This is a genomic window from Actinoplanes sp. NPDC051343, from assembly GCF_044455125.1.
GTDB lineage: Bacteria > Actinomycetota > Actinomycetes > Mycobacteriales > Micromonosporaceae > Actinoplanes.
Genome location: NZ_JBITEL010000026.1, coordinates 1 through 57671, shown reverse-complemented (window position 1 = coordinate 57671; position 57671 = coordinate 1). Strand labels below are relative to the sequence as shown.

Sequence of the window (57671 nt, the reverse complement as noted above, 5' to 3'; positions counted from 1 at the left end):
TCTACCGGGCCTGGCGGCCGACGCCGGCGGCGTTCTTCGCGCTCTCCGTCGTGCGGCGCCCGGCGCCGCGGATCGCCACCGTGCTCGGTGGCGGCTGGATCGCTTCCGGGCCGGCCGAGAAGTCTCGGCAACCGAGCCCCTACCTGCCGGCCGGGCTGCGGTTCAAGCCCGACGAGGGCGCCGGCGAGGTGCAGACGCCCCTGCTGGGACCGGTCGCCGACACCTTGCGGCCCGGCGACCGGGTCTGGTTCCGTCATGCCAAGGCCGGCGAACTGTGCGAACACGTCAACGAGTTGCAGCTGGTCGACGGCGAGTCAGCGGCGCCGGCCCCGACCTACCGGGGCGAAGGCCATGCCTTCCTCGGCTAACGCTTGAGTGGCTCGCCTATTCACAGGAGGCGGCCTGAGGTTGTATGCCAGTGAAGGAAGTCGTCCGGCCACCGCATGCTCTGGAAGGGGGGGCAGCGTTGGCCAGCGGCGATCCGGTGATTTCCACGCTGGGAATTGAACGACGCCGTCCTCGGGCCGTCGTGTGAATGTGACCGGACCAGCAGCAGAGAAGCTTCCTTACCTTCAGCACCATCTCGGTCGGCGACGGCTTCTGACAATGTTCGGCCTTGGCGCCGGCGTCTCCACATCAGCGATCCTGGGGGGAGATCCGGTGCTGGCCGCCACCCTGGGCTACGACGAAGCTGCCGGGATCAGCCCGGATTCGTATCGGCCGCCACCGGGATTAGCCCGGCCGTCGGCGGCCAAAGCTGCCGCATTGTCATGGATCACCGCCAACGAGACGGCGCTGGCCGGACTGAGTGATCAGATTTGGCGCTATGCTGAACTGTCGTTGCGAGAGTGGAACTCGTCGCGGGCCGTGGCTGAGCTGCTCCGAAGCAACGGGTTCACGATAAATTGGGGTGCGGCAGGTCTTCCGGCTGCGTTCGTTGCTTCCTATGGCAACGAAGGACCCGTGTTGGGGTTCAACGCTGAATACGACGCGTTGCCAGGCCTGTCGCAGAAGCCCGGCGCCTCGGTTCATGACCCCCTTGTCTACAATTACGACGCGTACGGGCCACAGTACGGCCCTGGCCACGGTGATGGTCACAATTTGCTCGGCGTCGGCGGTGCTGGTGCGGCTGTGGCAGTGGCGCGAGCTCTCCAAGCGACCGGTTTGAAGGCAACCGTGAAGTTGTTTGGCTCCACCGGAGAAGAACAACTGGTCGGTAAGGCGTACGCGGTGAAGGCTGGTGTCTACGACGGACTGGACGCGTTCCTCGACTGGCATCCGTTCAACGCGACCCTGTCGTTCTGGAACACCACCAGCGCATTGATGTCGGCGACGTTCACGTTCCTCGGTGCTTCGGGGCACGGTGGTACTCCACTGGGTAACAAGAGCGGGCTGGACGGTGCGCTGCTTACGGCCACCATGTCGGAGTATCTACGTGAAAAAAACGTCGCGCCCTCCGGTCGATTCCACTATGCGATCATCAATGGTGGCGCAGCCCCGAACGTGACACCCGACATGTGCTCGATCTGGTTCTTCATCCGAGAAGGCAGCCCTGAACGGGCACAGGTGCTCTACGACAAGATCGTCGAATGCGCCAAGGCAGCTGCGCAGGCCAGCCAGACTCGACTGGTGCACAAGTTTCACGCCGGCACGTGGAACTTGCTGGCCAGCAAGGCGGGTTCCGAGCTGCTCAACGACAACATGCTCCAGATCGGCGCCCCGAGATTCACAGACGCCGACCAGGCGCTGGCCCGGGCAATCCAGAAATCACTTGGCAAGCCCCAGACTGGCATGCCTACCGAGCTGGTTCCACTGACCCCGCCTGCGGCGAGCTACACCGGCGGCCTGTCTACTGACAGCGCAGACGTCAGCTGGCAGGCGCCGACTGCAGTCCTGCTGGCGGCGGCCTTTCCCCCCGGTCTGCCAAACCACAATTGGGGTCTCACCGCAACCGCTGCGACCAACATCGGCCATCAGGCGATGCTGTCCGCGGCACGCTACCTGGCCGCCGCCGCCGTCGACCTGATCGAACAGCCGGCCTTGCTCGACGGCATGCGCCAGGAGTTTGCCGATCGCAAATCCGTACTCACCTGGAAGAGCTTGATACCTGACGGTCAACAGCCGCCGATCTATCAACCCCCGCCGGATTTCCTCGCCGCGACCGGACAGAGCTTTCCACCTGCTGGCTTGCAGTGGCCCGTACCAGCCATTGTCGCGACCGAGCAGCTGGGCACGACGGGCCCGACGCTGCCACCGGTCACCTGAGAGGTTGGGCGGTCCGCGATGCGCTCGCCTCGTCTCGCGGATCGCCCAATCGCCCTACCGGGCCCCCGGGTAAGAGTGCGACAATTCAGCAGTTACCACGGTCCTGCGGTCGAGTTATCAGGTGATGGCAGCTGAGGCGATGGAGCGCAGCCGGTCGCGAAGGCCGGTGACGGCCGGGAGCCGCAGCTCTTCCAGAATTTGCAAGGCTGCCCGCCACGCCCGCGCAGCCGCTGAGGCGTCGCCGTTGCCGGCCATGGCTTCGCCCAGCGAGACCAGAGTAAAAGCTTCGTCGGGCCGGTTGCCGTGTTTCCGGTAGATGTCGATCGCTTCGCGGAAATAGTCAGCGGCGAGCCCATGGTCGCCGCAGCGTTGCCACAAGTTGCCAAGCCCGTTCAGGCAGCCAGCCACGCTGTTGACGTCATTGATGCTCAGATACTTAGCCAAGGCTTGCTCAAACAGATCAACAGCGGCCCGTTGGTCTCCCAGCGCGGCCTGGCACCGGGCCAGGCCCTGCAGTGCACTGGCGATGCCCTTCGGATGACGTGCTTCGGCGTACAGGCGTTGGGCCGTCCGGAACTCCTTCTGCGCGTTCGTGGGGTTATTGCCGCCCGGTAAGCCGTAGTTCGCCTCGCCAACCAGAGTAAGACCGATGTTGACGTGCACGTGGGCCTGGTCGATCAGCGATCCCTGCCCTGCGAACATTTGTTGGGCGTGGCGCAGATGATCACGGGCACGACCGTGATCACCGAGGTAATAGAAGGCACCTGCCACGCAGCGGTGCATGTGTGCCTGCCCGGTCAGGTCACCGCGGCGTTCCGCCATATGTAGGGCGCTGGTCATGGTTTCACGCCACTGCTGAACCAGACCCGAGTATTGAAAGTACGGCAGCAGCGCCATCGCAAATTGCCATGGCTTGAGGTCAGGGCTAGCTTCGTCCGCCTCCTGCAGCATGGTATTTAGGGTGTCTATCCGGGCCCGAAACCACTCCATGGCGGCCCGAAAGTCAGCGAAGGGCGTGATGGTTACACCAGCAGGAACAGCGTGTTCAATGTCGGAATCCTGCCGCGATGTCATCACCTGGGTCCCGACCTGCGCCATGAGCAGGTAATGCTGGAACAGCCGCGCACGGGCTTGCCGCGTCGTGGCCGGGTCGTCGACCCTGTCCGTCAGGGCGCGCGCGAACGCGCGGATGATCGGATGAAGGCCGAGGCGCCCCGCCGAGGCGACAACAAGGCTGCCTCGGCTGAGTTCAGCGATCGACGGCTGGATTGCTGTGATCGGCTGCCCGGCGAGGCTTGCCGCGGCCGCGACCGAGATATCCATTGCCGGATGCAAGCTCAGCAGACGTAGCAGTCGGGCGGCCGGCCCGCTTAGCTTCCGGTAGGACCAGCCCACGATCGTCCACAGGTCGGCCTGCCCGGGCTCGGCGAAGGCGCAGAGCCGGCCGTCGAAGAACTGCTGACGGTCGGCGAAACTGGCGAGGTCGAGATGCGGATAAGCGATGGTTTGCACAGCGACGGTGGCTAGTGCGCCCGGGAGTTGACCACAGTTGGACACGATGGCGTCGAGGTGATGCCGAACTGCCCGTTCGTCGAAACCTGGCAGTTTCGACAGGCGCCGGGCAAGCAGCTCACGGGCGTCTTCGGCACTGGGCAATCCGAGGGTGAACGGTTGAGCGCCGTGGGTGACCTCGAGCGACGTCAGACGGGCGCGGCTGGTCAGGATCACTAGACAATCGCTGGCACCCGGCAGCAGCGGCCGTACCTGTTCCGCGTTGTCGGCGTTGTCGAGTAGCACCAGAAGCCGCCGTCCGGCGACGTGACTTCGGAAAAGTGCTTCTCGTGCGCTGCCGGCCTGGGGAATCGCCTCGCTTCTGATACCCAGAGACGTCAGCAGGCGATGCAGGGCCTCATCAGCCGTCAGCGCGGTGGCGTCCACACCGGGGCCGCGTAGGTCGAGGTATAGGTGGCCTCCGGGGAACCGGCTGGCGATCGCGTGCGCCCAGTGCACGGCGAAGGTCGACTTGCCAACCCCCGGCATGCCGTCGATCGCTACGATCGGCATAGTGCCGAGTTCCTCCGCGGCTCCGAGAAGCTGGTTCGCCCGCTTGGTGTCATCGCCGCGACCGACGAACACCGGCAGATCGCGTGGAATCTGCGCCGGTCTGACCGCCACCGCCGACGCAGGGCCGGAGCGGGTCTGCGGAGCCGGTCGCAGAACGTCGGCGTACGCGGCCTTGAGTTCTGAGCCAGGGTCGGTGCCCAGGTCTCGGGACAGACTGTCGCGAACCGTCTGGAACAGAGTAAATGCGTCGCTCTGTCGTCCCTCGGCAGCCAGCATGCGCATCAGCTGTGCTTGCAGCGCCTCGTCCAGCGGACTCATCTCAGCCACCCGGCGCACCGCTGGCAACAGATCACCAACCCGGCCGGCGGCCACGGCCGTCCGGCCGCCTGCACGGGCTACCGCTGCGTACTCTTCGTCGACAGCGGCGAACGCTGAGATTCTCGCTCCGGCGGAACCATCCTCGGCACACCGGCCGTGGCACAGGTTCAGGGCTTGCAGGTAAAGCTTGAGCGCCAGCTCTGTAAGGCCCTTGCTGTCCGCGTCGCGCGCCTCTGCGGTAAGGCTGCGGAAGTCGGCCAAGTCGACAGCAGCATCGTGAGTGAGTAGCCGATAGCCCGTGCCGCGGCGGTGCAGAAACTGCCCGGTCGACCGCTTGGGCAAGTCAGGCTCGAGAATCCGGCGGAGAGCACCGACGAATCGGTGCAGACTGTTCACGGCGCTGGCCGGTGCGCGATGCCCCCACAACATGTCGATGAATTGATGCGTAGGCACCTCCGCGCCGCCGGCCACCAAGAGCATACCGAGGACCTGCCGCTGCTGGCGGGTACCCAGGCTCAGCTCCTGCCCTTCACGCCACGCGCGTACCGGGCCGAGCACCGCGAACCGCATTCCGGTTGCTGGTGCGGCCTCAGAGGAATCAAGCTGGCTACCCACTACCATCCAAAAGTTAGCGCGCAAGCCAGCTGTTCGGCCGCTTTTGAGACATTGGCGGCAGGAAAGAACTTCGACTCACCCGGCCGCGTTGTAGGGGGCGGTGCTCGGATCGCAGCACCTACACAAGTCATATTTTGCTAGACGTGGGAGTCCGGTCGTAGTGGTCTGAGGCCGGTAGGCCTACGGCTGACTTCCTTCTGCGGAGGGTCACATGTCGGGAGCTGGCAAGAATGCCTACGACGTCGTCGTGGTCGGCGACGATACTGCGGCCTATGTCGTGGCCTCACGACTTTCTGAACGCATCGACCTGAAAGTGCTGCTGATCAAACCGCGTGCGGCGCAGCCCGAACATCTCGCGTCCGTAGTTCCCTTCATGCGGGGGCATCACAGCAGCTACGAAGCGTGGAATGCCGCGGGCGCCGGCGAGTGGAGTTTCTACGACCTGCTGCCGTACTTCAAACGCAGCGAGCACGTGACCGGCCGGTCGCTCACCCTCCGTGGCCGCGGCGGACCAATCCACGTCGCATCGCCCGGTTTCGGCTCGCGAGCCACAGCACTGCTCGCGGCGGCCGTCGAGATCGGCGAACGGGCTGCCGGCGACATCGGCGCCGGACTTGAAGAAGGGTTCGGTCCGGTTGACGTGTCCATGGCCGACGGACGCCCGCAGCCCGTCAGCGACGCATACCTCGCCCCGGTAGCCGGACGCACGAACCTTACCGTGGTATCAGGTGCGTTACTTCATCGGCTGAACATCGCAAAAGACACGGTGACCGGCGTCGACTTCAGCGTTGGCACACAGCTGACCCAGGTGTCGGCTCAGGAGGTCGTGATCACCGCAGGAGCGGTCGCATCAGCGCACCTGCTGATGCTCTCCGGCATAGGTCCGGCGATCCACCTGCGGCGGCACGGCATCGACGTGGTTGCCGACCTCGCCGGTGTCGGCACGAATCTGCATGGTCATCTGGTCTCCGAGATCATCTACCGGTCGGCGGCGACATTCGACGAGCCGGGCGGCGTAATCGGCCTGGCCCGTAGTGATCCAGACATGCCCGGGCCTGACCTGCAGCTACGCTTCGGCGACTTGTGGCGCCCCCGAGACGGCGGGTCTTTCGCTGGCCGCCTACGCCGATGCGGTGTCGCGATCGCTGTGCCTCACAGCCGTGGCAGTGTGCGTCTGGCATCCCCCATGCCCAGCACCGCGCCGCTGGTCGACCCGGCTTCCTACGACGAACGCGACCTCGCCGCCGTAACGGTCGGGATCCGCATGGCCCGGCGGATTGCCGGGTCTGACGCGCTTGCCGGCATATACGGCGCCGAGGTGATCCCCGGGCCGGCGATCGGCGAAGAACGTGAGCTACGCGACTACGCACGCAGGGCCGTGACAGTGCCTACGTACCCCGTCGGAACGCTTGCCATGGGGGAGGGGCCCAGCGGTGTGGTCGACCGGCACCTTCGAGTGCACAGTCTGCGCGGTGTCCGTGTCGCCGACGGCTCAATAATCCCGGCGATCCCCTCCGCCGACCCGACCGCTACGGTCTGCGCCATCGCCGAACGAACAGCCGAGCTGATTCTGCACGGCTGAACCGCCAATTGAGAACCCCATGTCACTTCGGTGCAAGGCGGCAAAGCAGTGATCACTTAACCCGGATACGACCACCGCTGGCTTGCCGACCTCGCACCTGAGCTGGAATCACATCCCGCGCCAGCCCGAGCGAAGGGCTGTGACAGCGTCGGCACTCGCCTGCTGCAGCGACTGCCAGCTGAGTGCGAGATCGACCGATCGTTACCGTGACCATTGTTCCGTGGAGGCGACTGCGGCAGGAAAGTATCGCCGGACCCCGCTCGAACGCGCCGATCAGCGAATCTCGTGGGAACGGCCTCACTGGGCATTCTTCCCACCTGAAGCATGCCTCATCCTGGCCGGGGGTCTGCAGAGAGCCGCACCCTGACAATTGAATCGGAATCACCGGGCTACGGCCGGCCGCCGAGCTACACGTCTCCCCCGTCTGCGCAACGTGGAACCGGCTGGGCATCCGACCACTAGGGATGGAATCTCGAGCCACACAGCTATTCATGGTCAATCAGGACTTCGAGGATCACTTTCTCGAACGGGTCACGATCGCGGCCATTCTCGCTGGCTTCCGCACGCAGGACCACTGCCGTATGCCCACTCAGCACTGGCACGGCTCTCTCCCACGTACACGACTACTTGGTTCGGTACTCGCCACCCTGAGAGTCCAGCCGCGCACGAACTCGAGTGGCGCAGACCCTCACCGAGACAACTTTCGCTGACACGGGGGACGCACCTCGATGGCAAAGGACGCTGCGCGAACGGTTCTAGGCATTGTCGTGCGACGAACCGCCGACAACGGCCGATACGCCCGGCAGGTGTCGGGCGAATCGATCACCTGGTAGGCAGGCCGGCTCCGCGCCCAAGGCCGCACCCCCGGTCGACCCGATGCGTCCTACTCGCCCAGGCCGTGCCGGGTCATCCGGCGCGTGCCTGGGCTGGGCTCCGGATCAGCTGGCTAAACTGAGGTTTTGCCGCAGCATGCGCAGCGCGTAGTGGGCACGCGATTTGACCGTGCCAACGGGCAAACCATGCCTGCGTGCCGTCTCCTGGACGGAGCGGCCCTGCAGGTACAGATCGGCCAGTATCACTCGGTGAGCTTCACTCAGCCTTGACGCTGCCCGCTTGAGTGACTCTCTAGCGATCACCGTCTCGGTGGTGTCCGGGGTCGCCAGCACGAAAATCAGGTCAAGCAGAGCGGTCTCGGTCGGTCGCGCTTGACGCATGCGTATGGCGTCGATCGTCACCCGGCGGGCCACGACGAACAGCCAGCGCCGAGTGGTCTCGTAATCGTCGGGGATGGTGTCGAGATGCTGCCAGGCCCGAATCATCGTCTCCTGCAGCAGGTCCTCCGCGGTGTGACGTTCGCCGGTTAGGGACATCAAGAAATGGAGAACCGCCCCCGAATGTTCAGCGTGCACGCGATTGATCCGTTGCTCCGCCGCCTCCGCCGCCGAACGAACGCGGTCCTTGGTGAAAAGCATAGTAGTCACCGTGATTGTTCCCTCGTATTCACAGCTACCCGGACATCCGCATCAGACAAGAGGTATTCGGGGGCGAATGCACAACATGTGCGGACCGCCTATCCGATTGCGGGCCAACGCGTTTGCGTCCGCCTGCTGGAGAGTAGGGACGCGAGAGTGGAATACGAATGGAATCCGAGTTGTCACTGGCCGGAGACTCATCACGCCCGAGTCGGATCTGATGTCCAAAGTAGCTGTCCAAGGCAGCTTTGCCGCCAAGTTGACTGCGCTCGGTAAATAGCCGGTAACTTCCCGTCGTCCTGAGGTTCCTGCCGGTCAGTGCCAGTGCGACGCCGGTCACCAGAAGGCGTTCTGAGTGCGACGTCCTATGTTCGTGCGCTGCATGAACCACAGGCCGACGCGTGGGCCGACCCGGTGACGGCTGCCGCCGTTCCGCCGATGGGACACGGCGCCACCGCAAAGCCCGAATCGGACCGCTATTGGGGCATACCAGACTGTGGCGGCATGTCAGTGCGACAGCATCGACGGCCGTGTTCCCGCTGATCTAAGCCCGACCTAGCTGTGGCTGCTCCTGCCCTCGTTATGGCCGCGCACCTTTTCTGCTACTCCCGCAACGGATGGAAACCCTGAAGGTTCAGCAGAGCCTGGATCTGTCATTGATTGAGCCTTTTTCATCCTGCGTAGCGGTTAGCTTCGACGTGGTGGAGGGCGAGGATCGCTTGCACGATTGCGGTCGCTCGGCGCGGGCAGCAGGTCGGCTTGACCAGGACTTTCCAGGTCTTGAGGGTGGCGATCGCGCGTTCGCCGCGGGCGCGGATCTTCGCGTGGGCGCGGTTGACTGCCTTCTGCCGGCGTGACAGTTTCGGCCGGAACCGCCGCCGCTTGAACGGGGTGCGCACCCTGCCGGGGGCACCTTGGTAACCCTTGTCCGCGAAGGTCATCACGTCGGCTCTGGTCAGGGCGTCGTTGATGCGGTGGGTGTGGGCAGCGGTCAGGTTGTGGGTCGACCCGGGCAGCGCCGCGGATGCCCAGACGAGGCGCCCGACCGCGTCGGCAATGACCTGGACGTTCACGCCGTGCCGCTTGTGTTTGCCGCAGTAGTAAGGCTTCTGGTCGGCGACCCGGTCGATCGGGCTCAGTGTGCCGTCCAGGATCGCGTATGCCAGGTGCCGGATGCGCCGCATCGCGCTGTCGAGCTCATCGGCGGCGGCGCTGAGTAGGGCGATTGCCTCTTGGACGTAGCGCCATGCGGTGGCGGTTCCGATCTCGAGCCGGCGGCCAGGCGGGTGTAGGTGTCGCCGTTGCGCAGGTGAGCCAGGGCGAGCAGGGCCTGCCGGCCGGGGTTCAGCCGCCTCCATCGGGACTTGCGCTGCTGGCGGCGGCCGCGGATGCGATCGGCGAGATGGTTCAGGGTCCGGCTGGACAACGAGATCGTGGACGGGTAGGACAGCATGGCGAGGCTCCCGGTCGGGGCATCGGGTTTTGGTCGACGCTTCTATATGCGTGGTGATCGAGTCCGGGGATTCGTGATCCACTAGGCTCGGCGCCGGCCGTGACGGTGTGACCCCACAGCAAACTGACCATCGACGTGTGTCGTGTAGTCGACCTGTCCACCGTCGCGGCCGGCGCCGGCCACCACCCCTGCTGGCCTGATCAGAAGCCTGTCCGCCGGCCACGTCGGCGTGACCCATCACAGATCTGCCGTCGGGTGGACCTTCCCGGGCCGACGCCGTTGACCGGCATCGCCTTGCAGGAAGGGACACCTCTCGTTATGCCAATCAAGGCAGGCCAGCCCGCCGATTCTCGCCATGATCGGCGCCGCTGGGTCGTCGGAGTGGATACCCACACCGACACCCATGCCGCCGCCCTGGTCGACGCCCTCGGCGATGTCCACGCCCAGATCGAGGTCAGCGCCGATCCGGACGGCTACGCCCGGCTGTTGGCCTGGGCCGGCGAACACCTTCCCGCCGGGCAGCGGATGTTCTGGGCCGTCGAAGGCACCCGCGCGCACGGACACGGCCTGACCCGCATGCTGCAAGCGGCAGGCCACCAGGTCATCGAAGCCGTGCCACCCGTGCGGGGCAGCCGCCGCCGAGGCGGTAAGTCCGACCGCCTCGATGCGATCCACGCCGCCCGCACAGCACTGGTCAACGACCATCCCTCCACACCTCGCGCGGACGGCCCCCGCGAAGCGCTGCGTCTGCTGGTCACGACCCGCCAGCACTACTCCACGACCCGCACCGCCACGATCAACGTCTTCAAATCGGTCATCCTCGGCGCCACTGAACTGCGCGAACAGCTACGCCGTCTGCCCACTACGGCCCAGGTCCGCACCGTGCTCACCCTGCCCGAGCCCGACACCGCCGACGTCGAGGAACGCGTCCGTCTGCAACAGCTGAAGATCCTCGCGCAGACCATCGCCGACCTGGACGCCGTTCTGGCCGCCAACTACCAGCAACTCGAAAACCTTGTCCGGCAGCTCTGCCCAGCCCTGCTCGAACTGCCCGGGGTCGGCCCGCACAGCGCCGCCGTCGCGCTGACCGCCTGGTCGCATCACAGCCGGCTGCGCGACGAAGCGGCCTTCGCCGCTCTCGCCGGCGCAGCACCGCTACCCGCAAGCTCAGGACGCCATCAACGCCACCGCCTGAACCGCGGCGGCGACCGAACCCTCAACGCCGCCCTCCACACGATCGTCACCACCAGACGACGCATGAAACACACTGCCACCAGCACCTACATCGCCCGACGCACCGCCGAGGGACTCACCCCGAAGGAGATCCTGCGCTGCCTCAAGCGCTACACAGCCCGCCAACTCTTCCGGATCATGCAGACCACCCCACACGCAACCACTTGACAAGGACCACTCACAGATTTGCTGTCCTACCTGGAGCCTCGCCCTCATCGATCAGCACCCCCTGCCGACCACCGCTGACCTGCAAGATCACGTTGAAAAGGGCTCATTATTCCGCGTGGCATCGGCCGCAAGGAGGGTCGAAACGCTGGCAGAAGAAGCCGATTGGCACCCACGCAGGCCGGCGCGCTGTAGCGTCGCAGCCAAGGCAGATACGACGTGACCAGCGATGGCAAAGGTCAGCCGCGGTCTATTGCACACAAAAGCCCGAAAGTGACGGCCGAGGCGACGCCCCTTTTAGGGCGAGGATCACAGAGGCAGGCCTGAACGGTCCGATTGACTTCACCGTCGTCGGAAGCATGAGAGATGTTGCCCCGGTGATGCCACGGCGAGAAATGTGCCTGCCGACGGCTGCCGTCACATGGCCGGACCCTGTAGAGATCAGGTTCCCTCGGGCGAGCGTGATGTCGACGCAGAGGCGCCTCGGCTACACGCAAGGTATCTCGGCTAGGGCTACCGATCTGTTTTCGCCGCCTGCGGCACCAATCTCACGCTGGTGGGGCCGCGCCGTAGGTGGCTGGCTTGCAAATAGCAGGTGGGCCCAGGCAGCAACCTTCACGGTTTTCGCTGCGGTGATCCGTGGAGGCCCGCAGGCAGAACACCGCGGATTTCATCGAACAAAGACGACACGCTGGGGTGGCCGACCATGGACATGACCTCGTTGCGAGGCCCGTACACCCATCAGGTGACGCCGGCCTGGCGATTGTGGTCGATCTAATCCACCGGCTGCAGACTCGCAACTGCGTTGGCGAGACGACGAACCCCTTCGTCGATCTCGCCTGGGTCCGACGTGTCGGCGAAACTGAGCCGCAGATGGGGAGCCAATGGCTCTCCAGCGAAATATGGGCGGCCCGGGGAGACGGCGACGCCGGCGTGAAGGGCAACTGCGGTCAATGCCGTCTCTTCCATACCGTCAGGCAGGCGGACCCACAAGTGATAACCGCCGACCGGAGCCCGCACTGTCGCGGCCAGATCCGGCAGTCGGCGACGCAACGAAGTGATCATCGCCTCCCGGCGTTCGCGTAGCGCGGCGGATGCGGAGCGCAAGTGACGAAGCCAGGCGGGAGCGCTCACAAGTTCGAGAGCGGCCTCCTGCAGTGGGCGAGGAACGAAAAAGCCACTCACGACTTGGATGGCGCGGATCCGTTCCATCACTGGCCCCCGCCCGATGAGCCCCGCCACTCGCAGGCTGGGTGAGGTCGGTTTGGTCAGCGACCGGATGTGCACCACGACGCCGTACGGGTCATCGGCGACTAATGGCGCCGGAAGGTGCCGGTCGTCTGCTGGGCCGCCGTGGCCGAGCCGGCGGGCGTAGTCGTCCTCGAGGACGAAGGCACCTGCACTCTGCGCCACTTGCACTAACCTATGCCGTCGGTCAGTACTGAGCGTGACACCGGTCGGATTGTGAAACAGGGGCTGACTGTAGAAAGCGCGCGCACCTGTCGCTGCGAACGCGTCGGCTAACAGATCGAGGCGTACCCCGTCATCGTCCATCGGTACGGGGATCGGGCGCAGTCCGGCGGCACGGGCGATCGCTAACGCTCCGGGGTACGTTGGCGACTCCACAAGCACAGCGGACCCGGGCGGGACGAGTGCATGCAAGGCGGTGGTGAGCGCAGCCTGCCCACCTCCAGAGATGAGCACGTTTGCGGTAGCTAGGCCAGCCGCGCCGACGTCGCGGGCGAACCAGGAACGCAGATCTGGCAGTCCTTCCACGGGTGGCCTCTCCCAGGCGCCAGGACGGCGGGCGGCACGGCCTAGCGCGGCGGCAAGGGCCTGATCTGGTTGCAACGAGGGGTGCAGATACCCACCGTTAAACGGGATCACGCCCGGCACCGGGGCAGCGAGATTGGCGATGACCCCGGTAGCGTCAACGACTCGAGGAGCCCGCTCGCCGTACTGCTGTTCCTCGGCGTTCAGAGCGATCTGCTGCCACGACGTGTCCACCGCGGGCGCTCGGACTCCCTGGGCGGCGCGAAACGCGCCGGCACCCGGTCGTGTGGTCACCAGGCCCTCGCCGGCGAGGGCGGCAATAGCCTGCGAGACAGTGACCGGGCTAACGCCGAACCGTTCCACTAAAGCGCGGCTGGACGGCAGCTTCTCGCCGGGCGAGTACTGGTCCAGCTCGCGCCGGAGCGTCTCGGCGATTGCCATGGAGCTGCTGCCGCGGTTCATGAGCTTGGAGAATACCGGGACGGCGGCGGGAGCTGGAGTTGATCGCCCATGCGTGGCGCTCCTACCCGGTCAGCAGGAGATTACCCTGTGTAGTTAATGACCAGATGGAAACAGCGCGGCGATACGAGGGCGGAAGCTCATTGCGGCCGCCCGACCGTGTCGAGGTGATCACATGGGTTTCAGGTCACGATCGTGAGCCCTGCGGCGGCGTCTACGTCATAGGAGTATGGCGAACATTCCTTCAGTAGACTATGGGCTTCTCGTGCCGATCGATATCCACTTCGATCAGCTTGACCCATACCACGTCGTCTACCACACTCACTACCTCACGCTGATCGACCGCGCCATGCATGCCCATTGGAACAGCAAAGGCCTCCACGCTGCCGACGAAGAAAACGGCCCGGACTCGTTCCAGCTGGTCCGCGAGGTCACTATCACCTACGAGCGACCGATCCGCCGCGACGGCCGGGTTTGGGCCCACGTGTGGGTCGAAAGTGTGGGCACGACGAGCTACACCCACGGATTTAGGCTGTTGTCACCAGACGGCACGAAACAGTACGCACACGGTAAACGAGTCCTGATCAAAGTCGATCCCAGTACACAACGCCCGGCACCTTGGAGCGACGAAGCCCGCGCGGTCTTGGGGGAGCTGCTCTGCCAGCCCGCACTCGTCAGCACCGCGATGTCGCTGTCCTAACATAAGTCCAGCCAGATTGGCCAACCGGCTGATGGGCATGACCCTGCGCGTATGGCCTTTTGGCCGGTGGCGGGTTGTAGTCGAGCAAAAATGCCCGCAGGGCGGCGACATGATGGGCTTTCTCGGGATCAGCCGATAGCGCGGATCCCGTCCGGTGAACCACGGAGGAGACACACCTCACCGGACGGGCATGGCGGCGTCCCGTGTCAGGCGGGCGACATGTCAACATGTCGGGTTGCTGCCGCCAGATCCGAAAAACGTCGAGCTGCGGAACGTCATCGTTCTCGTCGCTTTTGCTTTCGGTCCGCAATAGGAACAACGGATCAAAACCGAGAGCGTTCAACGGCACCTGCTCCATTTTCCAGTCAATAGAACCAACCGGACTTCCGGCCTATCCGACGTGCGCCCCCACGGGCACAGGTGCCTACGGTGTTTCGTCATCCAGGGCGTTCGTCAAGCAGGCGGCACCTAGTGTCATGGCCGTTGAATCCGCACCACTAGAAGTAGTGGCGCAGGCGCTTCGCGGTCGGCGGCTCGAAGGTTTGCTCGACGAGCCCCCGCCCGGGTCGGCCCGGCACGGTCGCGGACGCGGACGCGGACATCACCACACGCCGGAGACCGTGCCGTGAAAGTCGTCGAAGGATCCGCAGTTCCTCCACAAGGTCCGTCACGTCATCGGGTTGTATCGCCACCCCGCCCGAACGGGGCGCCGTGGTGTGCGGGGAAGAGAAATCGTGGATCCGAGCGCTGGACCGGACTGCCCCTACGCTCGTGCTCCCCAGCACACCGCCGGGGTCAGCGATGGCCATGCCGGCGCCTGGTTCCCGGCGCCGGCTCTGTCGGTGAGAACGGGACCCGTTTGTTGGTGAGCTCCGGTTCCGCTTCTCGGCTACCGGATCGTGTGTTCGGCAGTTCGGGACCCACCACGATGCGGCTCGTGGTCCAGTGATGTCCCGTCTCATCGGAAATCGTTCGCGAATGCTCATGAGTTGGAAAGAACAGATTGGACGAGGCGTCCTCGCCCATCGTGTCTCGGTGAAGCTGGTTCGCCGGCCATGATCTCGTCTGGTGTCTTGCTGGACTTGCTCTGTTGAGCGTTTGTCACAATGACCGGCGCGACCGCCACCAGTGGGCCGCATCCACTTACTGAGCGCGGAAGACCGTCGGTACGGCGGGCGCTTCCTAACAGTGTCAGCATGTGCGGGTGCCATCTGATGTGATCACTCGCGCTGATGGAGACGGTTGTGCTGGCACGAGTTCGGAGGCCCGAATGGGTCGCCGGTCGTCTACACGGCAGGGACACCGGTGTCCGGGCTGGGCGCAGCCGGCTACGACCAGGCGGCCCGGGCAGCCGGCCTGCGCTTGATCTCGCCGGACAAACCCGGCTACGGCGCCTCCGATTACCAGCCTAGGCGCAGCCTGGCCAGCTGGGGCGACGATCTCGCCATGCTGGCTGGTCACCTCGGCCTGGACCGGTTCGCGCTGGCGGGGGAGTCCGGCGGTGCCCCGTTCACGCTGGCCGCCGCACGTCGTCTCGCCGATCGGGTCAGTGTTGTCGGGCTGATCGCGGCGGGCGGGCCGATGAACCGGGCCGACCGAGTGGGCATGACGGTGAACGCCCGGGTGATGAACTGGCTGGCCCGGAACGCGCCGAAGCTCAACACCATCCGGGTCGCGGCGCTGCGGCGGGAGCTTGTCAGCGCGGACAGCCGGGAGCGTGCCCTGCACCGCGCGACGGCGGAAGCGCCCGATGCCACGCACGCGGCCGCCCTGCGCATCGAGTTCGAAGCCATCGCCGACGCGCTCCGGCCAGGTTCGCGCGCCACCGTGCAGGAACTCGCCCTGATCAAACGGCAGTGGACGTTCCCGCTCAGCGAGATCAAGTTGCCGGTGCACCTGTGGCACGGCGCGCTTGACCGTAACGCGCCGATCGCCTTCGCCCGCAGCCTCGCGCGCGAGCTGCCGGTCGCCACGCTCCACGTCAGCGCCACATCGGGGCACGATGTCGGCCTCGATCGGGCCGGCGAGGTCATGTCCGTGCTTGCCTCTACGCGAAATAGAGGCAGCCAGCGACTGTCGGCGACGCACTGACACTGCGATGCCAGCGGCTACGACCGGACTCCGTGGTCTTCATGCGCCAGCGATGGATCCCAGCGCAGCCCGGCGATCGAACCGAATCCGTATCCGGCGAGCAGGTCGGCACTACCTGGAGTCAGCACCGGCAGGTTGTCGACGGCAAACCATCGCGCCTCGAGGACCTCCCCGCCGTCGACACGCAGCGAGGTGGTGGAGGCCGGGACCGATCCGAACCAGACGGTGTCTACCCCGCCGGCGGGATGAATGATCGCGTTGGGGCAACCAGCCAACAAATCGGAAGAGGCAACTCGCACCCCGGTCTCCTCGAACAGTTCTCGGACAGCGCCTTCGACGGCGCGTTCGTTCTTCTTGAGTAGGCCGGCCGGAAGTCCCCAGCCATGGCCCGGTGGCTGACGCAGGAGAAGTAGTCTGTCGACCGCCCCGATGCAGGCGGCCTCGGAGTCGAGGATGACCACCACGGCGCCTACAAGGTATGTGGGTGCGACACAGCGTGCGAGGAGACGTCTGATTCGTGGCGGCAGCCGGTAGAAGACCTTGTAGGCGTATCCTCGCCCGCGCCGGCGCGGGCGGTGCCCGACTGTATCCCTGGGCTCGCTGGGCCCGGCTGCGTTGTCCACCGGCCTGTGGCTGTCGGATCGGTGCGTGGGTGACTTACCGAAGGACAACCGGACCAGGCTAGCGATTGCTGCCAGTTCTTTCGGCTGTTGGCGTGGAGTACGGCCCGATCTCTCCGCCTGAGCAGGTGCAGTGGCGAGCCGGAGCTTCCCCATTGTCAGGCCTTCTTTCTGCCGCGGGGGGGTAACGAAGGAAGGCGCAACGCCCTCGCAGGCTTGACGGCTCGTTGATGTCCCAGTTCAGTCTCCTGACCTTCGTTAACCAATCCGTAATGTTCTCGACGCGGGGATGGCACCCCTTTCACTTGACATTGGACATCAATCCGCAGATGTGCAGCGCGACTTGCCCCGTCAGCGGTGGCGTCGCAACAGTTACGTCATTGCCCGCGTACAGACTGTCATGTCATGAGGCCTACTCGAGGGTCGCTGCAGACACCAGGGAGAATCCCTGGCTCGAATGGCCTGCTATCCGTGCAGAGTAGCCGCATCCGGAGGCATGCAATCGGCCTTCGCCGTGCGCGCTGAGGTGCCCGATCAACGACGTTGGAACGATAGAAGCCACGTGTCGAAGGTCTCGCAGATTCCGGGCGCGGGTAGTCCGGCCCGACACCAACTCCGTTGGTTCACCAATCGTCTTCGCGACGGCGAACCGAGCACCAAGCCATTTCGAGAAAGGAAACTTGTATGACGAAAGTGCTTGTCGTGGGCGGGGGTATTAGCGGGACCGCGACGGCCCTCGTACTTTCCCGTGCCGGCTTCGTAGTGGATCTTGTCGAGCGAGATACCGTATTGCGAACGCTCGGTAGCGGTATCACGCTGATCGGCCCGGCGCTGCGGGCGTTGGATCGGCTAGGCCTGTTGGATGAGTGCCTGAGGCGGGGGTATAGCTGCAACGAGTGGGTGATGTGCGACCTGGGCGGGGAGGTCGTACAGCGAATTCCGACGCCGTCGCCCCACATGGATCTCGGGACCAAGCTGCCTGGGGTCCTCGGGATGACGCGGCCCGACCTGCACTGGGCTCTGATCGAGCAGCTCGCCACTAGTCAGGTCGCTGTACGTACAGACCTCTCACCTACCGCACTCGTGGACCATGGCGACCATGTCATAGCCGAATTCTCCGACGGCACTTGGGAGGAGTACGACCTTGTGGTCGGGGCGGACGGACTGCGATCGGAGGTCCGAAATCTGGTTTACGGCGTGATGCAGCCCCAGTTTCAGCAGCAGGCCTGCATTCGTGCTGTGCTGCCTAGACCGGCCGAGGTCGACACCGAGCTGGGCTTCGTCGGTCACCCCACTACCCACATCGGGTTCACGCCGACTCGCGCCGACAGCATGTACATGTACTGCGTTGTTCCGGCGGCCGACACCCACCGGCCGCTGCAGCACCAACTTCCTGCCATCCTGCGCGGATATCTCGAACCCTTCGGGGGCATGGGCGCTTGGGCGAGGGAGCAAATCAGCGACCCGAACCTGATCAACTACAGCTGCTTCGAGACGATTCTCGTACCGCCGCCATGGAATCGTGGTCGCACCGTGCTGGTCGGTGACTCCGCACACTGTACGACTGCGCACATTGCCGCGGGCGCAGCCATGTGCCTGGAAGACGCGATCGTTCTCGGCGAAGCGCTGACCTCCACCAGCGACATCTCGAAAGCGTTGGACGCGTACACCCAGCGGCGTTACGAACGCTGCAGGTACGTCGTGGACACCTCGGTAACCCTTAGTCATTGGCAAACTCATCCGGACACACCGGGCGCCGACCAGGAACGTCTGCGCGCGGAGGCGTTCGCCCTTCTGGCCGAGAAGACCTGAGCAGCCGGATACGCGGGCGGCATGTGCAGTCCCGCCACATCACATCGTGTCGGTAACTGAGTCCGGCATCTCTATTCCGGGCGCGGCCACCGTATCGGCGCCGCGGTTCGCCGCCCGCAGACACCCAATGCCGCACACGCATCGCTGTCGTCGGCCACCTGCCCGACCCGACCGTCGTAGGTCCGCAGCCTCTCCCGGTCTGCGGACCGCATGGGGGACCCTGGGTCTGAAACTGCTGGAGGTTGTTAACACTCGGGTCTCCTACCCGTCAGTAGGAGACAGCTTGCCACCGTCGCTCGAACAGAAGCAGGACCGCCAAGGTGCCGCACCGCCTGGCGGTCCTGCGCCACGGCGAGGAAGTCACCGATAACGTCACCCGGCCCTGCCGCTACCACGGATCAGCCGGCAGACCTTCTACAAGTGGCTACGCCGCTACCAGAACGAAGGCCTGGCCGGCCCGAGTGGCGGCTCGAGAGCACGGCATCACTGCCCCGAACGCTACTCACGCCGACATCGTCAACAAGATCTTCTATCCACGGCAGAACTCTCATTTCGGCACGCCCGCAGCCACCAGGACCAACCTATCGCCATCAACCGTGAGCCCCCGCAGCGCGCCTAATGAAAGACAGAGGCCAATAGAGGCGAACGCAGCGTCGTAGTCGGGAGTGTCGCGGCTGACGGGGTCGGCGGCTTGACCCCCGATCTCCCAATGCTCATCGATCAGAATCCGACGGGTACACGCGTTGGCGCACACCCACGACCATCCCGCAACCCTTAAGATCACCTGGACGCGCCGCCCGACACCCCTCAAAACACTCACCAAAAGGCCGCGGACGTCGAGTCGGTTATACCCAGGCCCGATCGGGAACAACGTCGGTGACGACGTGCCGCAGAAGGAAGTGTCGGTTGTAGTTTGATCCGCTCACCCGGCGCGGGAGCGCTCACATCGATGACACAACGGAGGCGCCGGACTCGGCCTGGTGATCGCTGGGTCTATCGTCCGCGCTCATGGCGGCACCACCACGGCGTCGTCGGCCGGGCCGACGGTCTGCGGTGCAGACAGGTCTCCCGACCGTCGCCCTCGCTGACCACGTGAGGCGTTCTTCGCGAGGAGGCCGTACCGATGTCCGATACTACCTGCGGCGCGAATGCTCGGTCTTACTTGCCAGCCTACGGCCAGGGTATGCAGCGGGTCTGACCAGGCACATGCCCTGGGGCGAACGGCATCTCTGCGCGGTGATGGTTGGCGAACACGCGAAAAGCAGAGAGGAATTTTGATGCCTCGCCTTAAAAAGATCCGTTCCGTGGCCATGGCAGGAGCGCTCGGTGCGCTGGCGCTTACTGCGCTTGGCCCTGCTGGGGCCGATGCCCACGGCGGGGGACGGAAGGTGGCTAAGCCTACGGTCGTTCTGGTCCATGGGGCCTTCGCCGACTCGAGCGGCTGGAGCGACGTGGTTCGGCGGCTTCAAAGCGACGGCTATCCCGTAGTCGCAGCAGCAACACCCCTACGTGGTGTGGCCTCGGACGCCCAAGCCCTGCGATCCGTTCTGAACGACGTCGACGGGCCGGTCATCCTTGTCGGCCACTCCTACGGCGGTGCCGTGATCACTGAAGCGGCCAGAGGGCACCAGGAAGTTAAAGCCCTGGTCTATGTGGCTGCCTTCCTGCCAGACAGCGGAGAGTCGATCGGTGAGTTGGTAAGTAAGTTTCCGGGTAGCACGTTGCCGGCGGCGTTGCACCCGGTGGCGGCTCCGGGAAGCGGCACCGACCTCTACATCGATCAGGCGAAGTTCCCGAAGCAGTTCGCGGCTGACATCCCGCTCCGGGATGCAAAGCTGCTCGCGGTGAGCCAACGACCGGTCGACGCGGCTTCCTTGGACGAGACAGAGACCGGGTGGCCGGCCTGGAAGACGATTCCCAGCTATGACCTGATCACTGAGGCGGACCGAAACATCCCGCCGGCCGTGCAGCGCTGGATGGCTGGACGGGCCCACGCGAAGGTCGTTACCGTGAAGGGTGCCTCGCACCTAGTGATGATCTCGCATCCGGACGCGACGGCCGCACTCATCGAGCGTGCCGCCCGCGCGACTGTCTAACTGCGCCAGACCGGCAGGAAATTTGGGGGATCCGCCGTCGGGCGGTGATCCAGGCAGCGCAGGCACGGGTAGCGGCACCCGGTGAGCATCGCGTTGGCGCGATGGGCGGCCAAAGGAGGTGACGGCCGTAATCGCGGGCCGGCAAGAGGTTTCATTGGTCGGCCGGCGTGGACGAGAGCCTCGAGTGGCTCGTCGCCCGCGCCGACCGGGGTTTGTTTTCTAGAGTTCGTGGTTGGCCTGGAATACGTGGTCCGGGTCAATCTGGTCCCGGATCGCCCGCAGCTTGTGCAAGGTGGACGCATCGAAAGCCCGTGCTGGGGCCACCTTCTCCTCCTGGAAGTTCAGGTATTCGCGGCCGCGCGACCATTCGCCAAGAGAAGTGATCACTCGCTCGGTAAGGGACAGGGTCTGTTCGGCCAGGCCGGCGACCATCATGCCGCCCGAGACCAGCTGGAACTGGCCGTCGATCGCGCTCAGGGCGCCACCGCCGGCGACCGGGCGGCCCATCGCGCCACCCAGGTGCCGGACCTCGACCGCGAGGGCCAGATCGTTGCCGGAGTCGATGCCGGCGACCTCGATCACGCGGTTGGCCGCGGCGGGCGGGAAGGCGTCGAGCAGGGTGCTCCGGCCCCAGCCGGGCGTGGGGTGTTCGGGATCCATGTGGATGCGTACGACCGCCGAAGGTGGAACTTCGGCGAAGGTGTCGACCTCGGGGGAGAGGTCCCTCAGGGCCTTCAGGTGACCTTGAGAAGTGCCCAGCGCCACGCCGTCGACGATTACCAGGCTCCGCCCGCGGAGCGGCTTCGGCACCTCGGGAATCGGAGGGAAGTTCATGTGCCGATAGGCAAGCGTCAGATCCTCGGGCGCTGAGGCCACCATCTCCGTCCATCGGCTGAGCACCTCGGGGGCATCCCGGATGTCCCAGCGCATCATGCCGGCGTAGACCCTCTTCAGCGGAAACAGGTCGAACTCCAGTGCGGTGACCAGGCCGAAGTTCGCGGCGCCGCCGCCGCGCAACGCCCAGAAGAGGTCGGCGTCGTGGTCGGCGTCGGTTCGCACCAGTGTGCCGTCGGCCGTGATCAACTCGACGGCGGTCACGGTGTTGACCGCGAGTCCCTTGGATCGGCCATACCAATTGATGCCGCCACCGAGCGTGTAGCCGACCACGCCCGCGTCCGGTGAGGAGCCGTGCAGGGCGGCGAGGCCGAGGGCGCTGGCTTGTTCGGCGATCGGGCCCCAGACGGCACCGGCGGCAACTCTCGCGCGCTTATCAATCGACATATCGGACAAACAAGAAGTCCGAACCAGCATCGAGTTACTCAGATCGCCCAACGGATGAGCGTTGTGCCCGGTGCCGAGCGGCGCCACCCGCATACCCTCCGAGGTTGCCTGCTTAACGACCTCCGCCGCCTCGGCCACGCTGGAAGGAAACGCAACCGCAGCCGGCCGCAGGTCAGCCACGAGCGCCCATGTCGTACGGGCATCGTTATAGCCGGCGTCGCCGGGTCGGAAAATCTTGGTCATGCGGCCCACCCTCACTCGCCGTGGCCGCCGTTACCAGGGGAGCGCCTCGCCCCCGCTGCGAGTGAACAGTCAGAATGGCTCAGTGAATTCGCGTGAACTGGCGTCCTTCCTGCGCGCTCGGCGGGCCGCCCTGCAACCCGACGAGCCCCGAGGTCGGCGTCGCACGGCCGGCTTGCGGCGCGAAGAGGTAGCCGCCAGGGCCGCGGTCTCGGCCGACTACTACCGGCGGCTCGAGCAGGCGCGCGTCGGACCGCCGTCGCTCCAGGTCATGGCCTCGTTGGTGCGCGCGTTGCAGCTGACTTCGGACGAGCGCGACTACCTCTACCGACTGACCGAGCGGGAGCCCCCGGTCGGCTGCGCGCCCAGCGACGTCGTAGCTCCCGCACTGCGCCAGGTCGTCGAGAGCCTGGGCGACTCCCCGGCCGCCGTGATGACCATGTTCGGCGACAGCCTGCTGCAAAATCCGGCCGCCACAGCGTTACTGGGCGATACAGCAGGGTTGGTCGGTGAGGAACGCAACACCACGTACCGCTGGTTCACCGATCCATCGTCCCGCGCCATGCACCCGGTCGAGGAGCACGAGGAGGAGGGCCGCTCCCGGGTCGCCAACCTGCGCGCCCGGGCGGTCAAGGTCGACGGCCCGAGGGCCGACCGCCTGATCGGGTTGTTACGCAGGCGCAGCGCCGAGTTCGAACGGTTCTGGCTCGAGCGCAAAGTCGCCATCTGCCGCTCCGGCACCAAGACCTTCCTGAACCCTCGCACTGGCCCGATTGACCTCGACGTGCAGATTCTCGACCAGGTCGCGGTCGGTCAGGTTCTGGTCGTGTTCACCGCCGCGGCCCGGTCGCCGGCGGCCGCGAAGCTGGGCCTGCTCAGCCGTATGTAGGTATGCGTTCGACCGGTTGAGGCCGGCGGGATGGCGACCGCCCGTGTGATTCACCATGCCCACTGTGCGGCTTTGTCGCTTCCGGTGAGACCGACTGCCCGGGTGCGGTCGGGTTCCCCACCCGGCTGCCCTCGACGGGTGCGTTGGACGCCCGTCATCGCCGATCTCACTGCCCGGCTCATCGTCGTGGGCCTGACTGGAGTCCGCCGTTTAGGTGGGTAAGGGCGACTCGATGTAGGTGTACGGTGCGGCGACGTTGCTTGAGTAGCTGCCCGGCCACCGGGCGCCTTGCCAGACGGCGAGTTGGGGGGGTGTCCCTATGGGTTTCGTCAAGCGGTGAGGGACCGGGTTTCGTAGGGAACGTTGTCTCGGAGCATGGCGAACAGGACGTCGACGCGGCGGCGGGCCAGGCAGATGAGGGCGGCGTTGTGTTTCTTGCCCTGGGCTCGTTTTCGGTCGTAGTAAACCCGCGACGGCGGGTGAGCCAGTGAAGCGAACGCGGCGAGGAAGAAGGCGCGTTTGAGCTGTTTGTTGCCGCCTTTGGGTGGATGCTCGCCGCGGATCGACAGGCCGGATCGGCGGGTGACCGGGGCCAGACCGGCGTAGGCAGCGAGATGACCGGGGGTGGCGAAGGCGGTGCCGTCGCCGACTTCGAGCAGGATCCGGGCGCCGGTCCTGACTCCGATGCCGGGCATCGAGGTCAGGACCCGGGCAAGAGGGTGCGCATCGAGCATCTCCTCGACCTGAGCAGCGACCTGGTCGCGTTGATGCAGGACCTCACGCAGGCTGTCGGCCAGGCGAGGCAGGATCGTCTCGGCGACGCTAGTGCCCGGGACGACGACGGTTTGCTCATCCAGGGCGGTCATGATCCGGTCGACAAGGCGTTCTCCCATGCGCGGGGCGTGTTTGGCCGCGATCGCCAGCAGCTTGCGACGGCCCGCTTTGCGTAGCCCGGCCGGGCCGCCGCAGCGTGACAGCAGGTCCAGGACGGCTTTGTGGCTGATGTTGTCACCGAATGCGCGTTCCAGGGCGGGATGGATCTGGACGAGCAGGCCGCGGAGCCGGTTGGTCAGCCGGGTCGATTCGCCGGCCAGGTCGTCATCGAAACCGACCAGCATGTGCAGCTCGGCGAGGGCTTCGTCACCGGCATCGACGCGGCGCAGTGTGTGCGGCAGCGTCCGGGCGGCGTCCGCAATCACGAAGGCGTCACGGGCGTCGGTCTTCGCCGATCCGGGGTGCAGGTCCGCGAGCCTGCGCATCGCCAGGCCGGGCAGATAGGCCACCTGATGCCCGCAGGCCCGGGCAACAGCGACCGGTAGCGCACCGATCGAGGCCGGCTGGTCGACCACGACCAACACGGCTCCGTGCCGGGCGAGTTTGTCGAACACTTGCCGTAGCCGGGCCTCGGTGTTGACCAGCGCGGCATCGTGCAGCCGTTTACCGGCTCGGTCGAGCGCGACCGCGTGGTGGCCCTCCTTGCCCACATCGAGCCCGAGGAACACCTGGTAATCGCCGTGCACCGCATCGCCTCCCCGGCTACGCCCTGCCTGCCCGATCACCGATCCGGCATCGACACCCGGCAGCCACGTTACGAGGAGACCTACCCCAATATTGCGAGTGGTCGTGTCCCTATCAGCGGTCCATCGACGCCACCCGACCCGGCGACAACACCCCCCGGATCATGCGTACGACAGGGGCGGTAAGTCATACCGGGCCGGGCGACCGAGCAGTCCCCGACGGGGACGATCAAAAAGGTAACGGGGCGATCGTTGATGCATTTGACATCAATCTGTAGGTGGTTGTCGGGAAATGTTCTCGTACCGCTTGCAGCGTTTCTCCGAGGCGGTGCAGCGCTGCTTCGCGGTAGCCGCGGTAGCCGCGGTAGCCGCAGCGTGAGTAGCGTTCGAGCAGTGATGCGGCGCGATCGAGCGGTCGTGCAGGCCGCTGAGGCCTTCGTCTTTGGTGGTGTGGTAGCCACTTGTAGGAACGTCTGTCGGTTGGTGCCGTAGTGGCGGAGGTCCGGGCGACGTGATCGGTGACTTCGTCGGCGTGGCGAACTACCGCCAGGCGGTGCTCAGCCTGGGCGGTGTTGCTTTTGCTCGAGCCGGCAAAGCGGCCATCCTAGAGATGCGTTGTTGATCACGGTACCCGCATTGAACGTCGGGCCGCGGCCCCCGTAGAGAGAGTGTGACAGAAGAATGGGCCAAGTTTTTTACCACTAACGACAACGTGCGCATGCACTACTTGACCGCCGGCGATGGTCCACCGATCGTGCTGATCCCGGGCTTCCGGCAAAGCGCTGCCGAGTTCCTTAAGCAGATTGACGATTTCCGCAGTGATCATCGCGTCATCGCTATGGACCTTCGCGGGCACGGCCTGTCCGAGAACACCGATCACGGCTACCGGGTTGCTCGACTAGCCGCCGATCTGCGTGACCTTCTGGAGCAGCTCGACCTGCACGACGTCTCTGTCGTCGCGCATTCTCTAGGCGTCACCGTTGCGTGGGCCTATTGGGATCTATTCGCCGGCGACCGGATCGGCCGACTCGTTCTGGTCGACCAGGCTCCGATCGCAGCCTCCGATGCTGCTCCGCCTGGACGCGCTGAAGAGCTCGGGGCCATCTTCAGCCGTGATATGGCACGGGGCATCAGGGAAGGCCTGCGCGGGCCAGACCCAGTCGCCGCCTGGCAGCCCGTGTTGAACATGATGCACACACTCGAGATGAGCGCCAAGGATCTCGACTGGATAGCGGACGAGAACGCGCTCCTTCTGCCCGAGCACACGGTTACCCTCTTCAACGACCACTACGGCAACGACTGGCGTGATGTTCCCCGGCGCATTACCGTGCCTACCCTGGTGCTTGGTGGCGCAGGAAGCTTCTTCTCGCCGACCGTCGCGCAATGGCTGGCCGCGGAAATCCCTAGCGCCGAGCTGCGCATATTCACCTCCGAGGAAAAGGGCAGCCACCTCATGTTCTGGGAGAATGCCCCACTATTCAACAGTGTCGTGCGGGAATTCCTCGAGAAGAATCCCGTCGCATGAATCGGGGGCACAGCATCCGACCGTGCTCCCGGTACTGCCACTCCCGGCTGTAGTATTGCGGACGAAGTATTCGCTGAAGTGCTCGTGCCAGATTCAGGGACATTGCTGGACGTACCGGCGGACGTGCGCCGGTTCAGCGGCTCGATATACCCAGAGCAGTGCGCTCTACCTCGGCGATTCGGCCAGCAATGCTGTTCCAGTGTGCGGCTCGGACTGCTCACACGACGTCGTAGGGTATGCCGGTTCTGGGAGGAGATCGGTGACAAGCACTCGGTCAGTTGCCGAGGGCGCAACCGTCGCGACGTGAGAAGCCGGGTGCGGGAGCCAGACAAGCGTCGGAGGGTACTCAGGGCAGGCAGGGCGGGTACGTCCCTTAAGCGGCCTATGGCCGACGCAGAGGCGGCAAACGCCGGTCTTTTAGCTCGTATGAAGATCACGAAGGTTCGGCCTCACGGCGGCCTGACACGCGCTGCCAGACTAAAACGCCGTCATGATCGGCGAGGCCGTCCCGGAGGCGTGCAACACCGGCAACACCGGCAACACCGGCAACACCGGCAACACCGGCAACACCGGCAACACCGGCAACGAATAGTGCTGCTGCGCGGTGAACCTACTGGGACCGAAGCCGTCGTGGAGGTACACACCAGTAAGCACCGCCTGAGGCGTGTAGGAGAGCCTCCAAAACCTCGTGTACGCGTCCTCGTTCCACCTTTCCAGGCGACGTGCGTCGTGCCCCAGGGCCCTCGCGTGCCCGGCATGAACGACAGCTCGCCCGAGTATGCAGTTCAGTTTTCCGCATTTCGGCGGCAACTGGCTTCGTCTCGACTTCTGCCCGCATCCGGAGCACTCACATGCCTGACTTAATCGCCGCCCGCGGCGCACCGGCCTCCCGAAGCGCCGGCCTGGCCCTTGTCGTAATTCTGTCCTGCCAGCTGATGGTCACTCTCGATGCCACGATCGTGAACATCGCGCTGCCAAGCATGCAGAACGCACTCGGCTTTTCCCCCACCAACCTGTCTTGGGTGATCAACGCCTACACGCTGACGTTCGGTGGCTTGCTCCTTCTCGGTGCCCGTTCCGGCGACGTCTTCGGGCGGCGGCGGACGTTGCTGGCGGGACTGGTGCTGTTCACCGTCGGGTCGCTGGTCGGTGGACTAGCGAGCAACGCCGGCACGATGCTGACGGCGCGTGCCGTTCAGGGCGGCGGCGCCGCTTTGGCCTCACCCTCCGCTCTCGCGCTGCTGATGACCACCTTCCCGGAGGGGCCCCGTCGCGTCCGGGCGATTGCGCTCTACACCACGATGTCAATTGGTGGCGGTGCAGTCGGCCTGCTTGCCGGCGGCATGCTCACTCAGTGGGCCTCCTGGCGGTGGGTGATGTTCGTCAACGTGCCGATCGGGTTGGCCGCCGCCATCGCGGGCAAGATCGCGATTGGTGAAACCCCGCGCAGGCTGGGCCGTTTCGACCTTGCCGGGGCGTTCTCCTCGACGATAGGCATGACCGCGTTGGTGTACGGCTTCGTCCGTGTCGCCTCCGACGGATGGAAGGACCTGCCGGCGATCTATTCGTTCGTGGCAGGCGTTCTGTTGCTGTGCTTCTTTGTCTTCGTTGAAAGGCGTGCGGCTGCACCGATCGCGCCGCTGCGTCTGTTCGCAGACCGTAACCGCGTCAGCTCGTATGTCGCCCGGATCTGCCAGTTCGCCGGCATGACCGGTGTGTTCTTCTTCCTTACCCAATTCTTGCAGGACGTGCAGCATTACAGCCCGATCCGGGCCGGCATCGCCTTCGTCCCGTTGACCCTGTTCTTGGTCATTTCAGTGACGGTGAGCTCGCGATGGATCGTCGGCCGGATCGCTGACCAGATCGTCATTGCGGTCGGCCTGCTCCTATGTACGGGCGGAATGCTCTGGCTGACGACGATCAGCGAGTCCTCCGGCTATCTCGATGTCTTCGGGCCCCTAGTGCTGTTCGGTGTCGGCATCGGTGCCGCCTCCGTCGTCCTCACCAACGTCTCCGTTTCCGGCGTCGATCCCCATGAGGCGGGTGCGGCTTCCGGCCTGGTCAACGTTATGCAGCAGCTCGGCGGAGCGCTTGGCCTCGCGGTGCTGATCACTGTCTACGGCTCCGCCGACGCCGACGGCTTCATACCCGGCGCTCGGCGCGGCTTCCTCGCCGGCGCGATGTTCCTCGCCGTCAGCGCCGTCATCGCGGCCGTCGTCATCCGTACCAAGAACGTCACGGAGACGGCCAGCTCAGCGGCTGACGTAACCCCGGACAGCCCGCTCATCCAGCCGAACGTAGGACCGGGAACCCGGAAGATGGGAGCGCCGGGTGCCTAAAACGATCGTCATCACCGGAGCCAGCGACGGAATCGGAGCCGCGGCCGCCCGACTCCTACACGCCCATGGCCACACCATCGCCATTGTCGGGCGTTCACCGGAAAAAACAATGTCCGTGGGAACGGAACTTGACTGCGACTATTTCGTCGCCGACTTCAGCCGGTTCAGTGACGTGCGACATTTGGCATCGACGCTGCTCTCCAATTATCCGCGAATCGACGTCCTGGCCAACAACGCTGGTGGAGTTTTCGGCGACCGCAAACTAACTGTCGACGGCTTCGAGAAAACGCTGCAGATCAACCATCTGTCGCCGTTTCTGCTCACTAACCTGCTGCTCCCCGCGTTGATCAGCAGCGGTGGCTCGGTCATTCAGACGACGAGCGTCGGCGCACGACTGTTCGGGCATCTCGACCTCCAGGACATGAACAACGATCGAAAATTCTCGCCCCGCAAGGCTTACGGCGATGCCAAGCTGATGAACATTCTGTTCACTCAGGAATTGCACGCCCGGTTCCACACGCGGGGACTTTCGACCGCCGCCTTTCATCCCGGCGCGATTGCGACGAATTTCGCCTCGGAGACGACCGGCGACATGCGGTTGGTGTACCACACCGCTGTGGGTCGACTGTTTCTGAGAGCACCGAACAAGGGCGCGGAGCAATTGGTCTGGCTGGCCTCCACGAGGGCAGGCCCCGACTGGCGATCCGGCGTCTACTACGAGCGCAAACGGCCGGCCAGCCGTCCGCCCCGCCAAGCCGGGGACCGGGAGCTCGCCCGCCTTCTGTGGGAGCGCAGCGCCGCGATGACCAACACTGGCCCAAGCGGCTTCTAACGAACCAACTACAGCGCCCGCTGCCCGGCTTACTCATGTCGCGTCTGCTGGACTCGAAGGGCTGTTAATCCAGCGACGTCGGTCCTGCTGAGACCGCGTCCTCATGTTGCCGGGCGTGGTGCGGGTCGCTGATTAGGCTTTGCGCCGGTCGGCAAGCTCGCCGAAGCGATTGGTGCTTGTTCGCATGAGTCAACCGAAGGCGAATAGTGATGAAGGTCGCGTGCTATGTCTCGCCGCGCGCAAGCTGCTATTCTTCTGTATGAGAGAGCAGGGTAGCGCTACTAACCGATCATCAGTATCAGTGTTGAATTCTATTGTGGACACCATCGGGGCCACGCCGATGGTGAGGCTGGACCGTCTCACTGCAGGCGCCCCCGGCTCCATCCTGGCGAAGCTTGAATACTTCAACCCTGGAGGCTCCAAGAAAGATCGTGTCGCCAAGCGCATCATCGATGACGCCGAACGGAGCGGCCGATTGAAGCCTGGCCAGGCAGTCGTTGAGCTGACGAGCGGCAACACCGGCGCAGGCCTCGCCATCGCGTGCGCGGTCACCGGTCACCCGTTCATCGCGGTCCTCTCTCGCGGCAGCTCCGCCGAACGGGCGCGCATGATTGCCGCGCTAGGTGCTGAAGTGGTCCTGGTTGACCAGCTGCCAGGCTCGGTTCTCGGGCGGGTGTCGGGAGGCGACATGGAGTTGGTCGAAGCGCGGGCCCGGCTAGTGACCGAGGAGCGTGGAGCTTTCCGATCTGATCAATTCGAGAACTACAGCAATTTCGACGCGCACTACACCGAAACCGGACCAGAGATCTGGAAGCAGACCGGCGGCGCCATCGACGCTTACGTGGACTACGTCGGCACCGGAGGCTGCCTCGGGGGCGTCACGCGCGCGCTGAAGGAGCGGCGGCCATCCATCCGGTGTTTCGCCGTCGAACCCGAGGGTGCCGCCGTTCTCGCTGGTCAGCACGTAACACAGCCCAACCACCCGATTCAAGGCGGCGGGTTCGCACGCGCCAACCTGACTCACTTGCGAGGCATCCCGCTCGACGGCCACCTGCAGGTCAGCGGTGACCAGGCTCGGGAGACAGCGCGCCTCCTGGCCATTCGGGAGGGCATCTTCGCCGGCTTCTCGGCCGGAGCAAATGTCGCCGCGGCCTTGCACCTGCTCAGAACTGACCTGCCTGGCGCCAGCATAGCGGTGATCATTCCCGACTCGGGCCTAAAATACCTGTCCACCGACCTGTGGGATTAGCCGGGCCGTTCGTGGTGCCGTGACAGAGTGGCCGACCTATGCGCATACCGTCCGCAGAAGGTCAACCTGCGCGCGCCTCGCTCGATGAGTTCCGCTGGTTCAAGGAATGTTCACCGCGGCGACGCAGCATTCCTGCACGATTCCAATCCGACCTAGGCCCGACACGACTGATGCTGAACGTTTAAGAGACGCTTGCCCGACACCTACATAATTGGGACCGCAGTGCCTCGGTGCACGGTCCCGGCGCAAGGGACAGCTAGGTCCCAAACTAAGCGTCATCAGCGCTCACTCTCGACCTTCATAGCAATGAACTTGTACCCCGAGGTTCAATCATCGGTACCAATGAATGTGTTTGATGCTCGAAAAATCAACCGGCTAGGAACGCAGGTTTCGGTACAGCTCCTGCAGTTACCGCACCCAACGGCCCGGTACCCGGCAAGCCGACTTGGGCACAGCCGTCCCGGCCTCTTGCCGACGGGGTTCAATAAAGATAAGCCCTTGAGGCCGATGACTTTCGACATACTCGTACACCAGCGCACGAATGAACCGGGCCGGCTCAGATCCGTCGAAGAGATGTATCAGTTCCCAGCAGGAGGTCACCATGGGACGGGTTTCAGGGAAAGTAGCGCTGGTTACTGGGGCGGGCCGCGGGCAAGGACGCAGCCACGCGATCCGACTTGCCGAGCAAGGCGCCTCCGTCGTCGCTATCGATATTTGCGCACCGATCGACAGCATCGCCTATCCGATGGCGACTCTTGAAGACCTGCGGGAAACCGAGCAACTGGTGCGTGATCTCGGCAGCGAAATCATAACCGTCACTACCGACATCCGAGACCGGCAGAAGCTGAAAAGCGGAATCGACGACGCCGTGCAACGACTGGGCGGCCTGGATATCGTAGTTGCGAACGCAGGTGTCGCGGCGCTTGGGAAATGGGACAGCTTCACTGAACAGCAATGGGACGCAGTCGTCAGCGTCAACCTGACCGGTACCTGGAACACGGTGACCGTCGCCGTACCGCATCTGATCAAACGCGGCGGTGGATCGGTGATCGTAACCAGTTCCGCCGCCGGCCTCGTAGGGCTGCCATACCTGCTCCCCTACGTCGCTTCGAAGCACGCTATCGTCGGGCTCGTGCGAGCGCTCTCCAACGAGTTGGCCGACGAGAACGTCCGCGTAAATGCAATCTGCCCGACCGGTGTATCGGGCACCGGCCTGGCGAAGGACCTCGACCCGACCCTGATCGACTCCAACGAACGACTCAAAACGGCATGGCTGAATGCGATGCAAGTCGAACTCATTTCGCCGCTGGACGTCAGCAACGCCGTGCTGTATCTCGCGTCCGACGAGTCCCGCTATGTGACCGGTATCGCTATGTCCGTCGACGCCGGAATGGTCAATCTCTGAAGTTCCGATTGCACGAGACTTCGCCGGTGCGTTCCCCGTGTTCGCACCGGCTGCACGCTGGACACCGGCCGCCCCAGGAACGGGGCGACTCAGCCATGTGCTCGTTACGGATCGCCAACCTCGAGCTGCGGTAAGCGGGAATGTCGGTCACTAGCACAGGGAAGGTGCCCGCCTGCGGAACTCCAGAGGCCGGCGGCATCGCGCGCGACCGGCTCCTTAGCTTGCACCAAGCGGACTTTCAGTTTCGCAACAGGCTGGCAACGTGGACGCTTCGTCGAGTACCAGCATCGCCGGTCCACCGTTCGCCGAGGTAATCGGCGACGAAGTGACGGACCCTTCCCATCACCGCGAGGGTGTCCCACGAGACGGGCTCCAGCAGCCACTGCACCCGGTCCAGGGTCGCGCTCCCGCCAGACCCGCCCAACGCCCAGCAGTTCTTGCGGGGACCGTCACTGAGCAGTCCCCGCACGTGCCTACCCGCCTGCACCGAGGGCTCCCAACGCGTGAATGCACAGCCAGGTGGTTTCATGTGCAGTACGAGCAGGTGACCGACCTGCATGACTTCGACGCAGCCGAGGATGCGGCCGAACTCGTGACTTCTTAGCCAGCCATTGGGCCGGGTTGGTCACCGGCGAAGACATCAAGGTCCCGGTTGGTTTGGTCATGTATTAAAGCTCCTAACACGATCTGCTGAATCGACGATGATCAGCATTGCGAGGTGAAGATCAGTCTCGTTTCGCTCGTCGTGGGCAGGCCGTGGGACGTTGATGACTCGTTGTGGGAGCTGATCGAGCCGCTGTTGCCGCCGTGGCCGGACAAGTCTCCGGGTCCGAGGCCCGTACCGGACCGGCAGTGTTTGCAGGGCATCTTGTTCGTGGTGCACACCGGGATCGGCTGGGAAGACCTGCCGCAGGAACTTGGGTTCGGTTCCGGGATGACCTGCTGGCGGCGGCTGCACCGCTGGACCGAGGCGGGAGTCTTCGACCAGATACACCAGATCCTGCTTGCGAAGTTGAACGCGGCGAACCGCATCGACTGGACCAGGGCGGCGATGGACGGTAGTCACATCGACGCGAAAAAGGGGGCGCTGGAACCGGCCCGTCGCCGGTCAACCGGGCCAAGCCCGGCTCCAAGCACCACCTGCTCTGCGATGGTAACGGCACGCCGATCTACGTGCTGACCAGCGGTGCGAACGTGCCCGACATCAGCCGGGCGGTCGATTTGCTCGACGGCTACCCGCCGATCGCCGGCCGACCGGGCCGGCCCCGGCGGGGCTTCGAGGTCCTGCTCGCCGACAAGGGCTACAGCAGCGAAGCGTTTCGTCAGGCCTGCCGCGAGCGTGGCACCGAACCGATCATCCCGAAACCGAAGACGCCCGGCATCAAGGGCCTGGGCAAGCTGCGCTACGTCGTCGAACAGACCTTCGCGCTCCTGCACCAGTTCCGCCGGCTCGCCGTGCGTTGGGAACGCTGCCTGGACATCCACGACGGCCTCGTCAGCCTCGCCTGCGCCTTGATCTGCTGGCGCCGCTTGATCAAATGGACCGATCAGAGATCGTGATAGGGGCTTTTAGGCCATGTATCAGGTCTGAACGGACGGGTGAGCGCACTCTTCGACCGACATGCCCACCTCCGCCACTTGATCATCGATCTTGCCGCCATCTGAACCGGTGTTGGCTAGAGCTCAAGAGCTCGGACGGCCAACACGGTTCACACGATGTGACGGGGCGGGAGCCAGAGGGAATACTCAATGTGTCCCTTCCCTTCCAGGCCGGACGCGCGCGCATCTGGCGGATCTCACGATGGCTGATGTCGAAGCACAGCAACGATCGAGTCGTACTCGTTAGGCGGCTACGGGGGCGGGAGTGTTTGCGCCGGCGGACGAATGAGGTGCCGTATGTTGGGTGCGTGGTAGCACATGCGGCCTTTCAGCTACGGCTTGGGGTATGACATTTGCCCGTGCTGATTCCGGATTCCATTTATTCACATGATCCGCTGGTAAAACTGTGTCATCCGTGGGGATTTAGTGCCGAGACGATCGATTTCTTTCCGCCATCCGTCAGATGGGGTAGAGCACGGGAGCGAGTGAAAGCCTCGGCCGTCCCGGCGGTTTGTCAGCCGAAGATACCCGCGATGTCCACAGCGTCGGCGATGGCCTGATACCCCGCGTCGTTCGGGTGCAAGTGGTCGCCGGAGTCGTAGGCCGGAAGGTACCTCTGAATGTTGGAGGGATCATGGGTGACCATGTCCTGGTCCAGGATGTGATCACATCCGCTGTTCGAACCGCGGATCCATGAGTTCACTGCTTCGCGACCGTTCTCACCGGCGGCCGACCAATAGTAGGCGTCCTTGAACGGCGTCAGGGTTGAGCAGACGACCTGGACACCAGCCGCATGTGCCAGCCCGATGATCTGCTGAAGTCCTGCGATCAACTGCTCTGCTGGCGGGTCGGCGTTACCCAGGTCGTTGATGGGGTCGTCGGAAATTACCACCCACCTGACGCCCGGCTGCTGCAGCACATCCCTGGAGAACCGGCTGACTCCGCTCGGATTTTCGTTCACACCCGTCAGGAGGTTGTTGCCGCTGATGCCTTCATTGATGACACCGACCGTACGGTCGGCCGCGGTGAGCCGGTTAGCTAAATCGTTGGGCCAGCGGCGGTTAGCGCCGTCCGTGGAGGCAAAACCGTCAGTCAGCGACGCACCGAAAGCCACCACGGACCCCTGCGCGGCGGAATTCTGAACGTCCACGTTAGTCAGGAAATCGTACGACTGGATCGTTGAGGGCGACGGCAAGGTTGTGTCTGCGGAGTCATCACCTGACGCGACGTAATTATTCTGCTTGGCCAGCTGATGGTAGGTAGCGGCTCCAGTAGGGGCCGGCAAATAAAAGCTCACTGCCAAATCCGACTCGGCGGCGACCGTCATCGAGATGGCATCGCTGATCGCGGACTTCCCTGCTGGGACCGTCACAGAGCTCACTCCTCCGAAGGCCACCGTGTGGTCGGAGCCGGATACGATTGTTCCGCTACCGGCTGACACCGCTAGGTGTACGTCATTGACCCTCAGAGGTGCCGAGCCGAACAGATTTGAGATGTGAATGCGAGCCGCAGAACCACCAATGCTTGTATGCAGCACCTCACGCAGCGTCTGGTCGGAGTATGAGGAACCGCCACTTTGCGGAGCGACAGCCCATGTCCCGGTCCACGCAGTGGTGCGGATGGTCGCGGCCTCGGATGGGTCGCTCACGACGGTGGCGTAAAGGCCGGCAGCGATCAGTGCAGCAGCCGAGCACCCGGTGATCAGTTTGTTCTTCACGTCCTCAATAAACCCGTCGCGTCTCTGAAGTGCACTACCAGCGGTCAAAGTGTGGACAATGCCGCAGATGTCCGCTGAAATGAACCTGCCGCACCGGCATGCCGGCTGTGCTACAGCCGGGTTGCCTCCCGTCGCCCGATTCGTCGCCGGCTCGCGGCTGTCCACATAGCCAACAGCCGGCCGCAGCCTTACCCGAGCCGCGCGGCAGCCGTAGGTGATGACAGCTGACGGCGAGGCAGTTGCTGCCGCGGCAACACGACCGGTGGCCCGCTGCCGACGCCGTACACGTGGTTACCCCGTCATGGTCCGTACCGGCATGCGTATGAGCTCGATTCTCGGTGCGCTCAGGACCGCGAAGCTCTCCTCTAGAACGGAGCTCGCGCGCCCCTCTGCCTGGAGATCTGACTGGGGATGTTCACCGCCTCACTGTATGGCAACGTCCATATGACAGTTTCTGTCCGACGCACGACACCGCGGACCCGGCACGTCATGCCTACTCAGTTTTACGGTGGACGAGGTACAACGAGCCGGAGGTGCGGGATGCCTCCATGGGCTGGTACGCAAGCGTGCCCGGTGTTGGATCGCAGGGACAGGTCGTGAAGGTATGGCGGAGGTTCGCGCGGCACCGGCCGATGTCGCCCGGCATGAGCGTCAAAGGCCCGGCGGGGCCGCTTCGCCCGGAACTCACAGCCCGACCGCCAGGTCCTCCACGACCAGCGCCGATTCGTCCGCCGACAGCCGTAGGGCTCGCGCGCCGGTATCCGGGCCGCCGCTGATAATGCTGTCCTGATGCGTGTATTCGGCCGCCTCATCGGCGAGCACGTCGTGGACGACCACGGTTTCGGTCGCGTAACGACGGCGGAAGAACCGCCGGACGGCACAGGCCACGGCGAGCGTCTGCCTGCGGCGGGTCGCTGCTGCCGCGCTCGGCGCGTCCGCACGCGCTGGATGGCGACCATGAGTCGCCTTGACGCGCACGGTCGACGACAGGCCAGCAGTTATCCGGATCTGGCCTCGAGGCAAGCGCTGACCGTGTATCGCCGATACCCAGAGCAGCCGCGGTTAAGGGTCGGAGGTGGGTAGCGATGATCCCGGGCGGGCTGGTCGCCCACGGCTCGTGTTCAGCTCTTCTTCAGCCGGCCGACCGGGATGTCGAACCCATGCTCCCGTAGTTGGTTCGCCCAGTTCCCGATCGTGCCGATCGACTTGCCATATTTCTCGGCGAGTGCCTTGGACGAGCCGACGGCGGTGAGGTCGGCAAGGAACTGCTCACCGCTCCGCCGTTCGCCCCGGCGTCGCTGTTCCGCCTGCGCCGGCGTGGCGGCAACCGAGGGTTTAGCTGCCTTGGCGGCGCTCCGACCGATCGTCTTCGCCGGCCAGCCGCGCTTCGGCCGCGACGCTGGTTCGGCCACCAAGCTTGAGCCCGGCTCGACGGCGGCCTGAGGTACCGCCGCAGCCCCACGCTCTCCAGCGGGTGTCACCGACGCTGCGGTCTGCCGGCCGGCACGGCCGCCGCGTGCTCCGTCGCCGCGTCGGCCACGTTATCCGGCGAGGCGATGTCCGCTGGCACCTCGGCGACCGGTTTCACCGGCGCGGCCGGCTCGTCTGCGGCCATGGCGACGCCGTTGGCCTCCGCTATTCAGAGCAAATAGCGGCTATCGATGATGGTCAAGGAAAGGTGCACCCGGCCTGCAAGGATGTGGTTGCTGAGACCATGTCCCATGTAGAATCGGGTGCACCTTTCTGGTGAATAAGTCTTTCGGGTGGGATGACCGGCTGTCCGTGACAGTCACGGATAAGAACCTCGTCGGTCACGCTGGTGCGGTCCTGCTGCGTCCGACGGGGCATCGCAGCACGCCGATTCGTCTGTCCACCCAGCATTACCACCGAATGGGAGCCAGAGCCGTCTTTCGGGCAGTCCCGTCAACGCTGCCGCAGTACGGGAACCGCGCCACACCCTGACTACGTGGCGTGGGCTTCGCGCTGCTGACTTATGCGCAGCTCACCTGGCACGCGGCAGGGAGGCTAGCCCGCAGGTCCACTTGGTGGGGTGCGCCGTGCTGTCCTGCCATGAGTTGCCGAACATGGTGTGCCCATCGTCGGCGACGGTCACGAGTGAGTACTGGGCGAGGCCCTCCAGCGTGCTGAACTCGTAGGCCTTCCCGTCGATTACCGCCCACAGCGGAACGGCGTCAGTGGGTGCGCCGACGACTGTGCCTTCCCCGCCGATGCCTTGGGTAAAGGCCGCCTGTTGCGGCAGTTTCGTGACCTGGCGGGTGATGATGTCGTAGCTGAAGACGGCAGTCGGCGGGTTGGAATAGAAGATCTTGCCGCCGCGGATGCCGCGGATGGTGGGGTTGCCGCCGCCGTACTGGTCGGGAAACGTCAGTGTTTCCGGGTGGGAGGTGCCGTTGCGCCAGAGCAGGAAGACCGTACGCGTGTTGTCGTTGTTCAAGGCCGCGCTGAGGATCGTGCCGTCGGTGTCGAAGCCGATCACTACGCCATGGATAGTGCCCGACGGCAGGGGCAGTTGGGTCGGTTCCGCGTCCGGGCTCGCCCAGACGACTGGCTTACCCGCGGCGGAGGTGCCGCCGATCCGGCCGTCGTCGGCGATGTCCGCTATGACGCCGCCGCCCTTGAGCGGGGTGAGCTTGCCGCCGGCGTACGCATAAGGGGTCGGATTCTTCTGTCCGTCGGCGAGGCTCAGCGCAAGGTCTCCCGTGGCGTTGACGGCGATCTCAACGCGGTCGGAGTGCGGCAGGGCAACGGTTGCTGTCTGGTGCCCGTCCTTCCAGACCACCGCGGATTTCTGCCGGCCGCCCCGGACTTCCACCGCGTAACGGCCCGTGTGGTCGACGTCGTACACCCGACCGGTCGGCCCTGCGAGCGGCGCCGCTAGGCATTTCGCGCCGGCTGCGGCGGGCGATACGGCGGCACTCGAGCCGGGTAAGGGCGGCTCGTAACCCGCGGCCGGGGTGCCGGGTTGGCTGTTGGCCTGGAGGGCGAAGAAGGCGCCGCATCCGGCTGCCACAGCGAGCGTGGTGAGCCCACCGGCCGCTAGTCTGCGGTTGCGGCGGCGTCGCCCGCCCACGCGCTCGATCTCGGCCAGGTCGAGTCGCTGTGGTCCGTCCGGCTCTCCCGCCAGCGGGCCGAGGAACTCGCGGGCCTCTTCGTCGCTCATCGGAGTCATCGGGTTCCTCTCGAGGTCAGCCGGGCGACGGCGGTCGTCCGGCCCAGGGTGGACTGGTCGGAGCCGAGTTTCTTGCGCATGGCATTCAGGGCGTGATGGGTCTGCGACTTGACCGCCCCCTCGGAGTAGCCGAGGTGCTTCGCGACGTCGGCAACGCTCTGATCGCAGAGGAACCGCAGCACGAGCACGGCTTGCTGGCTTGGGGTGAGCTTGGACAGCGCCGCTCGCAAGACTTCGCGTTCTTCCAAGCCGGTGGTCGCTGTGGACGCTTCCGGTGCGGAAGCACCCAACGGCAACACCTTCCACCAGCCGCGGCGGCGCTCGTTGATGAAGGTGTGCACCAGGATCCGTTGCACGTAGGCGTCCACGTTGTCCGCCCGCGATACGCGGAACCATCGCGTATACGCGGTCGTCAAGGTTTCCTGGACGAGGTCGTCTGCCTGATGCAGGTCGCCGCAGAGGAGGTAAGCCGATCGGCGCAGGGCCGCCGCTCGACCTCGTACATAGGCGTGGAAGTCCTCACTCATGGTGTCTCCCGTCGGCATGTCACGAACCATCGACGAGATCCCGACCCGATCCGGTTGCAGGTCCGCCCTGAGCAATCAGGACCGCCGTGCGACAGTGAACCTTTCATCCTCGGTAGGTCGGGTTCTCGACGTGATGGAGAACGAGGATGGCTTGCACGATCGGGGTGGCGCGGTGTGTGCTGCAGCGCAGCTTGGCCTCCCCCGTTCAGAGGGGGATCGGGTTCATTGAGGGCGATGAAGGAAAGGTGCACCCAACCTGCAAGGATGTGGTTGCTGAGACCGTGTCCTATGTAGAAACGGATGCACCTTTTGGTGAGCAAGTCTATCGGGTGGGATGACCGGCTGTCCGTGACGGCCACGGATAAGAACCTCGTCGGTCACGCTGGTGCGGTCCTGCTGCGTAAATGCGCCGACAAGGCTGGTCTGACCAGCGGGTTGAACACCGTGATACCCCGGGGCGAGGGCCCGGGGTGGTGGGATCGGGGCACCGTGCTGACATCCCTGGCGGTGTCGATCGCGCTCGGCGCGACCAGCGTGTCCGATATCGACCTGCTGGCGCATCAGGCCTCGGTGTTCGGTGACCCGCCGTCGGACAGCACGGTCCGCCGGTGCCTGACCGGCCTCGACCCGGTGACGCTGGGTAAGATCGGTAAGGCTCGGGCGAAAGCCCGCCGGCGGGTATGGGAGCTGATCGCCGGCCGGCCCTGCGGGTTCTCCTGGCTGCTGGTCGCGGATAAACTCCTGCACGGGTGGATCGTGATCGACCTGGACGCCTCGCTTATCACCGCGCACTCGGATAAACAGGGCGCGGCGGTGACGTTCAAGAAGGGTTTTGGCTTTCATCCGCTGGGGGCGTGGTGCGCGAACACCGCCGAGTCCCTGTCCATGCTGCTCCGCGAGGGCAACGCCGGATCCAACACGACCAGTGACCACATCCGGGTCCTTGCCGATGCGATCGATCAGATCCCGGCGAAGTACCGCCGGAAAATCCTGGTACGGGTCGACGGCGCCGGCGCCACCCACGACTTCATCGAGCACCTGCACGAGATGAACACCGCGTTCCGCACGGTCCGGTTCACCGTCGGGTGGACCATCACCGCGGCCGACGAGACCGCGATCGCGGCACTACCCGTCGACGCCTGGACCGACTCTCTGCGCCAGGACGGCGAAGCGACCGCGACCGCCGGGGTCGCTGAACTGACCGGGCTTGACGCCCGCGCCGAGAAGTGGTTGCCCGGGTTGCGGCTGATCGCCCGCCGGACCCGGCCCGCCGCCCGGCATCAGAAGAACCTGACCGCTCTGGAACGCGCCACCGGGTGGCGCTACGCTGTCGTCGCCACGAATATCACCCGAATGTGGGGCATTACCGGCTCGCATCATCCGCAATGGCCCGACGCGCTGCATCGAAGCCACGCCACGGTCGAAGACCGGGTGCGCACCAACAAGGCCATGGGGCTGCGTAACCTGCCCTCCAAATCCTGGACCGTGAACCGAGGCTGGGTCCTGGCCGCGAACATCGCCGCGGACATCACCGCCTGGACCCGCCTGCTCGGGCTGCACGACCAGAGCGACCTCGCCCACGCCGAACCCGAAACCCTGCGCTACCGACTGCTGCATCTACCCGCGACCCTGAGCAGCCACGCCCGGCAACGCACCCTGAAAATCGCCGAAACCTGGCCCTGGAGCGACGCGTTCATCCTCTGCTGGCAACGCCTCACCGCTCTACCCGCACCTACCTGACCAGCAATAACCGTCTCAGCGAGCCGGAGAGGGCCGTTCCCGGGAATCGGAGACCCGGCAACACTGTCGTGACAGACGACGCACCAACCCCACACCGCAAGGGGACAAAAACGGTCAAGCCGAAAGCCCTACCGAGGGATCAATACCCTCTGACGGATCGAGGTTGGTGTCCATAAGCGCCGCGGATAACCAGGCCAGGACGCGCTGTTGCGCACTCGGGTCGAGCGGGGAAAGCAGCTCGTATGCAATCTGCATCGCCTGGAGTTCTTGCAAAGCCATGCCTTTCCACCTTCAATGTTGCGGCCCGGAGGAAGGGCGGCATCGTGCCGCCGGACGCGAGGAGCAGTGAACGCGGATGACCAGCGCGATCACGCCTCGAATGGATAATCACATATGCTGCCGGGTACGTGTCCGCTGGGTCTAGGAGCCGCGGAATGCCCGCGAACGGTCGATGGTGGTCCGTGACTGTGGCAAACTCGGTGGCCGGGCAGCGGCCGTCGCCTGGGGAGAACCAAACGAAGGTTGAAACCGCCGCCCGGCGCCGACGCAATTCTAGGCACAAATCCTGACTTCGCGGCCACCCCGCTTAGAGTCAGCGTTGATCTAGGCTGCCCCACTGCCGTCGAGGTAGCAGGCCTCCGTGGCGAGCGACATACCGGCACAGGTCCCGAGGAAGATATGCGCCGGGAACACCGTCACCGACCGCCGTCCAGAATCCCTTCGCGTCGCTCATGTGCCCGCACCCTGCGTACCAGGCGTCTTCCGGATGCTCAGCTCGCAGTGCCTTAAGACCCGTATTCGCAGTCACCTCGCCGAACTCCCGGGGATAAGGCTTGGGCACAGCAACATCCTCCCAGCCTGCCTTCACGGCAAGCCATCTCAGATGTCACCTATCGGTGCAGCAGGCTCCGGGGACAAGGGAGAGCCAACGTATGACTCGTCCTCGTAGCCATGGCTCGCAGTCTCGGCCGTCGCCTTGGGCGAATTTTGGCTGAGCGAGCCCGCGGATTGAGAGTCAGCGCCCGGCAGTGTCAACCGATACCTAGCGATTCAGACACTATCGGGGAACCTGCAGCCAGGTCACCAGGACATAAGCGACTTGGGCCAGCGAAACCCTGGGGCCAGGTTCGTTGCAGGCTGGCATGCAGTCGATACGGACTTAACTTCAACCGACCGAGCCGACGCGCACGAGGCTCGGCCGCGGCGACGATCGCGGCCTGAAGGTACCGCGACGGCGGGTGCGTCATCTGTCCGCCAGTCGCCACATCTCCGTCCCGCCCAGGCTGAGGTCAGCCCACGGCGGGTGTCCTGTACCGCAGCACCGACGGCGGGGTGCAATGGGCCGGGGTCCTCAGTCGCGAGCCGCAGGGTTGACGGCTGGGTCCGGTCGGCACGCGGCGAGCCGGGGTCGCGGCGCAGGGAGAGCGGCGATGTACGGCGTCCATCTCGCCGCCGCCCGCCCGTAAGAGCCTCGCTCGATACGACCCCCGGCCAGCGCCTGGGCAGTCGCGCAAGCGGTCTCGCGGAACGGCGAGTGTCCTGGTGGGGCAAGCTATTACGGTGACGGTCATCACTGCGCTGATCTTCGGGGCGGAAAGGTCGTTACATAGATGTGCAGCCGCCCACTGTGGATGAACCGACAGCCGGAATGCAGTACGACGACGAAGAGCTTCCTGCCCGCCCTCTCCAAGGCGTGATCGGTGTCGTCGTCGCAATCATTGCCGTTGCGGTCGCGATTCTCGTGCTGTGGCAAGTTTTCCAGCCGTTGGCGCGAGGTAGCCAGTACTACCTCATCATTTTTCTGGCCGGGACGTTGCCGCTGGTGTTTCTGGCGTACCGGTCCAGGTTCGAGCGGCGTGGTGGCGATCGGCCCACCGTGGCGGACTGGATTCTTGCCGCGGTGGCCCTGGTCACCTGCCTGTATCCGTTGAATCCGTTCGGAGGCGGCTACGACGGCTTTCTCGACCGGCAGGGACTGCTCGCACCGTCCGACGTGGTGGTCGGGGCCGTCCTTCTCGTGCTGGTGGTGGAGGCCTGCCGGCGTACGACGGGTTGGATCCTGCCGTTGGTCTGTGTGCTCTTTCTGGCGTACGGCTACTACGGCGGTCTGCTGCCGCAGGACTGGCCGATCGCGCATGCCGGGATGGACTTCGGGCAGATAGTGGATGCCCTGTTCAACTCGGGCAGCGGGTTCTACGGCACTCCGCTGGACGTGGCGGCGTCGTACATCGTGCTGTTCACCATCTACGGCGCCGTCCTGGAGCTCTCGGGTGCCAGCCGGTTCTTCGTCGACCTGTCTGTGGCGGCTTTTCACAAGTCGCGCAGCGCGGCCGGGCGCACAGCGGTGGCGGCCGGCTTGCTGCTGGGCACCGTGTCCGGTTCGGGTACCGCGACGGCGGTGAGTGTCGGCGCGGTGACCTGGCCGATGCTGCGGCGCGCCGGTTACCCGCCCGAACAGGCGGGCGGCATGCTCGCGGCGGCCGGGGTCGGTGCGATCCTGTCGCCGCCCACCCTCGGCGCCGCGGCGTTCATCGTCGCCCAGTACCTCGATGTCTCCTACTTGACGGTGCTGGGTTGGGCCACGATCCCCACCCTCGTCTATTACCTGGGCATTCTGCTGGCCGTGGAGATCGACGTGCGGCGTTACGGGATGCGGGCACTCGACAAGCCGGCGACCAGCGTGTGGCGGCTGCTCGCCCGCTTCGGCTATCACTTCTCTTCGCTCGCCCTCATCGTCGTTCTCCTCGCGGCGGGGCAGAGCGCGCAACGATCGGTTGTGTACGCCACCGCGGTCACCTTCGTACTCTCCTTTCTGGATCGCAGTGCCTGGCTGACCCCGCGCCGGGTGTTCGAGGCGCTCTCGGTCGGCGTGCGGGGCGTGCTTCCGGTGGTCTCGGTGTGTGCGGGAGCCGGGATCATCACCGCGATCACGACGAAGACCGGATTGGGTGCCCAGCTCGCGTCGCTGCTGGTGCGGGGCGCGCAAGCGGTGAGCTCGAATCCGACAGTGGTGCTCGCCCTGACGGTGATGCTGGCCGCGGTGGCGCTGGCCGTGCTGGGGCTGGCGGTGCCGGTCACGGCCAGCTTCGTTATCGGCTGGGTCATCATCGGTCCGGCTCTGCTGGCCCTGCACGTGCCCGCGTCTGCCACGGCGATGTTCGTCTTCTACTACTCGGTGCTGTCCGAGGTCACGCCGCCCACGTCGCTCGCCGCGGTGGGGGCCAGCGCCATCACCGGCGGCCGGGTGCTGCCGACGATGTGGCATGCGCTGAAGTACGCGCTTCCCGCGTTCGTGGCGCCGATCGCGTTCGTCATCACCGGCAACGGGACGCACCTGATGGGCCAGGGGTCGGTCGTCGACGTCGCAGCCGCGGCGGTGCTGACCGGGCTCGGCGTGGCGGGACTTGCCACTGCCACGGGCGGATGGGTCCTGGGCGTCGGTCCGGCCGGCGTCGGAAGTCGCGTGCTCGGCGGAGTCGCCGGGTTGTTGCTGCTCTACCTGGAGCCGGTGACGGTCGCGGCAGGCATCGGAGCTCTCGTACTGGTCGTCGTGTGGGCCGCCGTCGATAAACGCATGCGCGGAACCGTTCCTCGAGTCGCTCCGGCGGGACCCGTGGCGGAGGTCGAGACGCCCACGGGCGTGGCGGGGAATGCCGTTGTCTCTCGGCCGCCGATCGCCGGCGGAACCGATCGAAAAAGCACCATGGAAACCCAGGAAAGTGAATGAGATGAGACGACTCGCCACTGCCGCCCTCACCCTCAGCGTCGCCGGTGCCGCCGGTGCCTGCGGTGGTCAGCAGAACGCGGCCTCGGTGGACACCGGCGCCGCGATTACCTGCCAGGTTCAGAAGGACACTCGGGTCGGAATCGCGACCGGCAACGCCACCGGCGTCTACTTCGCGCTCGGCAACGTGTTCGCCGAACAGGTCGACGCTACCGGGGGCAAACTGAAAGCCACGGCCGCCGAGACCGGGGCCTCCGTGCAGAACATTCAGCAGGTGATGGCCGGCACCTACCAGGTCGGGTTCTCGCAGGCCGACGCCGCCACCGAGGCGGTCACCGGTACCGGCAGCTTCACCAACAAGCAGCCGATCGCGACGCTGGGCCGGATCTACAACAATTACACCCAGGTGCTCGTCCGGAAAGCGGCCGGTATCAAGAGCGTCGCCGACATGAGGAATAAGCGGGTCTCGACCGGGTCGCCGAAGTCCGGCACCGAACTCATCGCCAACCGCCTTCTGAACGCCGCCGGCCTGAACCCGGCCACCGATGTCAAGGCGGAGAAGCTCGACCTCACCAAGACCGTGGACGGCATGAAGGACGGCACGATCGACGCGCTGGTCTGGGTCGGCGGCCTTTACACGCCGGGCGTCACCGACCTGCTGACGACCTCCAGCGACAAGGTGCGGTTCCTGGACATCAGCGGGTCGCTTCCGGCACTGCAGAAAATCAATTCGGCGTACGAAGAGGCGCCCATACCGGCGGCCACCTACAAGCAGCCGGCGGATATTCCGACCATCGTCGTGCCCAATGACCTGGTGGTCCGGGCGGACCTTGATCCGAACGTCGCGTGTGTCCTGACGCGAACCCTGTTCGAGCGAAAGGCACAACTGGTGGAGGCGAACGCAGCGGCCAGCGATATCACGCTCGCGACCGCCCGTAAGACGGGGCCGGTTCCGCTGCAGCGTGGCTCGGCGAAGGCGCTGGACGATCTGGGCGCGCCCCGGTAACCGGTGTCGGGTCGGTGCGGTCGACTGACCCGTTTCGACAACCGCGCCGGCGCGCTATCAAAGCTACTGGTGTGCAGGCGCGGCACCCGGTGAACCCGTCCCAAAGCAGCGACGGATCTTCGACATCGACCACGGCTTCGCCGTGCTGGTCGAGCATCTGCGGATGGATCTGTCAGATCGCTCGCCGGGGAGTCGCATTGCCAGTACTTCCCGACCGGTAAGCAGCTGGCCGCTTCGGCAGCGTGAGTCCCAGGCCGATCGGTATCAAGTCCCGGGATCACAGACATGGTGACGGATGTCGAGAAGCCCGCCAACCCAGAGCAGGGTTGGCGGGCTTTGGTGTATGGCGTCGCGTTGCTCGTCGACGCGAACTTCTCGCCGGCTCTGGTCGAGTTCAAGCACGACGTCGTCGAGCTCAAGTACGTCGTGGTCGTGCTCGACATCAAGCAGAGGGCCGTCGTCGAGAAAATGGCGCCGCGGAGAGATCGGCGTAACCCTGCACTCGCCTTGGTGGACGGTTGTGGGCGGCGTCGATTTCGGGCAGTTGGGCCCTGATCGTGGGCACGCTCATCTTCTATGGCTGGCGTCGCGAACTTGGGTCCCCGATCACTGGGTATTGGCTGGCTGCGAGCGTGATTTTCGGGCCGGTTCTGGGCCTGATCGGCGGCCTAACGTGCCGCCGCGCCTGGGTCGGGGCGCTGGCCGCCGGGGGGTGGTCCCCATGGGTTTCGTCAAGCGGCGAGGGCGTGTTGGCTGGGCCGAGCCCGGTAGGGCGTGTTGTCGCGGAGCATGGCGAACAGGACGTCGACGCGACGGCGTGCAAGGCAGAACCCCGTACCGGCATAGTAGGCAGCAACGGCGCGAGCCGTGCCCACTGTGCGTCGGTAAGGTATTGGCCACCCGGCGGTGACGAGGGCACCAGCGCTGTGAGCGGCCGGGGTGGCTCGGTAACCTCCAGTCGGGCTAACGCCAGAACTCGCGCGGCCGGCCCGGTCATGCACGCAGGTAGTCCGCTGGTCTAGTTCCGCGCCGTGGGCGCTGTAGGCCAGCAGCCACGGCTCAGGGGTGGTGGGTGCCTCGCGTCTTGTCCTTCGTGATCTTCAAGTAATCCGAAGGATCTGCGATGGCCGCCTCTCATCGACCTAAAAGACCGGGTGATACATGACTTCGGTGGACGCGGCCCGCCGTTTCTAGGACTTCTAAAATTTCGTGTGTTCCGCTGAACCTCTTCTATGTTTTCCCGTTACGCATGGAGGAGGTATTCGTAGCGGATTGGGCTCCGAGTGGGCGGGGGCGCTTCTTCGCGGGCAGCGAAAATCGGGAGGTTCTCATGGATGACGAGTTGCTGGCACGGCGCCGAGCCGCTCAGCCGGCATGGATGCCCCTCTATTATGGCGAACGGCCGCTGGAGATCGTTGCCGGAGCGGGACGGCGTGTAACTGATGCAGCAGGTACCACGTATCTGGATTTCTTCGGCGGCATCCTCACGAACATGCTCGGCTACGCAATCCCGGAGGTCACCGAGGCAATCGAACGGCAACTGCGAACCGGCGCGGTCCACACCTCCACGGGGATCAGATCGGAACCGATGGAGACGTCCTGCTCCGGCGCCAGTCGGCGGTCCAGGTCTGCAATCGGCTGTCGGCCCGCTCGTGACCAGGCCGCCGTCCGGGCGTACGGCACTGGCGGTGATCGCCCGGCCGTGCGTGGCCACCGGTTTGCCGACCGGGACCAGAGTGTCCGGATCGAGTGGCCACAGGGCACCCGTCGCCTCGGCGGCGGCCGTCTTGAGCGGTGCGTCGCCGGCGATCACCCGGTGACCGGCGACCGCCAGTGCGGCGATCGGCGGCGGCAGGTGGTTGCGCTGCACGATACGGGCGGCGTCCGGGTCGATCGCGGCCACGAAGCCGGAGTCGCAGCCCACCAGCACCCGCGCTGCTAGTGCCGTGACCACGAACGTTCACGGTGTTGGATGACACGCCGCCCGGCCTGACGGCCCGGCGGCGTGACGCCGTTCAGGCTGTGAAGGTGGCAGATCCTGTACGCGTGCGGCGGCTCAGTGACCAGGAAGGTCAGCAGCTGCTGCGTATCACTCGCAGAGGCACCGGTTCACCGATCCGATTACGGCGGGCGATGGTCGTGCTCGCCTCGGCCGGCGGCAACACCGTGCCGGCCATCGCCCGGCTGGTCCAGGCCGACGAGGACACGATCCGGCAGGTCATCCACCGGTTCAACGAGTTGGGGATGGCCAGCCTGGACCCTCGGTGGGCGGGTGGCCGTCCCCGCCAGATCAGTAGCGATGACGAGCAGTTCGTCGTCACGACGGCCAACACCCGCCCCGAATCCTTGGGGCGCCCGTTCACCCGATGGAGCATCCGCAAGCTCACCGACTACCTCTGTTCGCAGGCCGCCCGCCCGATCACGATCGGGCGATCGACCAGCTGCGGGCGCGCGGCGTGATGCTGGCGCCACGCGACAGCCGGCTGTACCGGTTCTTCCACCAGACCTTCTTCGAGTACGCGGCGGCGCGCGGCGTGGTGGGGCTCGGCCGTGGCCCGGCGGAGCAGTTGGTTGGCCACGCCGTCGCCGACTCGCATGACTTGTTCGTCGGCGAGGTGGCCGCGCAGGTAGTACTACTGGCCGGTCGCGACCCCCGGCTACCCGGTTCGTTCGCCCGCGACGCGCTGCTGACCTGGTTCAACGGCGATGCTCACCTGCAGCTGTTGGCGCTCCGCTCGTACGCCCGGCTGTCCCACCCGGCGCCGCAGGTCCGCGCGCGGGCCGCCGAAATCCTCGCCTCCTGCGACGCCGGAACGGTCCGTCACTATCTGCGCCTACTACCGTCGACGCGGCATCCGAGCTTCGAGCGCCTGAGCGCCGAACTGGGGCTGCTCTGGTCCCGGGTGATCGGCACCGGCGGCGATCCGGGGCTCGGCTTCGACCTGCTCCGGGCGCTCGCCCGTGCCGCGCCGGTCTTCCCCGAGGACACGCGAGTGTTCCTGGAGGAGCATGACTGCCTGAAGTGGTTGTTGGAGCGAACCCCGGCTGAGATCTGCCGGGAGAGGTGGTTCGCAGCGGATCAAGCAGCTGCAGGTGGAGGCATCCGGCGTGGTGTGCCGAGCAGCTGCTCGGCTTCTTCGTCGCCTTCGCCGGTGACTCCGCCGACAACCGTGTCGTGGAGGCGACTCTCCATTTCGCGTCGGTTGGTTGGTTCTGTCCGTTGGGCTGGTCCAGACTGGACGGGCAGCCGTACGGGTGCGGCATGGATCCGCGACAAGGTGGTCGAATGAGAATTACTATTGCGGCCGCCGACGACGTGCAAGCGACGCTAAGGCTCTACCGATGGCTCCGGGACGACGAGAACCTCGCCGCCGACTCCTCCGTCGAAATGCTCGACGCCGACGACACGCCACAGGGCACGATGGGTGCCGCCGAGATTATCGAGCTCGTCCTGACGCAAGGTATGGCGCTGGCGAACCTGGCCATCGCGTACGCGACCTGGCGACAGTCCTGCGACGACGACGAGACGGAAGTGACCTTCTCTGTAGACGGCGGGTCGATCACGGTCAAGGACGGCTCGCCGGAGACCATCGACCGGATCATCGCACAGTTGTCCCCATCGCCCAACTCTGAAGCGGAAGGACAATAAAGACATGGTCCGGCCGTCCCAGCCGGACACGTGGCTGCCGGACCCGCGGGCGTCCCGCGCCGTCCTCATCGGGGTCTCCGATTATGCCGACCTGGAGCCCCTCCCGGCGGTCGAGCGCAACCTGCAGGAGCTGAGCAGGTTGCTGACCTCTCCGGACCTGTGGGGACTGCGCACGGAGGACTGTCACACGCTGCTCAGCCCGCAGCGCCCCGACGACGTCCTCGACGCGATCAACACCGCAGCCGGGCAAGCCACCGACGCCCTGATCGTCTACTTCGCCGGTCACGGCCTGCTCGACCAACGTGATGAGCTGCACCTCGCCCTGACGCAGGGCAGCCGCAAGAAGCTCTACCGCACGGTCCGCTACGACGATGTGCGCCGTGAAGTGGTGGAGACGGCGCGGAAGTGCCATAGCAAGGTCGTCATACTCGACTGCTGCTATAGCGGGCGGGCCATGCAGGGCGCGATGGGCAGCTCCGACGTGGCTGAGCAGGCGCGGATCGCGGGAACGTACCTAATGACCGCCACTGCCGAGACTAGTAAGGCGCTCGCGCCGCTCGGCGCCGAGTTCACCGCGTTCACCGGTGCCTTGATCCGGAAGCTTTCCGCCGGTGTCATCGACGGTCCTGAGCTGCTCGACCTTGAGACGCTGTTTTATCATCTCCGTGCCGAGCTGGCCGAACGCCGTCTCCCCATGCCGCAGCAGCGATCGCGCAACGACGGAAGCGCCATCGGATTGGTGCGGAACCGCGCCTACCGGCCGCCGGACGCCGATGGGGCAGTCGCGGTCCATCCGATGCCCGAACCGAGACGCGAATCCGGGTTCGAACCCGCCGTGCGCCGGGTAGTCAGCACACCGCCGGCCGCGACGGTTACCGAGCTGCGGTCGCTGCGCGGCGACGGGCAGGATGCCGCAGCTGACGAGTTGCTCGCCACTGCCGAAGCATCCCACCGCAACCAGGAATTGGCCGCGCTCGCCAGGGTGCTTCTTGACGACGGGTTGACCGACGACTTCCGAACGCTGGCGCGGTTCGTCACCCGCCGGTCGGCCGGTGATCTGTTGGAACTGATCCGCATCTTCGAAATCATCGGCTCGTCGGAGGTGGCAGACGGCTTTCTGGACGTCGTCGCCGCCGGGCCGCCCAAGAAGACCTCCCAACTCGCCAAACTATTGCGGGACGATGGGCGCGGCGAGCGCTTGAATCGGCTGGTCGATGCCGCCCTCACTGGCGCCTCGGACATCCCCTCGCGCACCGCCCTGATTGGCGAGCTGTGGGTGGCGGGCCTCCGTGACGAGGTGGACCAGCTCGTCCAGCAGGTGGCGACCGGCCTGCCGGCTCAGGACGTGCTCGCGCTGGCCGATGAGCTTCGGACCGCCGGTCGGGAGGGCGTCTCGTTCCAGCTCTACGGGATGGCGACCGCGCCGCTGAGTGGACGACCACCCCGATCCATTGCCCATCTGACCCAGTCGATGACGGAGTCGGGGTATGTCGAGGAGAGCCAGCGCGTGGCGTACGACGCCGCTCTCGCCCGCAAAGACGCCTCCTCGATGATGGAGCTTGCCACCGAGTACATCACGACTGGCCAGAAGGGCTATGCGTACGCGGCTTTGGACCGCGGCGCCCAGACGCTGGGCGATGCGGACGTCGCCGATCTGGCCCGCGCGCTGCGCGACGCGGATCAGGAGGACGCCGCCTTCCACCTCCTCTCCGCGGCCGTCGCCGCCCGGCCCGCGTCAAGCACGATGAGCTTGGTGAATGCGCTTCGGGATGCAGGCCGGCCGGTGGACGCGATCGACATACTCAAGATTGCCGCCAGACGTCTGCCGCCCGAGGAAGTCGCGAATCTTCTCCGCGGTCTGGGTGATCGAGGCAACGGGCAGGATTACGAGACTGTGCTCTCCGCCGTGGGCGGCCGGTCGGCCAGCGAATCCGCGCGATTGTTGCAGGCAGTGGTGGCTACTGGTGCCGACCTTTCGCCTGCTCAGGTCGGCGCGTTGATCGGCAATCCCACCGACGAAGATTTGACGAAGATCATTTCCGAGCTGGAGATGGTCCGGGGCGCTGGGGCGATGTCGGCGATTCTTCGACACCTGAACGCGGGAAACACCAATCTGAGGATCCGCAAACTTATCGAGATCCTGCCTGAGCGAGACGCTGTGAAGTTGTTCTTCCAGGTGGTGAGGGTAGGTGGCCCGACCCTGTCAACGGTTATTCGGAACCTCACGTGGAGCCGGCTCTCGACCCAGATCCTCAGAGTCGATCCAACTCGTCAGCTCAGTGTGCTCGTGGCCGGCCTGCGCCGATCCGGCTTCGATATGTATGCCGACATGGCGTTGTCCGAAGCGGCATGGTCGGCTTCTCCCGAGTCGCTGGCCATCGCCTTGGACGATCTGCGCCGAAACGGTCAGGAACAGGATGCCGAAGCGCTGATGCGGGAGGCTGTCGACCGGCGGAAGTTCTATGACTACGACTTCGGCCGATCGGCGTACGAGCTGCTCGAACTGATCCTCGCCCTGGAGGCTGGCGGTCTGAACGAGGAACTTCACCACGTGGTCGACCGAATTCGGGTCACCCGCACTCGACAAGAGGTGACCGAGCTCAGCAACATGCTGAAACAGGTCAGCTCACCGGAGATCGGACAAAGGCTGCTGGAGTCGACTCCGGCCGGGCAGACCGAGCCATCGCTGGGCACCAGGCGATGGCGTTGGGGACGACTTGATCGCTGACGCACGGAGGCGATGTCGGTATGCGCATGAGGGTCCGTTGCGTTGCGGGATCGGCAGACGCGCTGAGCCGATGGGACATGCGCTCTGTTGCGTCGCTGATCGCTGGATCAAGGCAGGCTTGACGGGTGAAGTCTGTCGTTCGGTCTCGTCGCTGTGCGCCTCCCGGGTCGGCGTTCGCGGGGATCCCCGGAGCCGGCTTCAGGTGAAACCGCTGAGTCGCACAACGGGGTGTGCGCGCTGGTGCTCGACGCGGTGACCCGCGATCTGCTGACGGCGGCTGCGGCGGGCCGGTGTCGCGGTACCTAATCACCGGGCGCACGGGTCGGCCGACGCGGCCATACAACGTTACGGACCGATTCAACCAGCTGGCCGTGGCGGCGAAGGTCCGGCCGCTCGGCCCGCATCAGATCGGCATTTGATCGCGCCGAGTCTGCTCGACGCCGGTTACGGCGTTCATGAGGTCGCGGAGCGGCTCGGCCATGATCCGGCCACGTTGATGCGCTCGCTACTACACCCGGGTCAACGCGGCCAGGCGCCTGCAGGCCACGGATCGGATAGCCGCATTGATGACGTTACCCAAAGGCCAAGCAGGGCCGCTGCGGAACCGGCCGGATCCGACGTCGCCGCCCGTCGTCCCTGAAGTCCGCAGGATCTGCCAAGTCACGCGTACGCGGAGGCACGGAAAGCGGGTATCAGAGTCCACGCGATCGCCGATGCGGTAACAGATGCCGGATCGCCCGCTGCTGCAAATTGCTAGCGGAGAATGGTCTGTTCTGTGTTAAGGATCCGGCGGGAGTCGGCGAAATGGAGTCTCGTCGAGGAGCTGGCCGAGCCGGGGGCGTAGTGCCAGTCAAAGGATCGCTTCGATCTCGGGTTAGCATGCCGCTCGTTAGCCCGAATCGGCTGCCCTGGCTTCGCTGGAACGCACGTAAGACGCTTGAGAGAACTCCTTTGAGGGAACCCGGGGGACGAATCCTGCTTGACCACTGCGGTTCTCAAAGTACGAGCGAGCGGTGAAAGTCCAGGCGGTGACATCAGTTATCCATAGTTCGGGTTGGGAGGCCGGTTGCCCGCACTGGCATGTCACTCGGGTGGGGATGCCGGTGGCCTCGTTGGGTGTCGTCGTGAGAAGAGCTCGGAAGGTCTGTAGGCGTGGTCGAGCTGGTGACTCGGCGGAGGGAGTCCACGAGAGCAGTTCTGATCCGCCCCCGCTTTACCCACCGAAAACAGCGTGAAGTCATGGCAAGCGATGACAAGCCGCAGAGGCCGTTCGGCCGCGTTTGAGCTGGTCAGAGCACGTTTTCGACAAGCATTGCGAAGTCTTGCAAAGCCGCGATTTAGAGCAAGGGGTCGCAGGTTCAAATCCTGTCAGCCCGACAAAAAGTCGTCGGTGACCTGCGGAAACGCAGGTCACCGTTTTCGTTGGATAAAGATCAGCCACCGAAAACCCACTGTTTTGAATTCGTGGGGTGCTGGTCTGCTGGAGCCGATCGTGTCGGCCGGGGCCGAGGCTCGCGGGCGTCCCCTCGAAGAGTCCCGAGCGGGCGCGAGTTAGACAACCGAAGTACTGGCAGCCGCGACGGCCGCTCGCAACCCCGAACCAACGCCCCGCCCGGCGCCAGATGCTGCCGATGCCGATACAGCCGTCGGATCGCCGCCTCGCCGACCTGGTCCGCGCCGGTGCGCCGCGCGTCGCGGCGCAGGCACTCCTCCAGTGACACGGTGGCGGTAAGGTCCCAGATCTCGAACTGCGCGCCCGCTTCGGCGGCGATCTGCCGGAACGCGTCGACCGCCTCGGCGGCCAGGTTGGTGTCGGCGACGACGTCGAGGCCGGCGGCCAGCAGTTCCCGGATGCTCGTTGTGCTGGGCGATGGTGACCATGTCCTCCTGTTCCGGGTGCCGAGTCGGCGGCCGTGCATCATGGCGCGCAGGCTGTCGCAGTTGACCCGGGCCCGCTGCGTGGGCGCCTCGGCGACCCAGCGGCTCGCCTTGCCGGTCTTGCCGGAGGCGGGCAGCCCCCGCGTGATGATCAGAACGCGTGCCGAGTTCGCAGGTGCCGCGACCAGCTGGCCGTCTGCCGATGTCCTGGCGATCCGGCGCAGCGCGGTTTGCCAGACCAGCGGGTCGCTGTGGGCCAGCGCGGATCCGGCAAGCCGGCGTAAGTCCAACAACGACCTGGTGGAGGTTCGTCCTGCGGAACTGGCCACGGCGAGCCTCCTGCTGCACCCACAGGCCGCGCAGCGTCACCGCGCAGCAGGTCAGGGGGCATCAATGGCCGTACGGCGCGGTGGTCGCGCCGCCCAAGGAGTCAGCGGTGCTGGCGGCGTGGTCGGGGTGGTGCTCGGCGCATCGGTACGCGGACGCGCTGCGCGGGCCGCCGCCCAGGTGGCCGCCGCGGCTCGCCGCGGCCGCCTGCTGTCTTACCGGTTCCGTGGCTACGGCAGAGCCGGCCGCGACGTCGCCGAGGCCGAACGTCTGGTGATCGTCACGTGCGGGCATGTACGGAATCCTGGCCACCAATGCGACCATCTGCTGGTCGACGGAGTACCACGGCTGGGCGTGGTCGTGTGCACGGATGCCCGTAGTCCTCATGCACACGCGGGTGGGGCCGGGGCGGGGCCTCAGTGTTGTCTTGTGGAGATCCCCGCCTCTGGGCAGCTAGCAGCCCGAGGTTAGGTGCTCGAGCAGCCAGCCGGTTAGGGCGCGGGTGGCGCCGGCGACCAGGCCGGTGATCGCGGCGAGGGCGATTCGGGTACGGCGCTTGTCCGGGCCGCTGTGATCGTGCTGAGGTCGGGTCATCGAATGCTCCGTGGGTGTCTGAGGTGAACCGCGGTGCCGGCGCCGGCTGTCCCTACACCTTCAGGGGGATCCGGGAAGATCCACTCAGTTGCGCTGGACTATGCGTCCGATGGCCTGCAAGCGGGGGTTGGGGGATGCTGGTGGCGATGAGTAGCGACGGGAGCCAGCGAGGCAGGTCATCGCCGCGGCCGCTGGAGCGGCCCCGGCTACCTGCCGGGCCGCTGAACGACCTCAAATCGGCGATTTACCAGCTGTACCTGGACGCTGATACCCCGACATTGGACGAGATCGAGGGCGAAGTCGGCAAGCTCAGCACGGGCCTGGTCAAGGCCATGCAGGACACCGGGGTCGACGAGGACGCGGCCGAGAAGCAGGTCGACGTGCTCGAGGGTGCCGTGCCGCGGCGGGACACGATCAAGCGGATCATTGCCAGCGAGGTGCTGCCGCCGGGCCGCGCCGACACGGTAGCCGTCGCCGTGGCGCTGGCCCGCATGTCGGGCCGGCTGCCGGATCAGCATGCCCGCCGTGACCTGGCCTCTCTTGCGGCGCAGGTGCGCCGGCTGTGGGATCGGGCCCGTACCGTTCCAGCACCGCAGCCCGCGCGATTGGGCCGGCCGGTCGGGCCGGGCACCGCGAAGGTGTTCGCTGACATCAGCGTCGCCGGTAGTCGTTACCTGCTCGAGAACTTCCGTGAGGAGGCGACTCCGCTGCCGGCAGGGCTGTCCCCGAGCTGGCTGCTCGCCGCGCAGTACGAGGTAGTCGGATTCGCTGGGCGAGACACCGAGCTGAGGGAGCTCGGCGACTGGCGCGACGCGCCTACGCCCGCGATGACGGTCAAGCTTGTGCACGGCCCCGGCGGGCAGGGCAAGACGCGCCTGGTGGCCCAGTTCGCCGCCGCCAGCCAACGCGCTGGCTGGCGGGTGGTCGCCGCCCGACGGACACTGGAGGCTGGCGCGGCCGGTGCCGTACAGACCAGCCGGTGGTCCGTCGAGCAGGGCGTGCTGCTCATCGTGGACTACGCCGAGCGTTGGCCCGACGGGCACCTGGTCACCGTCCTGAACGACCCGTCGGTGAAAGACGCCGGGGGTCGAGTGCGGGTACTGCTGCTGGCACGCCCCGGGGGTGCCTGGTGGCAGGGGGACAGCTACCGCCTGGGCGGCGGTGTCCTCGTCGACACGTTGCCGCTGCTACCGCTGGCCGATTCGATTAGCCCTGAGGCTTTGTTCGACGCGGCGGTGACGGCGTTCGCCGGGGCGCTCGGCGCGGGCGACATCGGCCGGCTGGAAATGCCACCGTTGGCCGACGAGGACAGGCGCCTCGTGCTTACCATCCACATGGCTGCGCTGGTCTGCGTCGACGCATACCTGCACAACCGCGAGCCGTACCCGCGGGGTGCACTGCCGAAGTGGGAGGACTTCTCCGCCTATCTACTGGGCCGGGAGTTCGCCCACTGGCAGGAACTGCACGCCAGCGGGCGGATCTCAACCTCGGTGGACCGGCTGGCGCGGACGGTGTTCGTCGCCACCTTGATCGGCCCACTCGGTTACGCCGCCGCCGTGGCTGCACTAGAACGCGCCGGGGTCGCCTCGGCCGATTTGGCGGTCGTCGAACACCGGGTGTGCTACCCACCAGCGGGTTCAGCTCCGGAGCAGGACGCAGGCCCACAGGTGACCGGCGATGAGGTGCTCGAGCCGTTGTACCCCGACCGGCTCGGGGAGGATTTCATCGCTTTGAGCACGCCGGGGCACGACAACCGGTCCGTCGAGCTGGGCCTCTGGGCGCCCGATGTACTGGCTCACCTGCTCGAGCCAGGGCCGGGCGAGGGGGTATCGCCGTACGCCCAGGCCACGATCACCGTGCTCGTCGAGGTCGCCCGGCGTTGGCGCCACATCGCCGAGAATCACCTGTATCCGCTACTGCGGTTGCACCCGCAGGTCGCCGTCGCCGCGGGCAGTGCGACGTTGATCCGGCTCGCCGGGATCGAGCACATGGATTTCGAGGCCTTGCGACAGGTGGAGTCACAGCTGCCAGCGGGACCGCACATCCAATTGGACACTGCTCACGCAGCCATCACCGTCCGGCTGGTCGAGCACGACCTCACAACAGAGACGGACGACCGGAGGCGCGCAAGTCTTTTCTACGAGGTTGCGTCGCGTCTGCTATACGCCGGACAGTACGAAAAGTCTCTGGAGGCGGCCGAGCAGGTCGTGACCATTGTGCAGGGACTGGCCGATGACCCGCGGTCCGATGCGTTCCTTGCCAGCGCACTCGACCTGGAGGGTGTCATCCTGGCCGCAATGGGTCACAGGGACAAGGCGCTGTTCGTCGGCGAGAGATCGGCCGAGCTGCTCCAGCAATGTGTCAACGACGGCCAGACAGGCCTTGAACGGCACCTGGCCAACGTCCTGACCAACATCAGCGCCCGATACCCCACCGAGAGTTTCGATAGGGCATTGGACTGCGCGACCAGGGCCCTCGTCATTCGGCGCGCAATCCTCAGTGCGCCAGAGCACGACACCGCCGGCGACGGGGCCGGCTGCCAGATTGACCAGGATCGAGCCGACCTGGGCCGCGCACTGCACAACCTCGCCGACGTCCTCTACACAAGTGGTCGCTACGAACAGGCATTGCCGCACAGCGCCGAAGACGTCGGCATCTTCGAGGAACTCCACGGCCGGGACTTGGCTCAATGGAAGCCTGATCTTGCACGTGGGCTGTACCTGGCCTCTCTGATCTTGTTGGAGCACGACCCTGGTCAGGAGGCTGCCACCTACATCACCCGGGCTGTTCAAATCTACGGTGATCTCAGCGTGGCCACCCGAGACGAGCGCAACGGCCACAGGATCGGTCACCTGGTCGATCGGTTCCTGCAACTGAATGCCCAGGACAGTGCCACCATCGCCCTAGTGTGGTGCGCCGGAAGTCCCTAATCTAAATGTAGGCTGTGGTCATGTCTGGTCGTGGCCGGCCGCGGGCCGAGTTGGTGCTCAGCGACGA

At 65.5% G+C, this 57671-nt stretch carries 41 protein-coding genes and 3 pseudogenes (1 of these 44 running past the window's edge); 26 read left to right on the top strand and 18 right to left on the bottom strand.

The annotated features are described in order from the left end of the window. Positions 1 to 368: the final stretch of an amino acid deaminase/aldolase gene (locus ACIA5C_RS46655; RefSeq protein WP_396067446.1), read on the top strand. Its footprint begins 832 nt before the window's first position; 368 of the gene's 1200 nt are visible here — the last part of the coding sequence; the start codon falls outside the window, past its left edge; its stop codon occupies positions 366 to 368. A 292-nt stretch (positions 369 to 660) separates the two neighbouring features. Beyond that, positions 661 to 2265: an amidohydrolase gene (locus ACIA5C_RS46650; RefSeq protein WP_396067444.1), complete on the top strand. Its 1605-nt coding sequence runs from the start codon at positions 661 to 663 to the stop codon at positions 2263 to 2265. 117 nt (positions 2266 to 2382) lie between these two features. On the opposite strand, the gene ACIA5C_RS46645 is transcribed toward ACIA5C_RS46650, so the two are convergent. Then, a complete protein-coding gene (locus ACIA5C_RS46645; RefSeq protein WP_396067441.1) occupies positions 2383 to 5217 on the bottom strand; it encodes a BTAD domain-containing putative transcriptional regulator in 2835 nt (944 codons plus the stop codon). Between the two features lie 256 nt (positions 5218 to 5473). On the opposite strand from ACIA5C_RS46645, the gene ACIA5C_RS46640 reads away from it, so the two are divergent. Beyond that, positions 5474 to 6844, top strand: a complete 1371-nt coding sequence (locus ACIA5C_RS46640; RefSeq protein ID WP_396067438.1) for a GMC family oxidoreductase — start codon at positions 5474 to 5476, stop codon at positions 6842 to 6844. A gap of 938 nt (positions 6845 to 7782) precedes the next feature. Here the strand turns inward: ACIA5C_RS46640 and ACIA5C_RS46635 are convergent. Together ACIA5C_RS46635 and ACIA5C_RS46630 are read right to left on the bottom strand one after the other, a co-directional pair. Next, positions 7783 to 8316 (bottom strand): sigma-70 family RNA polymerase sigma factor, encoded by a 534-nt coding sequence (locus ACIA5C_RS46635; protein ID WP_396067435.1) that lies wholly within the window; start codon positions 8314 to 8316, stop codon positions 7783 to 7785. A gap of 671 nt (positions 8317 to 8987) precedes the next feature. Further along, positions 8988 to 9769, bottom strand: a pseudogene (locus ACIA5C_RS46630) (transposase family protein). A 279-nt stretch (positions 9770 to 10048) separates the two neighbouring features. On the opposite strand from ACIA5C_RS46630, the gene ACIA5C_RS46625 reads away from it, so the two are divergent. Continuing rightward, positions 10049 to 11170 carry an IS110 family transposase gene (locus ACIA5C_RS46625; protein ID WP_396067432.1) on the top strand — a complete coding sequence of 374 codons (1122 nt, stop codon included), beginning with the start codon at positions 10049 to 10051 and terminating at the stop codon, positions 11168 to 11170. A 771-nt stretch (positions 11171 to 11941) separates the two neighbouring features. On the opposite strand, the gene ACIA5C_RS46620 is transcribed toward ACIA5C_RS46625, so the two are convergent. After that, positions 11942 to 13402 (bottom strand): PLP-dependent aminotransferase family protein, encoded by a 1461-nt coding sequence (locus tag ACIA5C_RS46620; RefSeq protein ID WP_396067429.1) that lies wholly within the window; start codon positions 13400 to 13402, stop codon positions 11942 to 11944. A 226-nt stretch (positions 13403 to 13628) separates the two neighbouring features. Here ACIA5C_RS46620 and ACIA5C_RS46615 point away from each other — a divergent pair, with 226 nt between their 5' ends. Beyond that, positions 13629 to 14099 (top strand): acyl-CoA thioesterase, encoded by a 471-nt coding sequence (locus ACIA5C_RS46615; protein WP_396067427.1) that lies wholly within the window; start codon positions 13629 to 13631, stop codon positions 14097 to 14099. Positions 14100 to 15404: 1305 nt separating this feature from the next. After that, complete coding sequence (locus ACIA5C_RS46610) at positions 15405 to 16190, top strand: alpha/beta fold hydrolase (protein ID WP_396067425.1); 786 nt, start codon at positions 15405 to 15407, stop codon at positions 16188 to 16190. A 17-nt stretch (positions 16191 to 16207) separates the two neighbouring features. Here ACIA5C_RS46610 and ACIA5C_RS46605 read toward each other — a convergent pair whose 3' ends face one another. Then, positions 16208 to 16813, bottom strand: coding sequence for an NUDIX domain-containing protein (locus tag ACIA5C_RS46605; protein ID WP_396067422.1), 606 nt, complete (start codon positions 16811 to 16813; stop codon positions 16208 to 16210). 681 nt (positions 16814 to 17494) lie between these two features. On the opposite strand from ACIA5C_RS46605, the gene ACIA5C_RS46600 reads away from it, so the two are divergent. From ACIA5C_RS46600 to ACIA5C_RS46590, 3 genes are all read left to right on the top strand, one after another. Next, positions 17495 to 18622: an FAD-dependent monooxygenase gene (locus ACIA5C_RS46600; protein WP_396067419.1), complete on the top strand. Its 1128-nt coding sequence runs from the start codon at positions 17495 to 17497 to the stop codon at positions 18620 to 18622. Positions 18623 to 19004: 382 nt separating this feature from the next. Continuing rightward, positions 19005 to 19241, top strand: coding sequence for a helix-turn-helix domain-containing protein (locus tag ACIA5C_RS46595; RefSeq protein ID WP_396067476.1), 237 nt, complete (start codon positions 19005 to 19007; stop codon positions 19239 to 19241). A 769-nt stretch (positions 19242 to 20010) separates the two neighbouring features. Further along, positions 20011 to 20718, top strand: a complete 708-nt coding sequence (locus ACIA5C_RS46590) for an alpha/beta fold hydrolase (protein WP_396067416.1) — start codon at positions 20011 to 20013, stop codon at positions 20716 to 20718. A 219-nt stretch (positions 20719 to 20937) separates the two neighbouring features. On the opposite strand, the gene ACIA5C_RS46585 is transcribed toward ACIA5C_RS46590, so the two are convergent. Continuing rightward, positions 20938 to 22242, bottom strand: coding sequence for an FAD-binding oxidoreductase (locus tag ACIA5C_RS46585; RefSeq protein WP_396067474.1), 1305 nt, complete (start codon positions 22240 to 22242; stop codon positions 20938 to 20940). An 82-nt stretch (positions 22243 to 22324) separates the two neighbouring features. On the opposite strand from ACIA5C_RS46585, the gene ACIA5C_RS46580 reads away from it, so the two are divergent. Then, positions 22325 to 23128: a helix-turn-helix transcriptional regulator gene (locus ACIA5C_RS46580; protein ID WP_396067414.1), complete on the top strand. Its 804-nt coding sequence runs from the start codon at positions 22325 to 22327 to the stop codon at positions 23126 to 23128. Between the two features lie 329 nt (positions 23129 to 23457). Here the strand turns inward: ACIA5C_RS46580 and ACIA5C_RS46575 are convergent, their stop codons facing one another. Next, the gene (locus tag ACIA5C_RS46575) at positions 23458 to 24684 is read right to left on the bottom strand and encodes an IS110 family transposase (protein ID WP_396067472.1); all 1227 of its coding nucleotides are present in this window, start codon (positions 24682 to 24684) and stop codon (positions 23458 to 23460) included. Between the two features lie 631 nt (positions 24685 to 25315). On the opposite strand from ACIA5C_RS46575, the gene ACIA5C_RS46570 reads away from it, so the two are divergent. From ACIA5C_RS46570 to ACIA5C_RS46545, 6 genes are all read left to right on the top strand, one after another. Further along, positions 25316 to 26170, top strand: a complete 855-nt coding sequence (locus ACIA5C_RS46570; protein ID WP_396067411.1) for an alpha/beta fold hydrolase — start codon at positions 25316 to 25318, stop codon at positions 26168 to 26170. A gap of 851 nt (positions 26171 to 27021) precedes the next feature. Further along, positions 27022 to 28509, top strand: coding sequence for an MFS transporter (locus ACIA5C_RS46565; RefSeq protein WP_396067408.1), 1488 nt, complete (start codon positions 27022 to 27024; stop codon positions 28507 to 28509). Continuing rightward, entirely contained in the window at positions 28502 to 29341 is an 840-nt protein-coding gene (locus ACIA5C_RS46560; protein ID WP_396067405.1) for an SDR family NAD(P)-dependent oxidoreductase, read from the top strand. The genes ACIA5C_RS46565 and ACIA5C_RS46560 overlap by 8 nt, the downstream gene beginning before the upstream one ends. Before the next feature lie 316 nt (positions 29342 to 29657). After that, positions 29658 to 30590, top strand: coding sequence for a PLP-dependent cysteine synthase family protein (locus ACIA5C_RS46555; protein ID WP_396067403.1), 933 nt, complete (start codon positions 29658 to 29660; stop codon positions 30588 to 30590). Positions 30591 to 31191: 601 nt separating this feature from the next. Further along, positions 31192 to 31995: a mycofactocin-coupled SDR family oxidoreductase gene (locus ACIA5C_RS46550; protein WP_396067400.1), complete on the top strand. Its 804-nt coding sequence runs from the start codon at positions 31192 to 31194 to the stop codon at positions 31993 to 31995. A gap of 745 nt (positions 31996 to 32740) precedes the next feature. Next, positions 32741 to 33555 (top strand): IS5 family transposase gene (locus ACIA5C_RS46545; RefSeq protein ID WP_396067469.1). Its coding sequence is split into 2 segments (ribosomal slippage): positions 32741 to 33071 and positions 33071 to 33555, totalling 816 coding nucleotides; the frame shifts between segments, so codons are not numbered across the junction. A 553-nt stretch (positions 33556 to 34108) separates the two neighbouring features. Here the strand turns inward: ACIA5C_RS46545 and ACIA5C_RS46540 are convergent. The 7 genes and pseudogenes from ACIA5C_RS46540 to ACIA5C_RS46510 form a co-directional block, all read right to left on the bottom strand. Then, on the bottom strand, positions 34109 to 35311 hold the full coding sequence (locus ACIA5C_RS46540) for an SGNH/GDSL hydrolase family protein (RefSeq protein WP_396067398.1): 1203 nt from the start codon (positions 35309 to 35311) through the stop codon (positions 34109 to 34111). 684 nt (positions 35312 to 35995) lie between these two features. Beyond that, complete coding sequence (locus ACIA5C_RS46535) at positions 35996 to 36334, bottom strand: hypothetical protein (protein WP_396067395.1); 339 nt, start codon at positions 36332 to 36334, stop codon at positions 35996 to 35998. A 98-nt stretch (positions 36335 to 36432) separates the two neighbouring features. Further along, positions 36433 to 36723 (bottom strand): hypothetical protein, encoded by a 291-nt coding sequence (locus ACIA5C_RS46530; RefSeq protein WP_396067392.1) that lies wholly within the window; start codon positions 36721 to 36723, stop codon positions 36433 to 36435. Positions 36724 to 36788: 65 nt separating this feature from the next. Beyond that, the gene (locus ACIA5C_RS46525) at positions 36789 to 36926 is read right to left on the bottom strand and encodes a hypothetical protein (protein WP_396067390.1); all 138 of its coding nucleotides are present in this window, start codon (positions 36924 to 36926) and stop codon (positions 36789 to 36791) included. Positions 36927 to 37313: 387 nt separating this feature from the next. Further along, on the bottom strand, positions 37314 to 38492 hold the full coding sequence (locus ACIA5C_RS46520; RefSeq protein WP_396067388.1) for a hypothetical protein: 1179 nt from the start codon (positions 38490 to 38492) through the stop codon (positions 37314 to 37316). Positions 38493 to 38497: 5 nt separating this feature from the next. Continuing rightward, positions 38498 to 39028, bottom strand: coding sequence for a SigE family RNA polymerase sigma factor (locus ACIA5C_RS46515; protein WP_396067386.1), 531 nt, complete (start codon positions 39026 to 39028; stop codon positions 38498 to 38500). A 103-nt stretch (positions 39029 to 39131) separates the two neighbouring features. Beyond that, positions 39132 to 39221 (bottom strand): annotated as a pseudogene (locus ACIA5C_RS46510) (IS5/IS1182 family transposase); the annotation flags it as partial. A gap of 155 nt (positions 39222 to 39376) precedes the next feature. Here ACIA5C_RS46510 and ACIA5C_RS46505 point away from each other — a divergent pair. After that, positions 39377 to 40768, top strand: a complete 1392-nt coding sequence (locus ACIA5C_RS46505; protein ID WP_396067383.1) for an IS1380 family transposase — start codon at positions 39377 to 39379, stop codon at positions 40766 to 40768. A 114-nt stretch (positions 40769 to 40882) separates the two neighbouring features. Here the strand turns inward: ACIA5C_RS46505 and ACIA5C_RS46500 are convergent, their stop codons facing one another. Next, a complete protein-coding gene (locus ACIA5C_RS46500; RefSeq protein WP_396067381.1) occupies positions 40883 to 41047 on the bottom strand; it encodes a hypothetical protein in 165 nt (54 codons plus the stop codon). 1369 nt (positions 41048 to 42416) lie between these two features. Here ACIA5C_RS46500 and ACIA5C_RS46495 point away from each other — a divergent pair. The 8 genes and pseudogenes from ACIA5C_RS46495 to ACIA5C_RS46460 all read left to right on the top strand — a co-directional run bounded on the left by ACIA5C_RS46495 (position 42417) and on the right by ACIA5C_RS46460 (position 51875). After that, positions 42417 to 44495 carry a TRAP transporter permease gene (locus ACIA5C_RS46495; RefSeq protein WP_396067379.1) on the top strand — a complete coding sequence of 693 codons (2079 nt, stop codon included), beginning with the start codon at positions 42417 to 42419 and terminating at the stop codon, positions 44493 to 44495. Between the two features lies 1 nt (position 44496). Beyond that, positions 44497 to 45498, top strand: a complete 1002-nt coding sequence (locus ACIA5C_RS46490) for a TAXI family TRAP transporter solute-binding subunit (protein ID WP_396067466.1) — start codon at positions 44497 to 44499, stop codon at positions 45496 to 45498. 285 nt (positions 45499 to 45783) lie between these two features. Next, positions 45784 to 46053 carry a hypothetical protein gene (locus ACIA5C_RS46485; RefSeq protein ID WP_396067376.1) on the top strand — a complete coding sequence of 90 codons (270 nt, stop codon included), beginning with the start codon at positions 45784 to 45786 and terminating at the stop codon, positions 46051 to 46053. Between the two features lie 775 nt (positions 46054 to 46828). Continuing rightward, positions 46829 to 47068, top strand: a pseudogene (locus tag ACIA5C_RS46480) (aspartate aminotransferase family protein); the annotation flags it as partial. A gap of 476 nt (positions 47069 to 47544) precedes the next feature. Next, positions 47545 to 47958 carry a transposase gene (locus tag ACIA5C_RS46475; protein WP_396067373.1) on the top strand — a complete coding sequence of 138 codons (414 nt, stop codon included), beginning with the start codon at positions 47545 to 47547 and terminating at the stop codon, positions 47956 to 47958. Continuing rightward, positions 47865 to 48788: a hypothetical protein gene (locus ACIA5C_RS46470; protein ID WP_396067371.1), complete on the top strand. Its 924-nt coding sequence runs from the start codon at positions 47865 to 47867 to the stop codon at positions 48786 to 48788. Before ACIA5C_RS46475 ends, ACIA5C_RS46470 begins: the two co-directional genes overlap by 94 nt. After that, positions 48761 to 49147 (top strand): hypothetical protein, encoded by a 387-nt coding sequence (locus ACIA5C_RS46465; RefSeq protein WP_396067369.1) that lies wholly within the window; start codon positions 48761 to 48763, stop codon positions 49145 to 49147. The genes ACIA5C_RS46470 and ACIA5C_RS46465 overlap by 28 nt, the downstream gene beginning before the upstream one ends. 4 nt (positions 49148 to 49151) lie before the next feature. Next, entirely contained in the window at positions 49152 to 51875 is a 2724-nt protein-coding gene (locus tag ACIA5C_RS46460; RefSeq protein ID WP_396067366.1) for a caspase family protein, read from the top strand. A 1433-nt stretch (positions 51876 to 53308) separates the two neighbouring features. Here ACIA5C_RS46460 and ACIA5C_RS46455 read toward each other — a convergent pair. From ACIA5C_RS46455 to ACIA5C_RS46445, 3 genes are all read right to left on the bottom strand, one after another. Next, positions 53309 to 54046 carry an AAA family ATPase gene (locus tag ACIA5C_RS46455; protein ID WP_396067364.1) on the bottom strand — a complete coding sequence of 246 codons (738 nt, stop codon included), beginning with the start codon at positions 54044 to 54046 and terminating at the stop codon, positions 53309 to 53311. A 97-nt stretch (positions 54047 to 54143) separates the two neighbouring features. Continuing rightward, on the bottom strand, positions 54144 to 54467 hold the full coding sequence (locus tag ACIA5C_RS46450) for a hypothetical protein (protein WP_396067361.1): 324 nt from the start codon (positions 54465 to 54467) through the stop codon (positions 54144 to 54146). Positions 54468 to 54533: 66 nt separating this feature from the next. Further along, positions 54534 to 54674 carry a hypothetical protein gene (locus tag ACIA5C_RS46445; protein ID WP_396067359.1) on the bottom strand — a complete coding sequence of 47 codons (141 nt, stop codon included), beginning with the start codon at positions 54672 to 54674 and terminating at the stop codon, positions 54534 to 54536. Between the two features lie 134 nt (positions 54675 to 54808). On the opposite strand from ACIA5C_RS46445, the gene ACIA5C_RS46440 reads away from it, so the two are divergent. Further along, the gene (locus tag ACIA5C_RS46440; RefSeq protein WP_396067357.1) at positions 54809 to 57604 is read left to right on the top strand and encodes a tetratricopeptide repeat protein; all 2796 of its coding nucleotides are present in this window, start codon (positions 54809 to 54811) and stop codon (positions 57602 to 57604) included. The last annotated feature ends 67 nt before the right edge of the window (positions 57605 to 57671 follow it).

Bases quoted from the DNA above. Each gene is read 5' to 3' on its own strand.
- ACIA5C_RS46645 (WP_396067441.1), bottom strand. From the start codon at position 5,217: ATGCGGTTCGCGGTGCTCGGCCCGGTACGCGCGTGGCGTGAAGGGCAG.
- ACIA5C_RS46640 (WP_396067438.1), top strand. From the start codon at position 5,474: ATGTCGGGAGCTGGCAAGAATGCCTACGACGTCGTCGTGGTCGGCGAC.
- ACIA5C_RS46635 (WP_396067435.1), bottom strand. From the start codon at position 8,316: ATGCTTTTCACCAAGGACCGCGTTCGTTCGGCGGCGGAGGCGGCGGAG.
- ACIA5C_RS46620 (WP_396067429.1), bottom strand. From the start codon at position 13,402: ATGAACCGCGGCAGCAGCTCCATGGCAATCGCCGAGACGCTCCGGCGC.
- ACIA5C_RS46615 (WP_396067427.1), top strand. From the start codon at position 13,629: ATGGCGAACATTCCTTCAGTAGACTATGGGCTTCTCGTGCCGATCGAT.
- ACIA5C_RS46600 (WP_396067419.1), top strand. From the start codon at position 17,495: ATGACGAAAGTGCTTGTCGTGGGCGGGGGTATTAGCGGGACCGCGACG.
- ACIA5C_RS46585 (WP_396067474.1), bottom strand. From the start codon at position 22,242: ATGACCAAGATTTTCCGACCCGGCGACGCCGGCTATAACGATGCCCGT.
- ACIA5C_RS46565 (WP_396067408.1), top strand. From the start codon at position 27,022: ATGCCTGACTTAATCGCCGCCCGCGGCGCACCGGCCTCCCGAAGCGCC.
- ACIA5C_RS46550 (WP_396067400.1), top strand. From the start codon at position 31,192: ATGGGACGGGTTTCAGGGAAAGTAGCGCTGGTTACTGGGGCGGGCCGC.
- ACIA5C_RS46525 (WP_396067390.1), bottom strand. From the start codon at position 36,926: ATGGCCGCAGACGAGCCGGCCGCGCCGGTGAAACCGGTCGCCGAGGTG.
- ACIA5C_RS46520 (WP_396067388.1), bottom strand. From the start codon at position 38,492: ATGAGCGACGAAGAGGCCCGCGAGTTCCTCGGCCCGCTGGCGGGAGAG.
- ACIA5C_RS46515 (WP_396067386.1), bottom strand. From the start codon at position 39,028: ATGAGTGAGGACTTCCACGCCTATGTACGAGGTCGAGCGGCGGCCCTG.
- ACIA5C_RS46500 (WP_396067381.1), bottom strand. From the start codon at position 41,047: ATGGCTTTGCAAGAACTCCAGGCGATGCAGATTGCATACGAGCTGCTT.
- ACIA5C_RS46495 (WP_396067379.1), top strand. From the start codon at position 42,417: ATGCAGTACGACGACGAAGAGCTTCCTGCCCGCCCTCTCCAAGGCGTG.
- ACIA5C_RS46490 (WP_396067466.1), top strand. From the start codon at position 44,497: ATGAGACGACTCGCCACTGCCGCCCTCACCCTCAGCGTCGCCGGTGCC.
- ACIA5C_RS46485 (WP_396067376.1), top strand. From the start codon at position 45,784: ATGGTGACGGATGTCGAGAAGCCCGCCAACCCAGAGCAGGGTTGGCGG.
- ACIA5C_RS46470 (WP_396067371.1), top strand. From the start codon at position 47,865: ATGGAGCATCCGCAAGCTCACCGACTACCTCTGTTCGCAGGCCGCCCG.
- ACIA5C_RS46465 (WP_396067369.1), top strand. From the start codon at position 48,761: ATGGATCCGCGACAAGGTGGTCGAATGAGAATTACTATTGCGGCCGCC.
- ACIA5C_RS46460 (WP_396067366.1), top strand. From the start codon at position 49,152: ATGGTCCGGCCGTCCCAGCCGGACACGTGGCTGCCGGACCCGCGGGCG.
- ACIA5C_RS46450 (WP_396067361.1), bottom strand. From the start codon at position 54,467: ATGAGGACTACGGGCATCCGTGCACACGACCACGCCCAGCCGTGGTAC.
- ACIA5C_RS46445 (WP_396067359.1), bottom strand. From the start codon at position 54,674: ATGACCCGACCTCAGCACGATCACAGCGGCCCGGACAAGCGCCGTACC.
- ACIA5C_RS46440 (WP_396067357.1), top strand. From the start codon at position 54,809: ATGCTGGTGGCGATGAGTAGCGACGGGAGCCAGCGAGGCAGGTCATCG.